This window comes from Streptomyces sp. NPDC002265 (genome assembly GCF_040296125.1).
Classification (GTDB): Bacteria; Actinomycetota; Actinomycetes; order Streptomycetales; family Streptomycetaceae; genus Streptomyces.
This window is the reverse complement of record NZ_JBEOWS010000017.1, coordinates 1-55,917: the sequence shown is the minus strand read 5'-3', so window position 1 is coordinate 55,917 and position 55,917 is coordinate 1. Positions and strand designations below refer to the sequence as shown.

The window sequence follows — 55,917 nt, the reverse complement described above, 5'->3', positions numbered from 1 at the left end:
TTAACCCCCACCCCCCGCAAACCGTTATTATGTGGATGGTGAGTGGTGTTCTGAGGTGTGCTATCCCTATCTACCACTCCCCGGTGAGGTCCGCCCGACGATGCCGGGCGGACCTCAACTGCCTTCACCGGCGGATGTTCCACCATTGATCTGACAGCCACCGCAATCGGAGACCGCGATGCCCAGCGCAGCCCGCCGCTTTGCTCTCGACCACCCTCGCGTCATGGACGCTGCGCTGATCACCTGCGTGTTCGCATGCGTGGTCTCGGCAAGCTTCCTCGGCACATGGGATGTGCGGGAACCGATCGCCTGGTGGCCCGGGCTGGTCCTGGGCATCATCGCCACCGCCGCCCTGCTGTGGCGGCGAACCCATCCTCGCCCCGTCGTCGTCGTCACAGGCGTCTGCGCCATCGCCGCGGTGAGCGTCGGCTACCTCACCACCATGCTTCTGCTCGCCCCCGTCATGGTGGCGTTGTTCTGGCTCGCGCTCCTCGACGAGCGTCGGACCGCTCACCTCTTCGGCCTTGGCGTAGTCGTGCTCATGATCCCCGTCGCGGTCTTGCAGGCGCCCCGCTACGCCAGCTTCATCATCGTGACGCTGAATCCGGCTCTGACCCTGCTCCTCCCCGTCGCCTGGGGCTCCGCCCTACGGCTGCGCCGCGCCTTCACCGACTCGCTGCGGGCCCGTGCCGAATACGCGGAACACACCCGAGAGGAGGAAGCGCTGCGCCGGGTCGCGGAGGAACGCGTACGCATCGCCCGCGAACTCCACGACGTCGTAGCCCACCACCTCACGCTCGCCAACGCCCAGGCAATCACCGCGGCGCACCTCATCCGCAACGACCCCGAACAGGCGGAGCAACTGCTCACCGGCTTGAGCGGCACCACCGCCACCGCCCTGCGCGAACTGAAGGCGACGGTAAGGCTGCTGCGCCGCCCCGAAGACTGCGACTCGCCCCTCCAGCCGACCCCGAAACTCGACCAGCTCCCCGCCATGGTGGCGGCTCTCGCGACCACCGGCCTCGATGTCGCCGTCACGACCGAGGGAGAGATCCGGCCGCTCTCCCCCGCCGTGGACCTGACCGCGTTCCGGATCATCCAAGAGGCGCTCACCAATGTCACCAAGCACGCCGGAACCCCCACGGCACAAGTGACGCTGACCTACACGGACGACGTGCTGAAGATCGAGATCAGCAACAAGCGAGGACAGCCCGCCGCAACGGCCTCGACGGCCGTGAACTCAGGGTTCGGACTCATCAGCATGCGTGAACGCGCCCTCTCCGCCGGAGGCCGGTTCGTCGCGGGCCCTCGCCCCGACGGTGGCTACACGGCCCTCGCCGAACTTCCCCTCCACTTCTGACCGGGAACCCCATGACCATCCGAGTGCTCCTTGCCGACGATCAGGCTCTTCTCAGGCACACCTTCCGCATCCTGATCAACTCAGCCAGCGACCTGGAAGTCGTCGGTGAAGCGTCCGACGGTGCGGAAGCCGTCACACTTGCCGGGACGCTCCACCCCGACGTCGTGATCATGGACATCCGCATGCCCGGCACCGACGGTCTGGCCGCCACGACCGCCATCTGTACCGACCCCGCCCTCTCGGCCGTCCGCATCCTCATCCTCACCACGTTCGAGACCGACGAGTACGTCGCCCGCGCACTGCGCGCCGGAGCGAGCGGGTTCCTCGGCAAGGACGTCACAGCTGACGCCCTCCTCGACGCGATCCGCACCGTCGCCGACGGCGACGCCCTGCTCTCCCCAGCCGCGACCAAGATGCTCGTGAGCCGCTTTCTGGTGACACCCGAGCCGGCCGCCGACGCAGGGTTGCCGGAACAGCTCAGCTCCCTCACCGCACGCGAACGAGAAGTGATGATCATGGCCGCACACGGCATGTCCAACACGGACATCGCCGCCGCACTCTGCCTCAGCCCGTTGACCATCCGCACCCACATCCAACGTGCCATGACCAAGCTCCAGGCCCGCGACCGAGCCCAGCTGGTCGTCGTCGCCTACCAGTCGGGACTCGTGCAATCGGGGCCACCCGTCGCTCCCTGAATCCCGTCGGGAAGTGCAGGAAGCTGCTGCCGTTCCAGAAGGGAACACCGATGGTTGTGGCAGGTCACGTCGCCACATCGCCCGCTCGGCCCACGAACGAGACACCTCATGACCAGCGGCGGCCGATACGGCAGCCATCTCCCCTTGCGGCACCCGGAGCGCTGGAGTCTCCCCGCTCAGCGAAGGCCGAGCTTCTCACGTTCGGCTTCGGTCAACTCCTTCATGAGTTCCTCCGGGTCCACCGTGTACTCGGCGTCGTCGAGGGCGTCATAGTCCTGATTGCTCAGCGGCAGGCCAAGCTCGGCGAGTTCGGCGGCCAGTTGTGTGAACGCGATTCGCCTGTCGGGCTCGTCCTGATACCTGGCCCGCTCGGCGGCGCACCCCTCGGCCAGGGTACGGCCGGCCAGGCCCCAGAAGGTGAACTCGGTGTCCAGCTCAATGAGGTGCCAGACGCGGTCTGCGGGTTCGCCGGGGTGCAGCCAGTAGCCGACCCACCCGTTCCCTCCCTTTGCCACGAGCTTGACGTACTGGGCCATCTGCGCGGCTGCGGCGTTGACGGCCTGCATCTCCGGATCCGCGAGTTCCTTCTCGCTCAGATAGCTGGTGTCCAGAAGCGGATGGACCTCTCCCGCCTCGAAGAAGTCGAGGTCGAGAAGGCGGGCGAAGTCGGTGCGGCCTTCCCACTGCGCCACCAGCAGCACGCGCAGATCGTCGGGAATCGGACGGCCGTCCAGCCGCTCGCGGGAGAACTCGGCGAGCCGTTCGTCGTACATACGCCCTCTCCAGAGGTCGAATCAAGATCCTCGCGTCAACGTAACAGCGGTGTCTGACAAGAGGTCGGGTACACCGGCGGCTACCGACCGCCTCCGTGATCCGGACCCGGAACGGGTCCTGTACGCAGGCCGGCCGACCACCCCGCATCCGAAGGCGCACCACCCCGGATCAGGACTGCGCAGCAGTCCCAGAGTCGCGAACTCACGGGACGCACTCAAGAAGGGGCGGCGTGAGTGAATAGGGGGCGTGCTTTTCGATTTCACGCACGACCACGACGGTGAACGGCTCAGCGGTGTGTACGGCGGGGATCCTTCCGGGGCCACCACCGTGGTGCTGCATGGCGCAGGCACCAGCAGCACGGAGCAACTGCTTCCTCTGGTGGATGAGTTCGTGGCCCACGGCAGTCGAGGAATCGCCTTCGACTTCTCCGGGCACGGCAAAAGCACCGGCAAGCTGGGCGAGTTGAGCCTGCGGCGACGGTTCGAGCAGGCCGTCGCGGTGATCGATGTGTATGCGGGGGCGGACGGGTCGCTGGTCCTGGTGGGGTTCGGCATGAGCGGGCAGACGGTGGCCGATCTCGTCCGGCATTACGGGGATCGAGTGACGGCCCTGGGGCTGTGCGCGCCCGCTGTGTACACCCCCGAGGCGTGGGACGTGCCCTTCGGGGACGGAAAGGGCCGGTTCAGCGAGATCATCCGGCAGCCGGACGGCTGGCGGCAGGCGCACGCGCTTCAGGCGCTGCGGGCATACGAGGGCCGGGCGGTGCTCGCCGTGCCGGGCACGGACGCGGTGATCCCACCCGCGGTGACAGAGTCCGTACAGGACGCACTGACCGCGCGCGCCCAATACACGCGGTTCGACCTTCCGGACACGCAGCACCGGCTGGAAATGTGGTTCCGCGATCACGACAACGACCGACGGAAGTTCGTGGAGGCGGTGCTGACCGGCCTCGACGACCGTGGCTGGACGGCCACGCGTGCGTGGGTGGCCAAGCAGCTCGGCGATGGTCGCTCGGTCGCCGACTCGCGCCTGCTGTCCGGTGGTTGGAGCTCTCAGATGCGCCGGCTCACACTCGACGCCGGCACGGACCTGGTGCAACGGACCTTCGTGAAGCCGTTCTTCCGCCACCACGCACCCGGGCTACTAACCCGCGAGGCATCCGTCCTGGCGCTGCTCGCCGGGCAGGCGGGCATTCCAGCTCCCGAGGTCGTCTCTGTGGACGCCACGGCCCAGCACTGCGACCACCCGACCCTGTTGATGTCCGCGCTCCCGGGCCGCGTCCGCGTGGACGAGGACGACCTCGACCGGCGACTGGACCTGCTCGCGGGCCAGCTCGTCCGCTTCCACGGCGTCGTACCGGACGAAAAACCGCGTACCTACCAGGCATGGACGTCCCCGGAGCGCGTCCGGACCCCGGACGGTTCTCTGTGGAAGCGGGCCGTGGACGTGATCCGCCGCGACCCGCCGCCGTACGAAGGCTGCTTCCTGCACCGCGACTTCCACCCCGGGAACGTGCTCTTCAGTGGAGCTGGGCAGGACTTGCGGATCACCGGCATCGTGGACTGGGTCGAGACCTCATGGGGGCCTGCCGACCTGGACGTGGCGCACTGCTCGACCGCGCTCGCGCTGCTGCACGGGCCGGAGTACGGGCTGGGCTTCCCCGAGCGGTACGAGGCACAGGGCGGCCGGGACCTCGCCGACGACCTCGACCACCTGTACTGGCGGCTGCTGGACGCCCTGCACTACTGCCCCGACGCGGCGAAGCTGGCTGGCCCGTGGCGTGACCTCGGGCGAGACGATCTGACGTCCGATGTGCTGGGAGAACGACTGGAGTCGTACGTGGACGGACTGCTGCAACGGTACGGCTGACCGACCCTGGATCATTCGTCTGACACCGGCCCGAGGAGGCGTGCGCATCGACCGCCGTGCTGCTCGTTCATGGCCTGTATCACCGTCCCGAACACTTCGCCCTGGTGGCAGAACGCGTACGAACCGCAGGCGCCTGCTGCACCCTGATCCGCGGCGCCCTCACCACGACGCTCCCTGACGGCAGCCAGGTCGCCGAGTTCATGCTGCACATCTACGCCGACGGCACCGCCGACTGGCGCCGGCACGACGAGCCCTTCGACGAGGTGAACAGCTGATCGGATACGCTGCGGGCCGTCGATCGTGAAGGAAGACATGTTCAAGCGACTTGCAGCGGCCGCCGTGACAGCGGTGCTGATAGCCGGGCTCGGCGCGTGCAGCCGCGGGAGTGACGTCCACGACGACGGCACGGACTACTCGGTCGACGTCGGTCAGGACAGCGGGAGCGTTGCCGAGGAGCCCCAGCCGGACGCGGCCACCACGGCCGACGCCGGCGTCTTCGGCCTCCGGGACGAGATCCGTCACCGCGCCGCCAGGACCACCCGGGCCACACGGCCGCACATGACGAAGAAGTGCACCACGACCACGCGGCGGGTCAAACACACGACCAGCACCGGCTCGGGCACCAAGCGGCATACCCGCACCTGGTACTCGACCGAGCAGGCCAAGACCTGCAAGCAGGTCCGCAGCGGGACCGAGACCTACACGCGCATCGTCCGGCCGGAGCAGTGGTGCGTCAGCTTGGACGACGTCGGCGGCGACACGACACAGGACGATGTCTGGTACCAGGTCAGCAGAACCACCTACAACACGGCCATCGCCACGGACGAACACACCCGCATGGACTTCACCCCCATGGGCAGCGGCTGCTGACCCGGACTCCGCCCGCTGGCGGGGTGAGGCAGGAAACGCGGCTGAGGCTGTTGGTGCGATGGAGTCCTGAGAGCCGAACGGAGTGGCGCCTGGGGCGGGATGTGACGTGCACCTGTCTCGACCGGGCTGCCGCCGGCCATCCCGGCATCCGCGAGGTGCGGGTCGACGGCGGCGACCGCCGGCACTCCCTGAAAGTTCGAAAAAGGCCTCCGCCACAGGTCAAAGGCCCTTTCCCAACGGATCAGCCTCGCCGAGATCAAGTCGCACTACTCCGGACTCGCCACCGGGCGCCGGCAGGCGGCGCGTCCACTGCGCATACGAGCACCGGTGGCACCGCCCGTCGGCTGCACGGGTTCAGCTGGGCCTGACCTCCGCCCGTCGGAGACCTCCCCCTCGGCTTGGCAGCCTTGACCTCATCGGCGTTGCCGATCAGACCCTCGGCCCCTTCGGCCTCGGGACCGGTGGGCTCGCATATTCAGGCCCGGCGACCCCAGGAACAGACCGTCGACCTGCCGCGCAGCAGTGACGAAGGGGCATGACCCAGAACGTCAGAAACCCGCCACTGAATGACCTGGGAGTGCAGACGGCTCACTCCTGGCCGAACCCTGCGTCAGTTGAGGCCACCAGGGCACCTACAGGGCTCGGGTCCCGTCCTCGCAAGGACGACGGGGACAAGGACGGACGGCGCAGCCGGCCGACCGTCAGTCCGTCGGTCGTGTCTTCAGCGCCTCTCGCGGTCGAGGGCGGTGACCTCGCGTACGGCCTCGGCGACGGCCAGGAAGTCCTTCTTCAGGATCACATCGTGGTTGCTCGCGACCTTCGCACTGATGCGGATGTTCGGGTTGCGGGCGGTCACCGCATCGAGGCTGGCGCGGATCCGTTCCTGCTCGTCACCGCGGCTTCCGAGGGACGCCCCCGAAGCGACCACGTACCGTGCCGGGACGGTGATGTCGTCCAGAACGGGGCCCAGCTCGCGCTCGCGGGCGAGCTTGCCGAGTTCGATGTTGATGTTCGCCATCTGTTCGGCATTCATCCGCGGGGTCAGGCCCGTCGGGCGCAGCAGCGGCATGAACCAGCCCATCCGCCGAAACAGCTTCCGGATCCGCTGCTCCATGGCCTCATCCAGCCAGTCGTGCGGCTGCGCGCCCTCGACCAGGACGGCGCCCACGGTGCGGTCCGGGTTCCGGCTGGCCCAGTGCGCGGCGACGAACGCTCCGTAGGACCAGCCCGTCACCAGTGCCCGGTCCACGCCCCTGGCCGCGAGAACCGCATCGACGTCCCGGACGGCGGCCTCGAAGGAGCAGTCCGCCGAACGCATCGACTTCCTGCCGCGAGCCCGCTCGTCGTAGGTGATGTGGCGCCATTCCTTCCCCAGTTCGGCGATGACCCGCCGCCAGTATCCCTGGGTGGCGAACTGGCCGTTGAGGTAGAGCACGGGGATGCCGGAACCGCCGGTGTCGGTGACGGCCAGGGCCGTGTCGTCGACCGGAACCATGCCGGTCCACGGCGCATCGGTCGAGGAAGTGGTGTTCGTCGTCTTGGCCATGGTGGAAGCTCCTTGTTGTCAGAGGCTGCGCGCGGTGATGTCGCCGTGGGCGGTGGTCGCGTGGATGGTCAGGTCCGGAGCGCCGTCGCCGGTGTTCTTGAGTGCGTTGCTGATGCGGCCGTAGGTGGTGTCGGCGTCCAGGCAGGCGGAGACGTTGCCCGCGGCGTCGACCGAGATGTCGCCCTGCTGGGTGCGCAGGGTGAGCGTGCCGCGTACGGCCTCGGCGATCCGGATGTTGCCCCGCTGGGTGCTGATCTGGGCGGGACCGCTCAGGCTGTCGACCGAGACGTCGCCGTCGAGGACGGTGAGGCGGGCGCTGGCGGCCTCGTCGATCTCGACCGAGCGGTAACCCCCCGTGAAGACGATGTTGCCGAGCCGGCCCACGGCCCGGAACTCGGCACTGGCCGCCTTCGCTTCGACGCGGGAGCCGGCCGGCAGATGAACGGTGACCTCGATGGACCCGGAGTTGCCGAGGATCCGGTTGTCGGCGGCCGGAGTCTCGATGCGCAGGACGCCGTCGTCGTAGGTGGCCTGGGTCTGCTCCGCCGTCTTCACGTCGCGGCTCTTCGAGGCGTCGGCGGGCAGGACCTCGACCGTGGTGTCGGTCCGGTCGGCGGCGACGAGCCGGATGCGTACCGCAGGGATGTCGAGGACGGCGGAGACCGGGGCGGGGGTGTCGAACTTCTGCATCGTGCGCTCCTACTCCTGTGGCTCTTGGGGGTGTTGGCCGCGACGGGTTCGTCCGGCGAACGACGGGAACGTTAGGACCATTGCCTCACTCTTGGCAAGGTGTTGCCAAACATAATTGCCAAATATGCGCGGGGATCGATCCCGGGACGGCAAGAGATTGCCTCGAAATGGGCAAATGAGTTAGGGTCGTGCGTGACGCACCCCTCCGGACGTCGGAAGACGTCATCGCTGACCAGGAGTTCGGACATGCTCGAGCAGCCAGTCTTCGGCCGCCGACTCAGGCAACTGAGGACCGAGCGCGGCTTGACACTCACCGCGCTCGCAGGCGAGGGCATGTCCGCGGGATACCTGTCCCGGCTGGAGTCCGGTGCGCGTCAGCCCACCGAGCGGGCCGTCGCACATCTGGCCGCGCAGCTGGGCATCAGCCCCGCCGAACTCACCCAATCCACGGCGACCTCGCTCGCGCGCAGTCTGACGCTGGCGACCGGACTGGGCCAGGACGAAACCGGCGAGACGCTCAGCCAAGCACTGAAGGCCTCGGACGGCGAGGACCCGCTGCTGCGCTGGCAGGCACTCTGGCAAGTCGCCGACTGGCGTCGACGGCGGCAGGAATACCCCGAGCAGCGGGCGCGCCTCGACGAACTGGCCGCGCTCAGCGCAGAGATCGGGCTGTCCGAACTGCAGGCCAGGGCCCTGGCCGAGCTGGCCCGATGTATGCGCGCCACCGGTGAGATCGCCGGCGCCGTCGACACCGCGACGCGCGCCCACGAGCTGGCCAAGCGCGAGCAACTGCCGGCCCGCGTGCAGATCTCGACGCTGCTCGCCCTGGTGTCGGCGCTGGGCGAGGCCGGGCGCTACCCCGACGCCGCCGGCTACACCGACGAGCTGCTCACCCTGACCAAGGGGGGCTCGGGACCGCGCTGGGCGGAAGCCCTGTGGACCGCTGCCAACGTCCGCACCCGTCAAGGCGATCTCGGTGCCGCGACCGAGCTGATGGAGAAGGCCGCCCGCGGCTTCGACGGCCGGGACGATCTGACGGTGTGGATGGGACTGCGCCTCAATCTGGCCCGGCTCTACCTCATGGCCGATCCACCCAGAACGGAAGCCGCCCAGCAGCGCGTCGAAGAAGTCCAGGGAGCCCTGCCGTTCGCAGGCACACCCACCGTTGAGCAGCAGCTGCTGGCGGTGCGCGCCCGCGTCGCCGTCGTCACCGGCCGCCTGGACGAGGCGCGCTCACTGTTGGACCAGTTGGTCGGCTTCGACGACCTGCTGGCGTACCAGGATCGGATCAGGCTCGACGTACTGCGCAACCGCGTGCTGCTCCTGGAGGGCGAGCAGACTCAGGCGCTCGCCGGGCTGCGGGAGCTCGCCGAGCAGGCCCAGCAGAGCGGCAACATGGACCTGGCCGCGGAGATCTGGCGACTCGTCGCCGAATCTCTGGCGAAATAGGCGCACCGCAAGCTCCACCCGAGCCCGGACAGCCACTGCCGCCCGCTGTGCTCCGGTCGCCACCGGCCGACAGCGGGTGGGCTGCCCATCGCCGGCCGACGGCCGGTCTGTCAGACAAGTGGCTCTTCCAATCGATCATCACACGGCGGCCGCCCACTGCCTCGTCCGCAACGTGCCGCACATACCGGGAGTGCACCCGGTCCGACACCCGCCCGCATCCCGGACACACTTTGGGCACGTCATCCCTGGTCAGAGCCGAAATGCGCACCATGCCCGCGCCGACCTCCACCTGTTCAACCCGCATCGAGGCCAACTGGGGCAACAGATCATCAAGTACGACGACACACAACCCAAGCCTGCCGCCGACCCCCTCGCCGCATCAGCGGATCGCCGGATCGCCGGCTCGCCGAAAGGATCAACGGCTACGTAAATCTTGGAAGCGCCATAACGCTGACACGCCCTCCGGGCCGGTGGAACCGTCCGCGAAGGTCCCGAGTTCGGTTGGCTAGGCTGAATCCGGAAGCTGGAGGAGGTTGCGATCTCTATGGGTGACGGCCACGGGCTCGGACGGTCTGAGCAGGAGGACTCGCTCGGAGCCGGATGGGAGAGGTACCGGCCCGCGGTTTTCGGTGTGGCCTACCGGCTGTTGGGAAGCGTGGCCGATGCCGAGGACGTGACCCAGGATGTGTGGCTGCGGGCGGCAGGAGCGGATCTCCAGGACATCGGTGATTTGCGGGCCTGGCTGGTGACGGTGGCCGCGCGGCGGTCTTACGACATTCTCAAGAGTGCCCGGGTCCGTCGGGAGACCTATGTCGGACCGTGGCTGCCTGAGCCGCTGCTGACCGGGCCGGACGCGGCGCAGCCGGTACTCGTCGATGAGTCCGTCAGTTCGGCGATGCTGCTGATCATGGAGGAGCTGTCCCCGCCGGAACGGGTGGCTTTCATCCTGCACGATGTCTTCGGTCTTGAGTTCGGCCAGATCGCCGAAGTCCTGGGCGTCTCCGTGCCGGGTGCCCGACAACTCGCCTCCCGGGCGCGACGGCGGGTGGCCAAGGCGAAGCAGTCCACGCCGCAGGCGTCGAAGGCGGAACGCGAACGCGTCCTCGCGGTCTTCCGTTCCGCGTACGAGGCCGGGGACCTGGCCGGCCTGGTCAGACTCCTGCACCCGGACGCCGTCTACGTCACCGACGGCGGCGGCAAGATCTCCGCGGCACGCAAGCTCATCCACGGCGACGAGCGCGTCGCCGAGGTCATGGTGCGTGTGGGACGCCAGTGGCACCCCGACCACATCGACTTCGCCGAGGTCGGCGGCGAGCTCGCCCTGGTGTTCTACCGCGAAGGCCGGGTCTACTCCGTCGACACGGTCCAGATCACAGACGGTCTGATCACCGCGTACCGCAGGGTCATCAATCCCGACAAACTCTCGCGCGTCTGAGCTGTCACACCCGGAGGGGCCACCTCGTCTCCCTGATGAGAACGTAAAACGGGCGACGAAGGAATGCGCGAGCAGGTGAAATCGATCATGCGCAACGGCATACATCCACCTGCTGCATCTTCCCGATGACGAGCCGCTATGAGCCCTGTGTGAACGGGCTGCGCGCTCGAGTCGCCCCTCCCGGTAAGGATCTGTATGCAAGCCATCACTGTGCGAGACCGTGACGCCGGTCTCGCCGGACTGTCCCTGACGGACATGCCCTACCCCCATGCGGCCGAGAACGACGTCATCGTGCGGGTGCACGCGGCGGGTTTCACCCCGGGCGAGCTGGACTGGCCGGGCACGTGGGTCGATCGCGCAGGCCGCGACCGGACGCCAAGCGTGCCCGGGCATGAGTTGTCGGGTGTCGTCGTAGAGCTGGGGTACGGCACCACCGGCCTGAGTGTCGGCCAGCGGGTGTTCGGCCTGGCCGACTGGACCCGCAACGGCTCGCTCGCCGAGTACGCCGCTGTGGAAGCCCGAAACCTCGCGCCGCTGCCGGCGGACATCGACCACCTTGTGGCCGCCGCACTGCCGATCTCCGGGCTGACCGCCTGGCAGGGTCTGTTCGACCACGGCCGCCTCACCACAGGCCAGACCGTCCTGATCCACGGTGCCGCGGGCGGAGTCGGCTCGATCGCGGTACAGCTCGCCCGCGAGGTCGGCGCCCGTGTCATCGGCACCGGCCGGGCTTCCGACCGGGACAGGGCACTCGCCCTGGGCGTCGACACCTTCCTGGACCTGCAGACCGAGAATCTGGAGGACGTCGGCGAGGCCGACGTCGTGTTCGACGTGATCGGCGGCGACATCCTCGACCGCTCGGCCACCCTGGTCCGAGCCGGTGGCACGCTCGTCACCATCGCCATGCCGCCCAAGGTCCGGCCCAAGGACGGACGGGCGGTCTTCTTCGTGGTCGAACCCGACCGTGCCCGGCTCATCGACCTCGCTACGCGGCTGAGGGACGGACGGCTCAAGCCGATCGTCGGCGCCGTGCGGCCACTCGCCGAAGCACCCGCCGTCTTCGCCCCCGGCCCGCGCACCCCCGGTAAGACGATCATCCGCATCACCGAAGACTGACCAGGAGACCCCCCGTGATCACCATGCGGATCGCCGGCGGCCTCCTGGTCGTTGCCACGCCGGCTGCGGCCACCGGCTTTATCGCCTCGGCCCAGCCCACCCACACCAGGACGCCGACCGTCATCGCGTCATCGAAGCACCCCACCTGAACCCGGACCCCCTGCTCCAGCAGGCCCTGCCGAACGTGACGGGCAAGACGTTCACCTCCGCGGTCGTCGACTTCCCGCCCAGCGCACGCGCCGTGCCGCACCGGCACGGCCCGGCGTTCGTCCACGCCTACGTCCTCGAAGGCACTGTGCGCAGCAAGCTCGACAACCAGCCCGTGACCACCTACCACCAGGGCGGGAACTGGGTCGAACAGCCAGGCGCCCACCATGTCCTCACCGAGAACACCAGCCGGACCGAACGAGCCAAGCTCCTGGTCATCTTGGTCTCCGACCCGGGAGACAAGCTCAAGGTCGACGACCCGAGAGCGTAGCGCGGGGCACGCAGCGGGCAGCAACGCTCCTCACGGACTCTGCCCTCGCCGGAACACACCCCACCAGCCACCAGGACGCCGCCCGAAACGCGGCGCAAGGCCCCACGAAAAAATCGAAGGAACCATGACCGACACCCAGCGCGTCAACATCGGCAAGCAGAACCCGGCCGCCTACAAGGCCCTCATCGCCTTGTCATCAGAGATAGAAGAGTCCGCCGCCGCAGCGGGCCTTGACCCACTCCTGGTCGAGCTGCTGAAGATCCGCACCTCCCAGATCAACGGCTGCGCGTTCTGTCTGCGCATGCACACCCGCGACGCCCTCAACAAGGGCGAAAATCCCGACCGGATCGCCGTGCTGCCCGCATGGGAAGAGACCGGCTACTTCTCCGAGACCGACCGCGGCGCCCTCCGCTTGACCGAGGCGATCACACGCGTACCGGACGGACACGTCCGCGACGAGGACTACAACGCAGCCGCCGCCGTACTCACCAAAGATCAGGTCTCGGCAATCGCCTGGCTGGCAACCGTGATGAACGCCTTCAACCGCGTCGCGATCACCAGCCGGTACCCCGTCGGCAGCTGACCTCGACAGTGACACCGGCGGTAATCCGGGCTGCCGGAGCATTCACCGTCGTGGCGCCTGGTAGGTGGGGCGTTTCGGGCCGCCGCGGGTGAAGCGCCCAGCACCTGCTCGGCCTCTGCCCCGACACCACGGACAGGGCCTTGCGCACCAGCCGTGCTGGCTTGGTCGGTTGTCGCGGCGGCCCTGTTCGGGGTCGCATGCCGTCAGGGTGACCGCAGGGTCTGCCGTGTGCACTCCTCGTGCCGGCTGGTCGTATCGGTGTGCGGATTGCGTGCCGCGATGACGGTGAACAGGGTGGCGACGAGGGCAGAAGCGCCGTAGCCGAGCGCGATCTTCGGTAGTGAAAAGGTGTGGGACAACTGGCCGGAGATGAGGCTGGGAACGGTCGCACCGCTGTAGCTGAGGAGGTACACCACGGCGAAGATCGGTGCGCGGTCTGTCTGGCTGCCGGCATGGAGCAGACCGCGGGTGGTGCCACTGATGGCGATGCCCTGCCCGGCCCCGGCGACGATGGTCGCGGCGATGAACAGCGCAAGCGAACCGGTCGCGATCGCTGTGATGATGCCGGTCCAGCCGGCGCAGAAGCCGGCCATGCCGATGCGCTGAGCTCCTGCCGGTGCGAATCGGCCGCTGAGGGGAGCGCCCAGAGCGCTGGGGGCCATGTAGGCGGCGAACACCAGTCCCAGGACGAGCGGACTGTTCGTGCGGAGCTGATCTTCGACGAGCGCAGGCACGAAGGCTTGGTAGAACGCCCCGGTGGCCCAGGTGGACAAGAGGACCGCGGCCGTGACGGCGAGCAGAGGCCTGACCCGGACCGGAACGCCGACGGTGGGATGCAGTGATCGCCACGCGCCCGGGGCCGGGGTCACGCTGTCCGGGCTGAAAGCGATGAGCACGGTGGACACCACGAGCAGGCCGGCGGAGATGAGGTAGATGAGGTCGCGCGGCCAGGGGCCGAACTGAACCAGGGCACCGGACGCGACGGCGCCTATAGCAAGGCCCAGCATGACTGTCTGGCTGGAAGCGACGGAGGCCAGCCAGGCCGGCTTGGTCGGTGCGGTGTCCACGACGTAGGCGGTGAGGCTGCTGCTGGCCAGACCGGCGCCCAGACCCATCAGAAGCCGGCCGGCGATCAGAATGCCTATGTGGTGCACATTCAACAGCACCAGGCAGCCCAGCAGGAGCAGGCCGAGGCTTGCGAGGGCCGTGGGCCGCCGACCCACATGGTTGGACAGCCGTCCCAGTACCAGCAACGTGCTGATGGTGGCGGCGGAATAGGCGACGACTGTCATCGAGATGCCCGCGTTGGTGAACCCCTCCTGGGCCCGGTAGACGTTGAACAGGGGAATCGTCGAGCCCACCGCGGCGAACGCAGCCGTCAGGGAGAGCACCGCGGACAGGAATGCAAGCCGGAAGGTTCTGCCCGGACGATCCTGGTGGGGCGCTGGAGGCGCATTGTGCATCGAGCAGTGTCCTTTTCTCGTCCTGCATCAGTTCAGCGCGCCGGCCTCTGTCGGGGGCGGTCACAGTTGGCTCCGCGGCTGCTGGCTCCTGCGAAGCCCGTCTCCGCGTCATCACTGTGGTTCGCCCTGCAGGTTCGCCGACTCCGTCGATCATGCAATAAAGGGACTGTTTAGTCCAGACCGGGAGTCGCATCACGCCCTGGCCAGCAAGCCTCTTCGCTCTACACTCGCCCACACCTCCGCGCCGTCCGCCATGTCCGACCGAGGGACACAGTGATTCGGCGTCGCGTGTATCCGATCACCCGCGACCACGCCGTACACTGCCACCTCTCCACACTTGGACTCCATCGTCCACTTTGGGGCTAGGCTGGCAGCAGCAGTGACTCGCGGGGCGAGCCGAGACCGCAACAAGTCCGCTGGAACGACCGGACATCCGAGCGGGGCAGGCCCGAGATCGTCGTTCGCCCGTGAGGCCACTGCAGATGCCCGGACACCACCAGCAGAGGAAGACCGCATGACCGGCCCGACTGAGCCGAACCGCTCCACCATCGATGGCGCCGACGGCGCAGGCCCAGGTCTCCCCACTCGAGGTCAGGCCGTCGTGGGCAACAATGCCGACGATGAGCCCCGTGCTCCCGCGTTCGACTTCGACGTCGTCAACGACGAGAAGGCCGGTGTCTACGAGGCCAGGGCCAGGGGCACGGAGGTGGCCGGACTGGCCTATCAGACCGCCGGCGAGAACCGGCTCGTGCTGCTGGCCACCTCGGTCTTCCCCGAGTTCCGCAATCGGGGCATTGCCACCGAGCTGATCCGACGCGTCCTGGACGATGTACGTGTACAGGCGAAGACGGTCACTCTCACGTGCCCGGTCGTGCGTACCTTCATCGAGCGCAACCCGGCGTATGCCGACCTCGTCGACCCCGAGCACCCCGGAGCCGCAAAAGGGGCTCACCGGCCCTAGCCCAGCTCTTCGCGCATCCTCTGGGGAGAGGTCGTGACCGTGGCGGTCAGCGTCGGCACCGAGGCCGCTACGGGGGAGAACAGCGCGATGCTCATCACCGCAGTGGACGAGACAGGGCTCGGCGAGGTGAAGGGCTTGATGTCATCGATGCACGGAGCGCGGCCGGTGGTTCGCGGCCGTCGGACCCGAAGCGGTCACAGACCTGCCGCACCGGTTCGCTGGCGGCCGCGTCGTGCTGTCGACGCTCTGGGGTGACGCCGGGTACCTGGCCACTTGGGGGCGGGTCAGGAAAGGATCCGCATGAGCGCGGAGAGCGCCTGGGGCCACACATCGTCGGAGGGCACCCCGTAGCCGACGACGAGGGCATCGGCCATGACGTTCCGGGACCGTGCATGGCGGTACTGGGACAGGCCAGCCACTTTGAGCCCCTCACGGACCGCCGCATGCAGAACGCGCTGCTCGGTCCCGGGCGGCAGACTGAGCACGGTATGCAGGCCAGCAGCTGTCCCTGTGGCGCGCACCTTCGGGGCGTGCTGGGCCAAGGCTGTGACGAGGGAGTCTCGCCGGTGGCGGTAGCGCCGACGCCCCGCACGGACGTGATGGCCGTAGGCGCCGGAGGTGATGAATTCAGCCATGGTCAGCTGGCTCAGTACCGCGCACGAGTCGATCGACCCCTTGGCCGCTGTCGCTTCAGCGGCGACCGTGGGTGGTAGCGCCATCCAGGCCAGCCTCAGGCCGGGAGCGAGGGTGTTACTGGCGGTGCCCAGGTAGACCACGCGGTCCGGAGCGAGTGCCTGGAGCGCTCCGACGGACTGTTGGTCGAACCGGAACTCGCCGTCATAGTCGTCCTCCAGGACCAGTCCGCCTGTCCGTGTGGCCCAGTCCACCACGGCCGTCCGGCGATCGCGCTGCAGCGTCGTGCCCACGGGAAACTGGTGGGCCGGCGTGAGCAGGACCGCATCGGTGCCGTCGGGCGGAACCGGGTCCGTCCCGTACGCGTCCAGGGCAAGGGGGAAGGTCTCCAGCCCCGCAGCCGCCAGCAGACCGCGATGCCTGTCTGGGCCGTACGACTCGACGGCGACGCGGCGTGCCCCCCGACCGGCCAGGACTTCGCAGAGGATCTGCAGGGCGTGGGAGACGCCGGCGCAGATCAGGATGTGCTCCGGATTTGCGTCCACGCCCCGGACTCGCGCGAGATGGTCTGCAAGTGCGGCCTGCAGCTCCGGCCGGCCGCGGGGGTCACCGTAGCCGAACGCGTCGTCGGGAGCCGCGGCCAGGGCGCGGCGAGTGGCCTTCAGCCAGGCTGCACGAGGAAACGCGCTGAGGTCGGGGTTACCGGGGATCAGGTCGTAGCACGGATCACCGGACGGTTCGGCGGCCGGGCGGACCGGGATCGGCCGATCGATCATCCTGTCTGTCACGAGTGTGCCCGAGCCTCTGCGGGCGGTAAGCCATCCCTCGGCGACAAGGTCGCCGTAAGCGTCCGCCACGGTGTTGCGGGCAAGCCCGAGGTCGGCGGCGAGCCGGCGGGAGGAGGGCAGTCGTGTCCCGGGCGCCAGGCGGCCGCTGCGCACAGCGTCGCGCACTGCTGCGGCCAGCGCGCGGCGCACACCTCGTCCAGCTCGAATCACGTCACTGTCAAAGACCTGCCGTAGCCGTGCTGGACTGGTCGTACCACGGGCGCCAAGGGACATGACGCTCAGGCCCGGCGGCCGTAGGCCTGCGGATCCACGGGCCGCTCGGCCCTGGGAAGTCCGCCGACCACGAGACGGTAGGAGTCGGTCACGAGTTCCTTCACCAGCTCCTCGTTGACGGTGCCGCCGCCTTCCACCGTGATCCAGTGCCTCTTGTTCATGTGATACCCGGGAGTGATGTCCGTGTGCTGCTCACGCAGGGCTGCGGCGTCGTCCGGATCAGCTTTCAGGATCACGACAGGGCGCCCCGGCATCTCGGTCATGAGCATGAATACCTTGCCTCCCACCTTGTACAGGTCCCAGTCGGGACGCTGCTCCAGGTCGGCGCCGGGCAGTTCCACAGTGCACTCGCCCGCGGTCTTCTGCAGTTCCTGTCCGTCCATGGTGATCAACTCCTGTATCGATCGAGTACCCCGACCGGCTGGCCGAGGCTCCAACGGGGTGTCTCCCGCATCGCCGCACGATGAGCTGTGCTCGCCCGGCGGCGGGACGGGGTTTCGCGACCGGGCGGCGCGATGCGGCCGCCGAGTCGCACCGGTCATGCCCAGCACGCATACGTCCGTCCGCGCAGCGAAGGAGGTCTTCCCATGCCGACGAGTTGGGTTGCCGTGCAATTGGCTGTACCGGCTGATCCGCCGCGAATGCCTGGCCGACCGCGCCGCGGGCCTTCCTCGCCCTGGCCGTCGCCGCCATGGACCTGTCCAGGTCCATGGGGTCCCGTCGGCTGTGCCGCAGGCAGCCCCGTCGACCAGGCTCACGGTGGGGCCACTCTGCCCCGCAGTGTCTGCCGAGGCCGGTGGACGTACGCGTGACCGTTGCCCGCGACCGACGGCGGGGCGTGTCGCCCGGCACGTGATCCGCCGGTTCCGAGGTGCTCACCGCCCTGCCTGACCTGACCAACAGTGCAGTCAAGACAGTCCGCTGCCTCGGCTGGCCGGCTCCGGCCTCGTCCCCCCGTCGGCTTCGCCGGACTGCACCGGCCACTGGGAACGGGACATCCACGTGCATGGCGCTTACCGCCCTGAAGATCCTTGTGGGGCTTGACTGCTCAGCAGTCCGCAGGAGACCGCTCTCCCTCAACGTACCGCAAGACGCTCGTTTTCGAGGACTAAATAGTCCTCTTTTATGGCGAGCGCCTCCGCTTTCGACTGGAGGCTGGGGCTACACACGGGCACAGAATGTGCGCACAGGCATCTCCTGGCACCGCCGAACCCGCACCCGGCCGCCGGGAGGCAGTGAAGGCCCGGTGCCGGAAGCTGCGACGGAATCGCCGGTAACGCGGCACCAGGATTTCCTGGTGCCGCCCTGTCTCAGGTGGCCGAGTGCCCTGCCGGGCCACCCGCCGACCGGTCCCCGGCAGGCGCGGCATAGGCCTTGACGTGCCCGATCGCCATATCCAGGGCGATCCTCATGGGTTTGACGTCCTGAGCTGTCTGCGCGAGGAGGTAGCCACCCTGAAGGGCGGCCATGAGGCCGGTGGCCAGCTCTTCGGCATCTGCGTCGGCGCGAAGGACTCCCGAGTCCTTCATTCGCTCGAGCCCTTCCTCGAGCAGACCCTCCCAGCTGTCGAAGTGCCGGGCGAGCGCCTGGCGCGCCTCTTCGTCCTGATCGGCCAACTCGCCGGCAAGGGATCCGAGCGGGCAGCCGTACGCCCCGTTGCGGAGCGCGTTGTGTTCGATCAGCACGTCGCGCCAGCGTTCCAGCCCGCGCAGGGAGTTGAGCCGCTGGAGGAGCTGATGCTGACGTTTGAGCAGTTCAGCAGCCTGCAATGCGACGACGTCCCGCACCAGTGCATCCTTGTCGGGGTAGTGGCGGTAGAGCTGGGATTTGCTCGTTCCGCTGGCCGCCCTGACGTCGTCGAGGGTCGTGGAAGAGACGCCCCTGACGTACATCATGTCGGCGGCAGCCCTCAAAATGCGCTCCCGAGTCGCCCGCCCGCGCTCGGTCAGCCGGGAGTCGTTTCTGTCGCGCGTCTGTTCCGCCACATCGGCCAGATTACCGCTACGTACGCTAGCAGGATTAAAAAGGGACCTCAAGGTCCTTTTCTGAGATCTTTCGAGACGGCGGGGGCCGCCGGGGCCACAGCCGGCCGAGTGCGCCCCGAATCCCGGCTGACACCGCCGAAGACGATCCAGGCCTCCGGCGCAGCCTCTGAGGACGGGGGCGGTTCCCGCTCTCCGTTCACTCTCTCCCCGCCGAGGAGGGGTAAGGGACGAGCGGCACCACCCCGACCCTCGATGATGCTGTCGCCGCCCTCAATCCGGCCGCGCGGACCGGGGAGACGATCAACAGCGTTCGCCGACACACACGTGCATGAGACTTCATGCGTCCCAGCGCCGGGCAGGGTCGTGCAGGCAACCGCTCCGGACATGCCGCGGCGGAGCCGGACGCACTCCTCGAGCTGCGAACGTGGGCTCAGCTGCGAGCGAAAGTCGCGATGTGGTCCAGGGCCATGTCCAGCGCGACGGCCATCGGCTCGGAGCTGTGAGCGTTCTGCGCAAGCACGTAACCTCCCTGCAGAGCAGCGAGCAGACCGGTACCCAGGCGTTGCGGGTCCGCGTCCGCGGAGAGTACGCCGAGGTCGCGGAGCCGGGTCAGTGTTTCGACAAGCATCCGTTGCCAGGCATCGAATGATGCGTTGAGCGCCTGGCGGGACTGCTCATCGCTGTCGGACAGCTCGATCGACATCGCGCCCAGCGCGCACCCGTACGAACCGTCCTGCAGTGCGTTGGCCTGGACCAGGGCGTCACGCCAGCGGCGCAGACCCGTGAGGGTCTTCACGCCGCGAAGGCGCTGTTCCTCGCGGGCAAGGACGAACTTCGACTGCACGTCGATGACGGCGTGGATCAGCGCGCGCTTGTCCTTGAAGTGGTTGTACAACTGCGACTTGCTCGTTCCGCTCGCCAGGCGGATGTCATCGAGCGTCGTGGCGTTGACGCCCCTGACATAGAAGAGCTTGGCTGCCGAATCAACGATCCGTGAACGGGTCTCCAGGCCGCGTGACGTGCGGCGAGCATCGCTGGTTGCGGGCATGGTGTCTCCCTCGGTCACGTTACTCACCCGTGCTGCTCAGTCGCCGAACGCATCACAAGCGCGGTGGCCTCGAGCCCCAGGCAGCGGCTGGGGCGGATCAGTTGTGACTCCAATACGACCATAAAGGCCGACCAGCGGGGGATGCGGCCCTTGTGATCCTTCACGCAGCTGCCAACGGCGTCACGGCTTGCAAGCCAGGACCGGACCTGCCCTGTGTCGCCCAGTTCCGCACCCGCCCGTCGGGGCACCCCGGCTGCGAGGCTCTGTGCTGCGACGGCCATGGCGACCAGTACCTCCTGATGGACGGATGCGAGACAGAGGTGCAGGCATCCGAGGGCCTTGTCTTGGTTCCCCGCGAGCCCCATCACGCATGGACTAAATAGTCCATCCAATCCAACCGATCTGGACCGAGGCAGACTGACGCGAGACGGCCTGTACCCGCCCGACCCGACCAGTTCAATCCCTCACCAGGGGATCGCAAAGTGGCGATGAACTGCAGTTTTACTGATCCCGCACAGCCTCGAACCCTTAGCGGGCGATCAGGCGGACACCTCTCCCGCCGAAGGGGGTTGCGCAAAAAATTCTGGTCTGTATAGTCCTTTCTATGTGGTGTTCGAGGTGGTCGAGAGATCCGGGACCCGACACCGACGGAGTCATCCCTCTCCGTGCAGGCCACCAGGGCCAGGCGCAACCCACGCGAGTCGAGGTTGCGGCCGGCGCAGGAAGAGCCTGCGGCGGAGCTCCAAGACGCTGCGAGCCCGGTTTGGGCTCGACGACTATTCACACCCCGATCGGAGGTCGATCCGCCATGTCACGACTGAACGTTCCCGCTCCAGAGGACGTGCCGGCCGGCGCGCAGCAGATACTCGGCAGCGTTGGTGCGCAGCTGGGTTTCGTCCCGAACATGTTCAAGACCCTCGCGTCGAACCCGGCCGTCCTTGAGGTCGTCACGAATCTGCAAGGCACCCTGGCCCGGGTTCTCGACGCAAGGACGCGGCACAGCATCGCGCTGGCCGTGTCGCAGGCCAACGGCTGCGACTACTGCTTGGCGATGCACACCCACGTCGCGACCGAATTCGGCGGCATGTCGGGCGACGACATCGAGCTCGGCCGCGCCGGGAGCTCGGTCGATCCCCAGCGTGCCGCGGCTGCCCGCTTTGCGCAGCAGGTGGTCGAGAGTCGCGGACAGGTCGGCGATGCCGACCTCGCGGATGTGCGGAACGCCGGGTACACCGACCCGCAGATCCTGGCGATCGTCGCGGTGGCGGTGCAGTTCCTGCTGACCAACTTCATCAACAACGTCAATCAGACCGACCTCGACATCCCAGCCGTCGACCCGGTCGGGACGATCGTGCCCCAGTGAACCCGCACCCGATCCGCCGGCCTCCGGCGCGGCACGCGGAGAGACCCGTCGCCGTGCTGCGGGAGACGTGGGAGTTCCAGTTGGCGAGGGCCGCGAGCCGGGCCCGCCTCGCCGAGTCCGCGGACGTCGTCAACGGCCCGCGTCATCTCGTCTGTTGAAGCCGGGGCGGCGTCAGGGAACCCCACGCCGCCAACGGCAAACCCCTCACTGACCCAACGCTCGTCCAGGAAGGCTCGACATGCCGGGCTCCGAACTCTATGAGAAATTCATGGCGCTGCACACCCGCGACGGTGGCCTCGTCATGCCCAACGCATGGGACGGCCTCTCGGCACTGATGCTGGCCGATGCCGGCTTCGAGGCGATCGCGACATCGTCCGCGGCGATCGCCGCCACGCTCGGCCGCCTCGACGGGCGTCACGAAGTCACCCGCGAAGAGCACCTTGAGCACGCGCGCCTGCTCGCCCGCCTCACAGGACTGCCCGTCAACGGAGACTTCGAGGACGGATACGGCGACATGCCGGAAGACGTCGCAGCGACCGTCGAGGCCGCAGTGGTCTCCGGCCTGGCCGGTATCGGGGTGGAGGACACCTCGGGCGATCCGGAAAAGCCGATCCGTGACTTCGACGACGCGGTCGATCGGGTACGCAGCGCCGTTGCCGCCTCGAAGGGACGCATCGTCGTCACCGGCCGCACCGACAACTTCATCCAGGGGCGCCCCGATCTCGACGACACGATCCGGCGCCTGACGGCCTTCGCCGAGGTGGGCGCAGATGTGGTCTACGCGCCGTTCCCGCCCGACCTCGACGCACTCGTCGCGATCGTCACCGCGGTCGCCCCGACACCGGTCAACGTCCTGGTGTCTCCGTCGGACCAGGTGCTGACCGTCGCTGAGCTGCAGGCGGCCGGGGTCAAGCGCATCAGCCTGGGTCCGTTGCTCTACACCCACGCGATGGGGGCGGTCGACGAGGCCGCGAAGGCACTCCTCGCGGGCGACCTCGCCTCGGCGACGACGGGCATGGAGTTCGCCCGCGTCAACGAACTGCTCGCCCGCGGCAAGAGCTGACCCGATCAGCACGAATCACTGACTCTTCATCAGCGATCACATCACAAAGGCAGGATGACATGGATCTCGACAAGCTCATGAACAAGCACCTCACCAGGTACTTCGACCCCAGCAAGACGATCCCGGAGGAGACACTGCAGCAACTGCTGGGCTTCCTGCGCTCGACGCCGTCGTCGACGAACGTGCAGCCCAACCACTTCTACGTCCTCGCCACGCCCGAAGGCAAGGAGCGGCTGGCGGCCAACCTCGGTGAACGGTTCCAGGACAACAGCGAGAAGATCCTGAACGCCTCGCACACCGTCATCCTCACCACCAGGGCGGATCTTCCGGAGGGCCACCTCCAGGCGGTGTTCGACAAGGAGCGGGCCGACGGCCGGTTCCCCGACCCGGCCAAGCAGGCGCGGTGGGAGTCGATGACCCGCGACTTCCTCAACCTGCGCAACTACGGTTACAAGGACCTGAACCACTGGATGGAGAAGCAGACCTACCTCGCGATGGGCCTGACCATGATGGCGGCCGCCGAGCTCGGCGTCGAAGCCATGCCGCTCGAAGGGTTCGACCCGACCAGCGTCGACAAGGCGTTCAAGATCCGCGAAACCGGGCACACCACGACGGTGCTGCTGGCCCTCGGCTACCCCGACCCGGCGAAGGCGTACGGCAGCCCGATTTCACGCTTCGAGACCGACCAGCTGTTCACGTTCGTCTAGACGACCGCGGCTCCGGGACTCCGCAGACTGCGGACCCACCTGGTCCTCGAGGCCGGCTCATCCCGGAGAGCCGGACCGGCGGCCGGCGCTGCCGGTCAGCGGCAGCGGGTTCCCCGACCTGCGTGATGCTGTCGAACTGCTCGGCACCGGTTGCTGGTGGTGGGTGCCGACGACAGCCAGGCCGCCACCGGGCAGGACGCCTTCTCACCGACGCCGAACGGCTGGGCGGCACCTTCCGCGGCGTCTCGGGGGCGGCAGGTACGCAGGCGGCGCGGAACCTGCCGTCGGCGGCAGCGCTGCCGCCCCAGGCGCTGCGGATCTGGAACCGGTCGGTCGAGCTGAGCGCGAGGACAAAGATCTACCTTAGAGGCGTGCGGAATGTCCCTATTCGACACCGCTGCCGGATTTGAATTCCCGGCCCGAACCTCCTGGTCGGCCGGACCGAGTGAGAGGACAAAGATCCACCATGAAGGCGTGCGGAGTGTCCACGGCAGAGACGGAAGTCTCCCTGCTGGAACTGCCCGAACCGTCATCTCCCGAGCCGGGCCAGATCCTGGTCGCGGTCGAGGCCGCCGGGGTCGGCCCCTGGGACGAACTCGAGATCGACGCCCGCTGGGACGTGGGGCTGCGCCTCCCCGCGGCGCTGGGGGTGGAGGGCGCAGGCAAGGTGGTGGCCGTCGGTCCGGGTGTCACCCGGTTCGCCGTGGGCGACCGCGTGCTCGCGCACGAAGCCCCGCTGCCCGGAGGAAGCGGCTTCTGGGCCGAACGCGTTCTGATCGACGCGGATCACGCGGCGGCCTGCCCGCCAGGACTGGACGCCGCCAACGCAGCGGCGCTGCCCGTCAACGGACTCACCGCGCTGCAGGCCTTGGAGAAGCTGGACCTCAAACGGGGACAGCGGCTCCTGATCACCAACGGAGGCGGCGGCACCGGAGCCCTGGCCGTCCAGCTCGCCGCGGCCCAGGGCGTCGAGGTGACCGCGACCGCATCTGCTGCCGCTGCGGAGCGTCTGCTCGGTCTGGGAGCGACGAAGGTCGTCGACTACCACGACCCCAACTGGTCGGCCACGCTGCACGGCGGGTTCGACGCTGCCCTCATCGTCGCCGCCGGCACGGCGGCCGCGGCGCTGCCCCTGGTGCGTGACGGCGGCCGGCTGTGCTCCCTGACCTCGGACGCGCCACCGGAGGAACGAGGCATCACGAGCTGGGACCTCTACATCGAGCCCAACGGTACGCAGCTTGCCCAGCTGGCGGAGCAGGCCGCAGCCGGAACCCTGCAACTCGCACCGGAGCCCCTGCCGCTGAGCGAGGGACCGGCCGCATTCACCCGGGTGGTCGCCGGACGAGCCGGCGGAAAGAAGATCGTCCTCATTCCAGCATGACTATGTCGGGCGCCGACCGGTCCGGGTGCCGGGCCACGGCACGTGGCCAAGCCGTCCCTGCACCCGCTGCCCACTGACGCCGGGCCGCAGGGGGCAGCTGTGGGCCGGAGCAGCTACGCACTCGAATGGGTTGGTCATCGCCGCGCACGCGGCCCTGGCTCTGCGCACCGGGCCGGACGACCGCACCCATCGGGCCGGACATGACGTCACATGGTGGCGCCCGGTACGCACACCGCCCCGTCGACGTCACGACGGAGCCAGACCGAGATTGCACAGAAGGAGGAAACATCCATGAAAGCGATCGTGGTCACGGATTCCACTGCGGGAACCGCGGGGATGACACTGGCTGAACGACCCGACCCGAACACGGCGCGGCTCGCCAGCCTGGACGGTGCGAACTACGGCGACGTCGTCGTCGAAGTTCATGCCTCCGGGTTCACCGCAGACGAGCTGGAGTGGCCCTCGACCTGGGTCGATCGTCTCGGCCGGGATCGCACACCCTCGATCCCCGGACACGAGGTGGCGGGCGTCGTCACCTCTCTGAGCTATGGAACAGCAGGGCTGTCGGTCGGGCAGCGCGTGTTCGGCCTCACGGACTGGACCCGCGACGGCACCCTCGCGCAGTACGTCGTCGTCGAGGCACGCAATCTCGCGCCGCTGCCCGCAGACGTCGACTTCACGGTCGGCGCGAGTGTCGCGATGACAGGCCTGACCGCCTGGCAGGGGCTGTTCGAGCACGGACACCTCTCGGTGGGGCAGAGCGTGCTCGTGCACGGCGCCGCCGGCGCGGTCGGATCGATGGCCGCCCAGCTCGCCCGAGAGGCCGGTGCCCGCGTCATCGGCACCGGACGCGCCGCCCACCGCCAGAGCGCACTCGACTTCGGCGCGCACGAGTTCATCGACCTCGACAGCGACACACTGGAAGACGTCGGCGGAGTCGACCTCGTCTTCGACGTATTCGGCGGCGAGATCGGCGTCCGATCGGCCCAGCTGGTGCGAGGCGGAGGAACATTCGTGACCGTCACCGGCCCGCCTGAGGTGCGTCCGGCCGACGGCATGGCGGTCGACTTCGTCGTCGTCTCCGACCGCGCACAGTTGGGCGAGATCGCCCGGCGGGTACGGGAGGGACGTCTGCGGACGCATATCGGCCAGGTCGCCAACCTCGACGACGCTGTCGCCGCCTTCAACCCGGCCCGGAAGGTCAACGGAAAGACGATCATCCGCATGCAGTGAAGGGATCGGTTTCTACCCGGCCAAGAGCCGAGCGGTCGGCACGCCAGGAGGAGCTGTCTGACGCGAGTTTCGCCTGCATCTCGGATATTGACGTCATCCACCGAAAGATCCTTGAAAGGACGCGGCTCAGCCATGTACTCCAGGAACTCGGCACACTTCCGTGTGCCGCCCGGAGTCTGCACGAGAAAGTCATCTGCAAGGAATTCGCTGAAGCGCTGGTCATCGCTGTGTTGATCAGACCGAACGTAGTCATTGTTCAGCTGCTCAAGGATCGTCAGATCGCCGGAAGACGACTTGACATCATTCACATTTCCTGAGCCCATCTGCGTGGTTCGGTTTCTGAGGAGGTGGATTCTCGTTCCGCCGAAACGCACGCTCAATCGTCGTGACCGACTGAGGGCCGCCGACGAGGTGAAGATCCCACACCGCAACTGGCTAACGAGTCCACGAGAGAGACCCTGGTAGCCGAGAAGCCGACTGCAGTGTTCCGTCGCCACGCGTAAGGTTGACGGCTACCACGATACGTCGTTCCAAGTGTACCCTTTTCCCTGAACCACCCCAGAGTTCCCAAAACTATAGGGCTGTACGACGGTGGTAGTGGCTACGCTCATCGGAGCGGTACCAGCACAGCGAGCGATGCAACATAACGGCATGTATGCATTGTTGGAATGCTGAGTCAGGCCGACGAGTTGCAGTCGCCTCTTCAGGGAAATGCCAGAGGTGAACGTCGCCGGCCCGAGCGGCTCGGCCGCCAATTCCTTTCCTGCGACGCAGCGTTGCAGCAGTCACATGGAGCCTCCCATGCGCGTGTTCGTCACCGGAGCCAACGGCAGCATCGGCTCAGTTGTAGTTCCCGAACTCATCGCTGCTGGTCACGAGGTCCTCGGCCTCGTCCGTTCCGATGCCTCGGCTGCGGCCGTCTCCGCTGCCGGCGCGACGCCACTCCGCGGCGACCTCGCCGACCTGGAAAGCCTCCGTGCGGGCGTCGCCCAGGCAGAAGGCGTCATCAACCTGGCCTTCGGGAACGACTGGAGCAACTTGCAGCCGTGCATCGACGCGGAAACACAGGCCATCCAGACCCTCGCGGACGCACTAGCCGGGAGCGGCAAGCCGTTCGTGCATGCCGGCCTCACACCGATGATGCCGGGCCACATCTCCACCGAGGACGACCCCGACACCACCGACGGACCCGTCGGTGGCCGTGGCCGCAACTCACAGGCGGTGCTGGCCCTGGCCGACCAGGACGTCCGCTCCTCTGTCGTGCGACTGCCGCGCTCCGTGCATCAGCGCGCGTCGCATTACGGCTTCTGCTCGGTGCTCATTGCTGCCGCGCGGAAATCAGGCGTGTCAACGTACGTCAGCGATGGCACGCAACGCTGGCCGGCGGTCAACCGGCTCGACGCCGCCCGGCTGTTCCGCATCGCACTCGAGGACGCTGCGCCCGGTACGGTCCTGCACGCTGTTGCCGACGAGGCCGACACCATGCGGTCGCTGGCCGAGACCATCGGCGACGTCCTCGCGATGCCGGTCGAGGCGACGTCGCCAGACAGCTTCGGCGTCATAGGCCAGATGTTCGCCCTCGACATGCCATCCTCAAGTGTGCTGACCCAGAAGCGGTTCGGCTGGGAGCCCGCCCACCCCAGCCTGATCGCGGACCTCACCGCTGGTGACTATCCCGCCTAAGCCTGATCATTGACCTCGCTGCTGTTTCAGGCGGACGTGTTCGGTGAGGGTTTCGGTTCGTTTCACGGTCTTCCCAGACTCAAGGCCGGCAACCCACCGAGGGCCCCTTGCCCTCCGTGCGGGCGGCCTCCTGGTCTCCGAGAGTCTCGTCGCGGGCGCGGTCGAGTTCGGATTCCGCCATGACGGCGAAGAAGGCGAACAGGGCCGGTGCAGTGTCCGTCAGGATCGCACTTGCCCCAGAGGGCCGGTGAGGAACTCCAGCTCAACCTCGGCGTCGCGCACCTCGGCCAGCTTGAGGAGCTCGAGGGCGTCGCGACCGAGCCGCGCCATCGCCTGTACGACGAGGGTGACCTTTTCGCCCAGCGATCGGTACTCGCGGGCCGCGGCACTTCCCACCCGCCTGGTCGCCGGACGGACACCGGATCAAAGCCGAACTCGACTCCAGCCGCCGACCGGAGAAAACCTGGGTCTACGGCGGCCTGCGACCTGCCGACGGCCAGGCCCTCACCATGACCGCATCCTCACCCAACGGCGTCTTCTACCAGCAGTTCCTGCAACAGATCGATGACAACAACCCGACCGGCCAGATCAGGATCGTCACCGACAACCCGTCCAGCCACAACAGCCTGTCCACCTGTACCTGGCACCGCGCCCGCGAGCAGCCAACTCAAGTCCTGCGCGAGGCCATGGATCTGGAGCAGGCCGGCACCGCCAACCCGACGACTACGACGTCGATATGTGTACAGACTTTGAGGAATCCCGCGCTAAAGGCGGGAGGATAGGGAACGACGCCGTCGGGGAGGGTGCGGGCTGCGCCGGCTGCGAGCCCGCGCCGGACAGCTCACGGTCAACTGACCGGGATCTACAGCAGCCCTGACAGCTTGTCACATGGCTGTCGGCACTGCCTGGCCTGAGCCGTTCCGGCCCCGACCCAGGCCCTGGCTCCGGCCCCGGCTCCGGGGCCCCGCGTCCTGCCCGGAAGCCCCTCCCCCGTCAAGTCACGTCGCCGGGGCGTCCGTTCCCCGGGGGTCGGCCTCTGTCCACACTCACCCCGTGATGGAGGCCCGGAAGTGGTAGCGGTCGCCACGGTACGCGGCTGCGGTGAGTTCGAGGGGCTGTCCGTTCTGGTTGAAGGCGAGCTGGGTGGCGACGAGCACAGGAGTCGCGTCCGTGATTTCGAGCAGTCGCCGCTCCTCCGCCGTCGGGTGGCGGGCCTCCACGGAGTAGTCGGCGACCTTGGGCAGTTGTGGCGGGTCGGCGCGGCGGAGTGTGGCGAAGAGCGTGTCCTTGGTGAAGTCCGTCTCCGCCAGCTCCGGGCACAGGGCGAGAGGCAGCCGGTTGTGCTCGAGCACCACGACGATGTCGTCCAGGTAGCGCAGTCGGCGCATCTCGAAGAGCGCGGCTCCCGGGCCGACCTTCAGCTGTTCGGACTCCTGAACCGTGGCAGGCCGGACCCTGGCCTCCAGGACCGAGTCGCGCAGCCGTAGTCCCTGCTGCTCGGCGTAGTCGGCGAAGCCCTGCACCGACTGGGCCGCCGCCCGACCGGGTGCCGACGGAGGCGCTGTGGGGGCGACTCGTTCGTAGCCCTCGGCGAGGAACCATCCGCGGGCCGGCGCGGACTCGATGACCTCGCGCTCCGCGAGTTCGTTCAGGGCGGAGCGCAGGGTGACGCGCGAGACGCCGTACCGGGTGGCCAGTGCCCGCTCCGACGGCAGTCGGTCTCCCGGTCGGGCACCCTTCTCGGCGATGTCGTCCAGGAGGCGTCCGGCTACCTGGGTGTACAGCGGCAGAGCGTCCCCGCTCAGCAGCCCTTGGGGAATACCACGATCCGAAGAAGACATACCAGATGTATACCAGTTTGGAGCAGACCAGTTCAATACCAATTACAGACCATTGACGGCCGCTAATGAGACCAGTACCGTTCCAGTCACGTTTCCGAAGGCGCGCCGACAGATGCGGCTGAGCCCTTCGGAGAACCCTGGAGCGATCATGTGGAACCCCTTGGATGAAGTGGTCCGCCGCCAGAAGGCAGGCGAACCGCACGGCATCACCTCCGTCTGCTCGGCCCATCCGCTGGTCATCGAGGCAGCGGTCCGCCAGGCCCTCGCCTCGGGAGGCACCGTCCTCGCCGAGGCGACCTCCAACCAGGTGGACCAGTACGGCGGCTACACCGGCCTGCGGCCCGAAGACTTCCGGGAACTCGTGCACGGCATCGCCGTCGAACACGGGCTGCCGCTGGACCGGGTCGTGCTGGGCGGTGACCATCTGGGACCCAACCGGTGGCGGTCACTGCCCGCGCAGTCGGCGATGGCCGAAGCGGACGAGCTCGTCGCGGCCTACGTCCGGGCGGGCTTCACGAAGATCCACCTGGACTGCAGCTTCGTCTGCGCCGACGACGCAGCTCCACTGACCGACAGCCTGGTCGCCGAGCGCACCGCACGCCTGGTGCGCGTGGCCGAGACCACCGCGGGTGACTCCGCCGACGCCCTTCGCTATGTCATCGGAACCGAGGTGCCGGTGCCGGGAGGGGCGCACGAGACGCTGGAAGGCATGGCCGCCACCAGCCCGCAGGCGGCTCGCGTGACGCTGGAGCACAACCGGCGCGCGTTCGAGGAGCACGATGTGACCGCGGTGTGGCCTCGTGTCATGGCCCTGGTCGTACAGCCCGGCGTGGAGTTCGACCACCTCCAGGTGTTCGACTACCGGCAGGAGCGGACCGCCGAGCTGCGCACGGTCCTCGCCGACGAACCCGGCATGGTCTTCGAAGCCCACTCGACCGACTACCAGACGGTGGACGGACTGGCCGGACTGGTGGAGGACCACTGGGCGGTGCTCAAGGTCGGCCCCGGCCTGACGTTCGCCCTGCGCGAGGCCCTGTTCGCGCTGGCCGACATCGAGGACGAACTCGTACCGGCCGAATCCCGGTCCCGACTGGGCGAGGTGGTCGACCGGCGGATGCGTGACGAGCCCTCCTGGTGGGAGGGGTACTACGGGGGCGACGCCGACGATCAGCGGCTGGCCAGGCGCTACAGCTACAGCGACCGCATGCGTTACTACTGGCCCGACCCCGAGATCGCCGCGGCGCAGGACCGGCTGTTCACCAACCTCTCGGGCCTCGACATCCCGCTCCCTCTGCTGAGCGCCCACCTGCCCAACCAGTACCAGCGCGTCCGGACCGGGGCCCTGGCCGCGGCGCCGCGGGACCTCGTGGTCGATCACGTCCGTGACGTCCTGCGCGACTACGACCGTGCATGTCGAAGCCATGACAAGGAGTACGCGTGAAGACCACCACCCAGGACCTGGTGCCTCAGGACTGCGGGGCCGACCACACCACCGCCGAGATCGTCCAGCAGCCCGACGTGTGGCGTGAGGTCGGGGCGATCATCGCCGGTGGACGAGCGTCCCTGGACGCCTTCCTCGCACCCCTGCTCGCCGACGAGGACCTGCGGATCGTCCTCACGGGAGCCGGTACCTCGGCCTTTGCCGGAGAAGTCGTCCGGGCCGCGGTCGCGCGCGCCACCGGCCGACGCACCGATGCCGTTTCCACCACCGACATCGTCGCCGACCCCCACGCGTCCTTCCCCGACGACGTCCCCACGCTGCTCGTCTCGTTCGCCCGGTCCGGGGACAGCCCCGAGAGTGTGGCGGCGACCCGGCTGGCGGACCAGGTCCTGGCACACGTGCACCACCTCGTCATCACCTGCAACAGCGCCGGGCAGTTGGCACGCCTCCACGGCGAGAGCGCCTCCTCCCACGTCCTGCTGATGCCCGCCGCGTCGAACGACCAGGGCTTCGCCATGACGTCGAGCTTCACCGGCATGCTCCTGGCGTCCCTGCTCGCCCTGGGCGCGCTCAGCACGGACGCCATCGAGGCCCCCGCCACGGCGGCCGAGCACATCACCGCGGGCGGCATCGGCCCGCAGATCGAGGCGCTGCTGGCCCGCGCACCCGAACGGCTGGTGTACCTGGGCAGCAGCAGCGCGCTCAAGGGGCTGGCCCAGGAATCCGCCCTGAAGCTGCTGGAGCTGACCGGAGGCGCGCTCGTGGCGTCCTCGGAGTCCTCACTCGGCTTCCGCCACGGCCCCAAGTCGGTCCTGAACGACCGTACGGCCGTCGTCGTCTACGTGTCGAACGACCCCTACACGCGCCGCTACGACCTCGACATCCTCGCCGAACTGCGCGCGGGGCTGCCGCAGGGCAGCGTCGTCGCCGTCTCCGCGTCACGGGACGGACTGCCCGACGACGGCACCTGGCTGCTTCCCGGGCTCGCGGATGTCGACGACACCGTCCTCGCCCTTCCCGCGGTGCTGTGTGCGCAGTTGGTCGCGCTGCACGCGTCCCTGCACCAAGGCATCCGGCCCGACAACCCGTTCCCCTCCGGAGAGGTGAACCGCGTGGTGCAGGGCGTGACCGTGCATCCGCTCCCCCAGCGACGCGACGACGTCGCCTGACAGCGTCCAGACAGAGCCGAGCGGAGGAACAACGATGTTTCTGGGTGTGGACGGCGGAGGCACCAAGACGGCCTTCTGCCTCATCGACGGTGCGGGCGCCATCAGGGCCCGGGCGGTCGCGGTGGGAGCCTACTACTTCGCGGACAACGCCACCGGGGGTGTCGAGCACGTCGCGCAGGTCCTGCGCGAGGGAGTCCGGGCCGTGACGGAGGACGCGGGCATCACGCCCGCGGACATCGCCTACGCGTTCCTGGGCCTGCCCGGGTACGGGGAGGTGCCCGGCGACGTCGCCGCGCTGGACGCCGTCCCCGGCGAGGTGCTGGGCCACCGGCGCTATGCGTGCGACAACGACATGATCTGCGGCTGGGCCGGATCCCTCGGTGCGGTGGACGGCATCAACGTCATCAGCGGCACCGGATCGATGACCTACGGCGAGCGCAACGGCCGCGGTGTGCGCACCGGAGGCTGGAGCGAACTGTTCAGCGACGAGGGGTCGGCGTACTGGATCGCCGCCCGCGCGCTGAACGTGTTCTCCCGGATGAGCGACGGCCGGCTGCCCGAGGGTCCGCTCGCGGAGCTCCTGCGCCGCCATCTCGATCTGACCACGGACCTCGAAGTGATCGACGTCGTGCTCAACCGGTGGCAGGGGCACCGCAGCGAGATCGCCTCGCTGAGTCCCCTCGTGGTGGAGGCGGCCGGGCTGGGCGACACGCAGGCAGCCGCCGTCCTCACCCAGGCCGGACAGGAACTGGCCCTGCTGGTGGACAGTGCGCGCCGCCGACTGGGCTTCGCCGCGACCGAACCCGTCCCGGTGTCGTACTCGGGCGGAGTCTTCGGCTCGGCCGCCGTACTCGACGCGTTCACCACCGAACTCCGCGGCGGCACAGCCCGCTACGAACTGCGCCACCCCCTGTTCGAACCGATGGTCGGCGCGGCCCTCTACGCGGCGAAACTCGCCGGAACCCCGCTCGACGACGCAGCGCTCGCCGCCCTGCGCTCCACCTCGGAGATCACCACCACGGAGAACCGCCATGCGTGACCAAAGAAACTGGATCCTGTACGCGGGACTGCTCGTCCTGTTCTGGGGCGTCTGGGGAGCGTTCTCGAGCCAGCCCACCGAACGGTACGGCTACCCGAACGAGATGATCTACGTCATCTGGGCCTTCACCATGCTGCTGCCGGCGGCCGTCGCGCTGCGCCGGGAGCGGTTCGACCGGCGGCCGATCGCCGCGGTCTACGGGCTCGCGGCGGGACTCACCGGGGCGGGCGGTCAACTCCTGCTCTTCCAGGCGCTGTCCAACGGTCCCGCCTATCTGATCTTCCCGGTGGTCTCGCTCTCCCCCGTGATCACCGTCCTGATGGCCGTGGCCATCCTCAGGGAGCGGATCGGACGACTGGCCGTCATCGGCGTGGTCGCCGCGCTGATCGCCATCGTGCTCATCAGCATCCCCGCGGGCGACCACGGCTCGGCCGGCACCGGGTCCTGGCTGCTGCTGTCCATCCTCATCTGCGTGGCCTGGGGCGCCCAGGCGTTCTTCATGCGCAAGGCCGCCCTCGCCGGCGTCAACGACGCCACCACGTTCGGGTGGATGACCATCAGCGGTCTGCTGCTCGTCCCCGTGGCCGTCCTCATGATGGGCGGGCTGCCCGACGCTCCGTGGCAGGCTCCGGCACTCACCGCCGCTACCCAGGTCCTCAACGCCGTGGGGGCGCTCTTCCTCGTCATGGCGCTCAGCCGCGGCAAGGCCAGCGTCGTCGCACCGGTCACCAACGCCCTGGCACCCGTTCTCACCATCGTGCTGTCGCTGGTCATCTACCAGACGCTGCCCACGATATGGGGGACGATCGGCATCGTCCTCGCCCTCGGCGGATCCACTCTGATGGTGTACGCCGACGAGAAGCGCGAAGAGAGCCCCGAACCCCGGGTTCCGTCGGCGCCGCTGGCGGGCCCGTAGGCACCCCGCTCTCCGGTGGTTCGGATCACGCCAGGCCCACGCAGGTCGGCCTGATCCGAACCACCCCACACGGACATCGCAGGTTCAGACAGCCCCCGCGCGAGGAGCACACACATGCCTCTGGCCCCCACCGGCGAGCTGGTCGCCCATGCCGCGACCGAACGCCGTAGCGTCACCGCCTTCAACGTCATCACCCTGGAGCATGCCGAGGGAATCATCACCGGCGCCGAGGCGGCCGAACGGCCCGTGATCCTGCAGATCAGCGAGAACGCCGTGCGGTATCACCGGGGCCAGCTCCGTCCGCTCGCCCTGGCGGCGGCCTCGATGGCCCGCTCCAGCACGGTCGAGATCGCACTCCACCTCGACCACGTGACCGACGTGGAGCTGCTGCACCAGGCGGCCGACTGCGGTTTCTCCTCCGTGATGTTCGACGCCGGTGCCCTGCCCTACGCCGAGAACGTCTCCGCCACCGCTTCGGCGGCGCGCTGGGCTCACGACGCGGGGCTCTGGCTGGAGGCCGAACTGGGCTATGTGGGAGGCAAGCCGGACGCCCCCGCGAGCGCGCATGCCGCGGGTGTACGCACCGACCCCGCGGAAGCCGCCGACTACGCGGCGCGCACCGGCGTGGACGCCCTCGCGGTCGCGGTGGGCAGCAGTCACGCCATGACCGAACGGTCGGCGACGCTGGACCAGGCGCTCATCGAGCGGCTCCGAGAAGCGGTTCCGGTCCCTCTGGTGCTGCACGGCTCCTCCGGAGTACCGGACGGCGAACTCCGTTCCGCGGTCCGAGCCGGCATCGTGAAGATCAACATCGGGACGGCGCTCAACATGTCCCTGACCCGCGTCGTGCGCGACACACTGGACTCACTGCCCGCACTGACCGACCCGCGCAAGTACCTGGGTCCGGCCCGCGACGCCGTAGCGGCGACCGTACACACCACGCTCACGATGCTGGCTCACTGACGGCCACCGGCGCCGTCCCGACCGCCGAGCCGCTGCCCGGCGCTCCGCGGCCTTCACCGCCACCCCTGGAACGACTTCCGAGTGACCTGCCCCACGACAGTTTCGGACCCGACACAGGCACTTCGGGCCCTGGGTCCCCGAAGCGCGGGATCGGGCCGATCCGCGACGTAGCTTCGACGTCAGCAGCCCCGCTCCGCCGGGCGTGGGCGGTGGGTCCGTGACCGGACCGCGGACAGCCCGGCCGAGGTCGAGGCAGGTGAGGTCAAGGACATGGGCCTCAGCAGCCACCGCAGTCAGCTTCGAGGAGTTCCGCCGATGAAGAGCGTCACCCATTGGATCGGGGGCAGGCCCTTCGACGCCGCTGCCCGTGTTTCCGGCACCTGGGGCTCGGTGACCGACCCCGCGACCGGTGAGGTGACCGCCCAGGTCGCGCTGGCCGGTGCCGACGAGGTCGACGCCGCGGTCGCCGCGGCGAAGGACGCCTACACGACCTGGAGCAGGTCGTCGCTCGCTCAGCGGACCGCCGTCCTCTTCCGCTACCGCGAGCTGCTGCACGCACGCCGCGACGACCTCGCGGCGCTGATCACCGCCGAACAGGGCAAGGTTCACGCGGACGCGCTGAGCGAGGTGGCCCGTGGGCTGGAGATCGTCGAACTGGCCTGTGGACTCGGCACGGCACTCAAGGGCGACATGTCGACCGAGGTGTCGAGCCATGTCGACGTGGCCTCCATCCGCCAGCCGCTCGGTGTGATCGTCGGCGTCTCTCCGTTCAACTTCCCCGCGATGATCAGCATGTGGATGTTCCCGATGGCGATCGCCTGTGGGAACACGTTCGTCCACAAGCCGAGCAGCAAGGCCCCGTCCGCGTCCATGCTGCTCGCCGAGCTCGCGGCCGAGGCCGGTCTGCCCGACGGCGTGCTCAACATCGTGCACGGCGACGAGACCGCGGTGAACGCGCTGCTCGACCACCCCGACGTGGCGGCCGTGTCGTTCGTGGGTTCCACGCCGGTCGCCCGTCACGTCTACACCAGGGCGTCCGCGGCCGGTAAGCGGGTCCAGGCGCTGGGCGGGGCCAAGAACCACATGCTGGTACTGCCGGACGCCGACCTCGACGCCGCCGCGGAAGCGGCCGTGACCGCGGCCTACGGCTCCGCGGGGCAGCGCTGCATGGCCGTCTCCGTGGTGGTCGCGGTCGCATCGGCGGGCGACGAACTGGTGTCGCGGATCGCCGAACGGGCCAGGAAGGTCACGATCGGCCCGGGCAGTGACCCGGCGTCCGAGATGGGTCCCCTGGTCACCAGGGCGCATCGCGACGAGGTCGCGGACTACGTCGCGCGCGCGGCCGCTCAGGGAGCCGATGTGGTGCTCGACGGAAGGGACTTCACCGTCGAGGGCTTCGAGAACGGGTTCTGGATGGGCGTCTCGCTGCTTGACAGGGTCGCCACCGACTCGGACGCCTACCGCAACGAGATCTTCGGTCCCGTGCTGTGCGTGGTCCGCGCCGCGACCTATGAGGAGGCCCTGTGCATCGTCAACGGCTCGCCGTTCGGCAACGCCGGCTCGATCTTCACCCGGGACGGAGGCGCCGCCCGCCGGTTCCAGCTGGAGGTCGAGACCGGCATGGTCGGCGTGAACGTGCCGATGCCGGTGCCGGTGGGCTACCACTCCTTCGGCGGTTGGAAGGACTCGGCCTTCGGCGACCACCGCATGTACGGCAGCGAAGCAGTGCACTTCTACACCCGCGGCAAGGTCATCACGAGCCGCTGGCACGAACCCGCGGAGGTCGCTGCCGGCCCGGACCTGGGCTTTCCCGCCTCGCGCTGACCCGGCGAGCGCGAACGCCCTGTCGTACCCCTCCCCCATTCTCGACCGAAGGAGCCACCGTGAACTCCACGAACCCTGCCCTGGTGGTGCAACCCGGCGACGCGGCCGGGGCGCTGCTCAAGAACGGCGCGTTCGAACTGCTCGCCGACGGAGGCGCGGTCAGCGCCAGCCGGCTGACACTGACGACCGGCGCGGACGGAGCACCACCGCACCATCACAAGCGCTCCCACGAGCTCTTCTACGTACTCGACGGGTCGGTCCTCTTCCGCCTGGGCGACACGCTGACCACGGTGGGAAAGGGCGGTCTCGTCGTGATACCGCCCCACCTCCCCCACGTGTTCGGCGCGGCCGAGGACACCGTGGCCGACATGGTCGTCGTACTCAGCCCCGGCATCGAACGGTTCGGCTACTTCGAGCAGTTGGCGGCCATCAGTCGCGGTGAGGCGGAATTCGCGTCGCTGATCCCCGAACAGGACCGCTACGACGTGCATTTTGAGAACATCCCCGACTGGCGGTCGGGGCCGTCACAGTGACTCGCCTTCGCCCCACCGTGTCCTGGATCTCACACGCGTCGGAGCATTCAGGCGATCCGGGAGGCAGGGCCGCGCGAACCGGGCTGGTGGCGTGCGAAGTAGTCGGCGAGGTGCGGGGCGAGGGCGGGGACGTCGACCGGGGTACCCCCCGAGCGCAGGGACGTGGTGGCCGCGATGCCGGTCGCGACGGCCTCCCGGGCGGCGACGGGCGATGTCTCGGTCGAGCCGCCGTACGCGACGAAGCGCAGGAACTCGTCGACGAGTGACTGATCCGCACCGCCGTGCGCGCCGTCCGCCGCCTCGGTGGGGGGAACAGTCAGATCGGCCTCCGGCCGGTAGCCGGAACGGTGCCGGTTCCACACCTTGATCGACGGGGCATCGCCCTCGACGCCGTCCCCGAGGTTCTCCATACGGCCCTCGTCGCCGATGACGGTGTAGTTGCGCCAGTAGTCGGGGGTGAAGTGGCACTGCTGATAGCTGGTGAGTACTCCGTTGTCGAGGCGGGCCAGCACCATGCTGATGTCCTCCACGTCGATGACGGGGTTGAGATCGCGCAGCGCCGACGGCGGCCAGACGCCCTCGTCGAACCAGTCCTGCACCCGTGCCGGGCCCTGGGGCCGGGTTCGGCGGTGCGGGCTGGCTCCGTAGACGGACAGATCGCCCAGCGCGGTCACCGTGCGGGCGTAGCCGCCCGCCAGCCAGTGGATCGCGTCCAGGTCGTGTGCGCCCTTCTGCAGCAACAGGCCAGTGGTCCGGGCCCGTTCGGCGTGCCAGTCCTTGAAGTAGTAGTCGCCGCCGTGGCCGACGAAGTGCCGGCACCACACCGCCCGCACGGTGCCGATCGCCCCTTCGTCGACGAGCCTGCGCATGGTGCGCAGGACCGGCAGATGGCGGAGGTTGTGCCCGACGTACAGCCGGGTGCCGGTGCGGGACGCGGCGGCCAGGACCCGGTCGCAGTCGCCGAGGTCGACGGCCAGCGGCTTCTCGACGAACACGGCGACGCCAGCTTCGAGGAAGTACAGGGCCGGCGCGGTGTGCAGGTCGTCCGGGGTGAGGACGAAGACGGCGTCTAGGTCGTCCGTGAGCATGTCCTCGTAGCGCTCGTGGACCTGGACGTCGGGCCCGAAGAGCTTCCGGGCGTCCGCGCGGGCGCGCTCGGACGGATCCGCGCAGGAGACCACGCGGGCCGAGCCGGGCTGCTGGGCCAGGACGGCCAGCCCGGCTCGCTGGCCGGTGCCTACGACACCGACGCGCAGTTCCGGAGCGGCAGGCCGGTCGGTCATGGGGTGTCCCTTCGTCGCGGACAGGGAGACGTGACCGACGCCTGGATGTCCTGGGCCTGTCGGAGGGTCGGCTGCGGTGCGCGGCGGCGGACGGTCCCGGACCGGCGGAGCGTCCCCGGTTCGACCGCTACGCCAACGACCTTAGATGCTCGAAGGTGCTCAATCAACGCTTATATCAAGCAGTTTCAAGCATTCCTTTCTACGCTCGGACGTCGTCGCCGACGTGCCGCCGATGGTGGGGCACGTAGGCGACGCTCGGAGACCCCGACCGCGAAGCACACCGCGGTCCGTGCGCCGGGGTGACCGGCCGCCGACCGCCGCGACCTGCCATTCGGATCTCCAACTCGCCTAGTGGACAGGGAACTTCACCACCGTTGACATCCTCACAGGCGCTCGCTTTACTCTCGGACTACACCGGAGCCACGTGCTCCGCGTTCAGAGGCACGCCCAGCCGGTATGCAGGCCCCGCGCCGCAAGCCCGGCCCAAGTCGCCAGGACACCCCACTCGTCCGAGGCGGGGACGTGCCCGCTTCCTCTGGAGCTCACGACATGAGCCACCTCACCACCACCACTGTCAAAATCACCGGCACGGTCATCGGCGCGGCCGCGCTGACCGGCGCCCTGTTCGTCGGGGCACCCTCGACGCAGGCGGCGACCGTGTCCCTGCCGCCCACGCACGCGGGCTTCGACTACCAGATCGGCGGCGCCTACACGCCGCCCACCGGTGTCAAGGTCGTCACCCGTGACCACACCGCCTCCCCGGCCGCCGGCCTGTACAACATCTGCTACGTGAACGCCTTCCAGGCGCAACCGGGCGCCGAGGGCGAGTGGGCGTCGGACCTGCTGCTGCGCGACTCCGCGGGCAAGGTCGTCTACGACAAGGACTGGGGCGAGGCCCTCCTCGACGTCGGCACGGACGCCAAGCGCCAGCGGATCGCAAGCCAGATCGGATCCCAGATCGACGGCTGCCGGGACAAGGGCTTCCAGGCCGTCGAGCCCGACAACTACGACAGCTACTCCCGCTCCGGAGGCCGCCTGACGGCGAACAACGCACAGGCGTTCATCAAGCTGCTCTCCGCCCGCGCCCACGCGGACGGTCTGGCCATCGCCCAGAAGAACACCCCCGAGCTGGCCGGCAACCGCACCGCCAACGGCCTCGACTTCGCCGTGGCCGAGGAGTGCGGCCAGTACGACGAGTGCGGCGACTACACCAGCGCCTTCGGCAACAACGTGATCGTGATCGAGTACACCAACTCCGGCAAGTCGAAGGCGTGCAGGGGGTGGGGCGGCACGCTGAGCATCGTCCAGCGCGACGTGGACGTCTCACCGGCCGGCAGCAGTGGATACGTCCGCAAGACCTGCTAGGACGTCCACAGGACCCGCTGGGGCGCATCCCGCACCGATCACGGCCTCGGGCGCGCCCTGAACCGCGTGCCGGCCTGTGACGGCTCGGTGAACCGTCACAGGCCGGCATCGCCTGATGCTCAATCATGCAGGTTTCCTCGGCGTTTCACGCATGTCCAATCATCGCCTCCCTCTTGACAGCTTCCTGGCACCATCGCTTAACTCCTGGTCAACGCCGTAGTCGAAGCACTCGGCGGCAGAGGTACGCCCAGCCGGTAGCTGACCACGCGCCAGGAGTCCGGCCTGAGTCGCCAGGACCACGTCGGGGTCCGAGGCGGGGACGTACCCACCATGCTCTGGGGCCTGGACATGATCCGAATCCATGCGACTCCCCGCGGACGGCGAGCCACGACGACCACGGCCGGACCCACCTCGCGTGCGGACCGCCCCCTCCGGTCACCCGGCACCCGCACCCGGCTGCCCGTCCCGCTCCGCGCCCGGCCCTGAGCACCGGCCCACGGCGTCCCGGCCGCCCGGGACCGGCACCGGCCGGCCGGACCCGCCGGGACCACCCGCCCTCGCCGCGACCGGAACGCCGCACACCCAACGCATCCCTGACGCACCACCCATGTCCCACAGCCCCACACGGGAGATACCCATGCATGCGGTCACCCGCAGCGCACAGCCCCGACGGCGCACCGTGCTGCGCACCGGCACCGCTCTGGCCACCACGGCGGCCGCGGGCCTGTGGGCCTCCGGCTGCGCGGCGGGCGACGACGGCGTGAGTGCCGACGGCACCGTGACGATCGAGATGTGGCACGGGCAGACCGACACCGGCAAGAAGGCCATGGAATCCCTGGCCGACTCGTTCATGCGCAGCCACCCCCGCATCCGGGTGGAGCTGGGCGGCGGGGTGCTCGCCGACGCGATGCTCCAGAAGGTGACCGCGGCCCTCGCCGCCGGCTCCTACCCGGACATCGCCTACATCTTCGGCTCCGACCTGGCGAGCGTCGCCCACAGCCCTCAGGTCGCCGACCTCACCGACATGGTCGGGCACGCCGCCACGCCCTGGACGAACTACTGGCTGCCGGCCCGCCAGGCCGTGACCGTCAACGGCCAGGTACGCGCCGCGCCCGCGCTGCTGGACTCGCTCGCGGTGGTCTGCAACCGTAAGCTCTTCCGGCAGGCCGGACTGCCGCTGCCCGAAGCGGACTGGCACTGGGACGACTTCGTCGCCACCGCCAAGGCGCTCACCGACGTCGGCCGCGGCCGATTCGGCACCGGCTGGCCGGGCGTCGGCGACGAGGACACCGTCTGGCGCATGTGGCCCATGATCTGGGATCTGGGCGGGGACGTCGTCGCCGACGACGGCAAGCACATCGGGTTCGGCGGCGACGCCGGGACCCGCGCCCTGGAGGTGGTGGCGGCCCTCGCCCGGAACAAGAGCGTCTACGTCGACCCGAAGCCGGGCAGCGAGCAGATGTACCAGGTCTTTCTGTCCGACCGGATGGGCATGGCCGTCACCGGACCCTGGCAGCTCCCGGACATCCGGCAGGCGAAGATCGAGTATCACGTCGTCCCGCTGCCCACCTTCTCCGGCCGGCCGGTGACCATCAGCGGACCCGACACCTGGACGGTGTTCGACAACGGCGCGGCCCGCACGAAGGCCGCCAAGACCTTCGTCAACTGGCTGATGCAGCCCGCTCAGGACGTGCGCTGGGACATCGACGCGGGCAGTCTCCCGCTCAGCCGCCGCACCCGCGACCTGCCCGCCTGGCAGCACCAGGAGAACGCCACCGAGGGCCTGGACGTGTTCACCAAGGCACTGGACTCGGCCCGCGTGCGCCCCGTGCACGCCGCCTACCCGCAGATCTCGCAGGCCCTCGGACAGGCCGTCGTCGCCGTGCTGCTGGGCCGGAGCAGTCCCACCCAGGCACTGCGCTCCTGCGCCGCCGACGCCAACGCCGCACTGCTCATACCCCGCTGAGGAGATCCGCCGTGTCCCGAGTGCCCACCCCGATCACTCTGCCCCGGCCCCCGGACCACCGGCGCGCCCTGCGCCGCAGACGGGCCGCCGAGTCCGTAACGGCCTGGACGTTCGTATCGCCCGCGGTCCTGATCATCCTGGGTCTCAGCGTGGTGCCCATCGTCTGGTCGCTGCTGCTGTCCTTCCAGGCCGACGACCTCGTCACCCCGAGCCGCTGGGTGGGCCTGGACAACTACCGCGCCCTCGCCCAGGACCCCCACTTCAGCCAGGCCGTGCACAACACCCTGCTCTACACCGGGCTGTACGTGCCGGCGAGTATGGCCGTGGGGCTGCTGCTCGCCCTCGCGCTGAACCGGCGCATCCGTTTCGTCGGGCTGTACCGCACCCTGTTCTTCGTCCCGTTCGTGGTCTCCTCCGCCGCGCAGGGCGTGCTGTTCTCGTTCATCCTCGACCCGCAGTTCGGCGCGGCCAACGCGGTACTGCACTACCTCGGGATCCCGTCGCAGGGCTTCCTCAACGATCCGTCCCAGGCGCTGCCCGTGCTGGTCGCGATCAGTCTGTGGAGCGGTACCGGCTTCTGCATGGTCATCTACCTCGCGGCGCTGCAGGACGTGCCGGCCTCGTTGATCGAGGCGGCCCGGCTGGACGGCGCCGGCCGCTTCCGGATCCTGCGGCACGTCACCCTGCCCGCGCTCAGGCCCGTCTCGGTGTTCCTGCTGCTGTGGCAGACCATCGAGGCCCTCCAGACGTTCGACCTCGTGTACGTCACCACCAAGGGCGGGCCCCTCGGATCCACCACGGTGGTCGTCTACTTCATCTGGGAGCAGGCGTTCAAGAACGGCACCGCGGGGTACGGCGCCGCCTCGGCCTACGTACTGGCGGCGGCCCTGGGCCTGATCGGCCTGGTGTTCCAGATCGCCCGCCGCCGACTCCAGGGAGCCACCGCATGACCGCCGTCTCCGCCCCGGCCGCGGCCGCGCAGGCCGCCCCGACCACCCGGCCCGACACCGGCCGGCGACGCCGACTGCTGCCGTTCAGCCCCTGGCACCTGCTGCTCGCGCCGATGGCCCTGCTGTTCGCGGTGCCGTTGATCTGGCTGGCGCTCAGCTCGGTGATGAGCAACGCGGAGATCAACCGCTTCCCGCCGGCGCTGTGGCCCTCCCGTCTGGACCTGGGCGGCTACCGCTACGTGCTCGGCAACGCGATGTTCCCCCGCTGGTTCGCCAACTCGTTCCTCGTCAGCCTCGTCACGGTGACCGCGAACCTCGTGCTCGGCACCCTGGGCGGCTACGCGTTCGCCCGGATGCGGTTCGCCGGCTCCCGGCTGCTGCTCGGCCTGATGCTGGCGACGATGGCGATCCCGTTCCAGCTGACGATGATCCCCACGTTCCTGGTGATGAAGCAGCTCGGCCTCATCGACACGCTCGGCGCGCTGATCGTGCCGTCCCTCGTCACGCCGTTCTCGGTGTTCCTCCTGCGGCAGTTCTTCCTCTCGCTGCCCCGCGAACTGGAGGAGGCCGCCTGGATCGACGGCTGCTCACGGCTTCACGTGCTGTGGCGGATCGTGCTGCCGCTGTCCCGGCCGGCCCTCAGCACGGTGGCCGTCCTGACGTTCCTCAGCACCTGGAACGACCTGACCTGGCCGCTGATCGCCATCAACCACGACACCCAGTACACGCTCCAGCTCGGCCTCACGACCTTCCAGGGACAGCACCACACGCAGTGGGCCGCCGTGATGGCCGGCAACGTCATCACCGTGCTGCCGGTCCTGCTGGCCTTCCTCGGCGCACAGAAGGCGTTCATCCAGTCGATCACCTCCACCGGTCTCAAAGGCTGACCCCGCTCGCCGCCCGACACACCACTCAGGCAGCAACACCTCAGTGCCGCACACCTTCGAGCTGCCCGACACCGGTGACACCGACCCCGACATCACCGTCGGCCCGCTCGACGCAACGCCCCTCACGGGAGCGGTTCGCTTCGGCGCGGTCCGCGAAGCCGCCTCCACCCGTGCCTACGACGGTACGACCGCACAGCCCACGCGGGATGAAGTCCTCGCCCGCCCTTCCGAGACCGAGGAAAGCCCGGTATGACCACCACCCCCAAGATCGTCCTCGTCGGCGCAGGCAGCGTCGTCTTCACCCAGGGACTGCTCGCCGACCTCCTCGCGTTCCCCGAACTGAAGTCCGCGCACATCGCGCTGCACGACATCGACACCGAGCGTCTGGCCACCGCGCACGCGGCCGCCGTCCGCATCGCCGACGCCCTCGGTGCCACACCGGACGTCACCGCGGACACCGACCGCCGCAAGGCCCTGGCCGACGCCGACTTCGTCATCAACATCGTGCAGGTCGGCATGGTCGAGGCCACCCGGACCGACTTCGAGGTACCGGCCCGCTACGGCGTACGCCAGACCATCGGCGACACCCTCGGCATCGGAGGCATCTTCCGCGCCCTGCGCACGTTCCCGTTCCTGAAGGATCTGGGACGGGACATCGCCGAGGTCTGCCCGCAGGCCTGGCTGCTGAACTACACCAACCCCATGGCCATGAACGTCCAGTACCTGACGCAGGCCACCGGACTGACCCGGCTGGTGGGTCTGTGCCACTCGGTGTACTGGACGATGCGCGACCTCGCGGACCTGGTCAAGGTGCCCTACGAGGAGATCAGTTACCACGCCGCGGGCGTCAACCATCAGGCGTGGGTGCTGCGCTTCGAGCACCAGGGCCGGAGCCTCTACCCGAAGCTGGACGAACTGATCGCCTCCGACGACCAGTTGCGCCGCAGGGTCCGGGTCGACATGTACCGCAGGCTCGGCTACTACCCCACGGAGACCAGCGAGCACTCCTCCGAGTACGTTCCCTGGTATCTGCACCACGACAGCGAGGTCGAACGGCTACGGCTGCCGATCGGCGAGTACCTCAAGATCGTCGACGAGAACGTCGCCACCTACGAGAGGACCCGTGACGCGCTGGCCGCCGGGACGCCGGTCGCCGTCGAGGGGACGATGGAGTACGCACCGCAGATCATCCACAGCATGGTGACCGGCACCCCGCGCACGGTCTACGGCAACGTCCCCAACCGGGGCCTGATCGACAATCTGCCCGCGCACGGCACCGTCGAGGTGCCGTGCCTGGTGGACGCCCTGGGCGTCCAGCCCACCCGCGTCGGCTCCCTCCCGCCTCAGCTCGCGGCGCTCAACCGCACCTATCTGAGCGCGAACGACCTGGTGGTGCGGGCGGCCATCGAGGACGACCCTCGGCACATCAGGCACGCGGCAATGACCGACCCCGCCACGGCCGCGGCCCTGCCGGTCGAGGACATCTGGCGCCTGTGCGACGACATGGTCACCGCCCACGGCGATCTCCTCCAACCGGGACTGCGCACCCGTCTGGGTTCATGACCGACCGCGGACGCACCCGCGTGCCACCGTGACGGACGCCGAACGCCCCCGCACCCCGCTCGTTCCGGAGAACCCCGGTCCACACGCTCCAGCATCCCGCCCCACCAGCGGTACGGGATGCTGGATGAGTTCGCCCCCGACTTCCTCGCCGACGTCGACGGAAGGGACTCGGATGAACCGGTGGCGGGCAGTGGGGTGTTGAGTCTGCGGACCGTTGCGGGGGCCGGTGCGCTGCCGGCGGCCGCCGTCACCGCAGCCCTCGCGGCGCGCAGGACGCTGCAGCGCAGGCGCCGCAGGCCAGGCGAGAAAATCGCCACCGCCCAGGAGACCGCGCCGACCGAGGCACTGCTTGCGGCGGCCGCAGAACCGTTGGGCACGGCCCGCCTGGACGTGGTGCTGCGCACGATGGCCCACGGCGCGGACCGCGATGGCCAGGAGGTGCCCAGGTTGCGGAGAGCCCAGTCGCGGCCATGGATCGTGTCGGACGAGCTGTGGTCGCCGATCGAGCCGTTGCTGCTGCGCGGGCCGAAGCTGGTGGAGGGTCGGCCGAGGGTGCCGGACCGGCAAGAGTGATGCGCGATCCTCGCACAGCCGGCCCGGCCTGCCTCGATGGCGGCAGCCATGGCGCCCGTCCCGGCCAGGAAACGGGAACGCCGGACAAAAAACACCCCTCCAACGAGACGCACCACACGAGCACGCACACTGCCGGGCGCCCTCCGCCACCTGGGGTCCATGCGCCGGTTACACACCCCGGGCCCAGGGCCGTACCGGTCGTGCGACCGCACGGCCAACCCGTGGCAGCCCACAGGCCCGCGCACTGCCAGCTCCTGCCGGCCGCTCCACCACCCTCACCCGCGAACGCCACGAGCTCGACCTGATTCGCCCTGACCCGAACAACGACACTCTGGAACGGCCAGGGGGCGGTCTGCTGGCCCGGTACCGGTCGGGGCGCCGCACAGGAGGGCCCGGCGGACGTCCGACCAGACGGCGCCGAAAGACTGCGTACGACTTCGGTGCCTGCGTTCCCTGCTTCTCGGCGGCACTGTCGAGCAGGTGCGGGCCCCTGGGTGACAGTGCACCCGCGGGACGGCGATCCGGTGCAGGGCCTGCGTCGAGTCGTTGATCAACTGTCGGGCCCGGGCCAGACGGAATGTCCTGGCCCTCGGGGCACGGAAGACGGCGCATACCGTCAGCCCGTTTCCCACAGCCTCACCGTTGTGTCGGCACCGCAGCCGGCGAGCATCCGTCCGTCCGGGCTGAATGCCAGAGCCCGTACGGCCTTGCGGTGGCCGGTGAGACGGGCGGCCGGCGTCAGGTGCGCGGGGTCGGTGACATCCCACAGCGTCACGGCCGCGTTCTCGCAACCAGAGGCCAGCAGTCGGCCGTCCGGGCTGAACGCCACCGCATACATCCGGCCCGTGTTCCCGAGACCGGCCAGGGGGAGACTGCCTGTGCCCGTTCGCACGGGATGCGCCGGGTCGGTGACGTCCCACACCGTGACGGCTCCTTGCCGCCACGACCCGTAGGTGCCGGAGACCACGCCCAGATCCCCGCTGCCGGTGGCCAGCAGCCGCCCGTCATGACGGAATCCCACCGAATACACGGCCGGCGCCCCGCCCGAGGACAACGCCTTGGGCCAGTCGCGGGCCTGCGGCCGGACGACTGCGGTCCGGACCGGGCGCGTCGGTTCGCTGACATCCCACAGGACGCCGGTGTTCTTGTCACCGTCGGAACCCGAGGCCAGCAACCGCCCGTCCGGACTGAATGCCACCGTTCTGACGGGACCTGTCTGCCAGACATGCCGATGATGGGTGACGCGGGCGCACCGGCTCGGCCGTGCCGGGTCGGAGAGATCCCAGACGATCACGGTGCGGTCGCTGGCGCATGCGATGAACCGTCCGCCCGGGCTGAAGCTCACCGCATGGACACCGCCCTGCCGCCAGCCGTCGCGTGACAGCCAGCCGGGACGTTCATGGACGAGGACCGCCGACCGGGTCGGAACGGCCGGGTTCGTGACGTCCCAGAGGATCACGCTCCTGTCGGTGCTTGCTGACGCCAACAGCCGCCCGTCCGCACTGAACGCCACCGCGTTCACGGCTCTGCGATGGCTGGTAAGGCGGGCGGCATGGGCCGGGCGGGACGCATCCGTCACATCCCACAGGACCACCGTCGTATCGGTGCTCGCGGACGCCAGCAGCCGCCCGTCCGCACTGAACGCCACCGCGTTCACGGCTCTGCCGTGCCCGCGCAGGACCGCAGCCGGCCCCAGCGCGGGAGGCGGCGACGGCTGCCCCATGAATGCCATGGTGCAGTCTTGCGCGATCCAGCACCCCGCAGAAGACATGACACCGGCATCCGCCGCCCGACCCCACACCGCTGCCGACAACTCCACGCCCCCGGCCAGCGGCAGCCACACGATCCGTCACGTGTCGTCTCCCGCCGCACTGTCGAGACGCGCGATCTCCTCAAGGGCTTCGCCCTTGATCATGCCGATCAGTTGCCGTATCGGGATATCACATGCCAGGCAGTCCTCGGTGTGGTCATACGCCGACGCCAACAAGCTGCTCCTGCTGACAAACCACATCCGCACTCCGGGCCGACAGGCTTCGCCTCTCCAGAGCAAGCCACCGCCGCACACGCAGTACCGCATGCCATTTGGGTCGACCGGATCAATGAGGGCGCGACTATAGCGGCTCATGGAGTCGTTGTCACTCATCTGAGCCCCGATGCCTTCTGCCGCCGGTGATCCTCCGCCGGGTCAGGCGTTCCCGGCGGATCGTCTCGAGTTCGGCCGCCGAGAACACCGATGGTGGCGAAGCAGGCCCCGGCAAGCAGACGGGCGGCCACGCCGAGCGGCAGGTAGCCGCGGCCTTCAACGCCTGCGGGGGCGCACCGGCCCGGTGCAGCACCCGGGGCGGGCGCTGCACCACCGGCTCGTCCGCCGCCGTGGCGCGATCGGCTCAGCAGCCCTCTGCGCGTCTGCCGTGCAGCAGTGCAGCGGCCTCGGCGGCCTCTGCCGTCACACGGGCTGCGGCGCGGGCGGCTCGCCCCGTCATGCGCCAGGTAACCATGCGCAGTGCCGTGGGCGGGGCCGGCGGAAACACGCCGAGCTGGCCGAGCATGGTGATGTCGTCACGTACCGCTTCATGGCTCACCACCTTGCCCTCGCGCAGGCCGAGCACATGGATCTGCTCGAAGTCGACGTCACGCCCGGTGGGCGGTATGGCCTGGTCCAGTACGCCGTTGCGATAGCGGACGAAGGGGCCAGTGTGGCGCCCTCGCATACGCAGCCGCACCCAGACCTGGTCGTCGTTGCGCGCGATGCCCAGGACCGGGAAGCGCAGGTCGCTGAAGGCGGATCGCATCCAGGCACTCGACGCCAGGACCCCGGCCGGACCCGGCAGAGCGCAGGCGGGAGGCGCCACAGCGGCCTCGCGGTTACGGAAGTCCTCGTGCACCGTCTCCGCGGCCAGTGCCGGATCGGCCGACTCGAGGACCCGGAAGAGTCCGTGTGCCAATTCTGTGGGGTCCATTCCCATGGTGCGCTGCCTCTCGTGGGCCATGCGGTCGTGGTGATGACGTGGCCGCCCCGCGGGACCGGCGATCGGGTCGCGCATCCGCGCGCGGAACTCGACCACGTCGAATTGAGGTTACAGCACGCCTAATGAATTCATCGCGATAGAATCCGATCATGCCGCCGAAGCGCCCCTACGTCTCCCCGCTACGCGAGCAGGCCGCCACACGGACCCGCGAACTGATCGTGCGCCAGGCCACGGAGTTGTTCGCCGAACGCGGCTACGGCCGGGTGACCGTCGCCGACATCGCCGCAGCTGCGGGCGTGGCCCCGAAGACCGTCTTCGCGAGCATCGGAAGCAAGAGCGACATCCTGAACCGGATCGTCGACGAAGGCGTGAGCGCATCCGACTACGAACGCACCATGCAGACAGTGCTCGGGCGACGGACACCGGATTCGGTGCTGCGGACGCTGGCCCACGGCACCCGCATGGGCAATGAGGGGCAGTTCCGCGTACACGAGGCAATCCGTAAGGCGCTGCCTGTGCACGAGGACGGCGAGGCACTGTGGGAGCGTGCCACGGCGGACTACCGCGACGCGCTCCGCGCCACCGCCCGCCATCTGCACACGCTGACTCCGCCGCCCTGCTACTCGGTACAGGAGACAGCCGACCTGCTCTGGCAATGGTTCGGGCCCTCAGGCTGGCGCACACTGGTGATCGAGAGCAGCTGGTCCTGGGACCGCGCCGAGGACGTCCTCTACCGCACGGCGGTCGCCGCACTGGCCCCCGCCGTGGCGTGATCATGGATCCAAGGAGCGGTGCCTCCGCGCTGACGCCAGGCCTCTCCGCCTGAACTTCGCACTCTCCGACCTTGGGCCGAAGCCAGCACGCAGGCCCTGGAAGCTGCACGCCCGCTTCGGCGCGCGCCGCCGCCCCGCTGAGCGCAGCCGTGCATCCTCGGGCCCCACCGTCCGCCGCTTCCTGCCCCTCGTATGCCTCGGCGATCTCGCCGACCTCCCCGCATAGGACCCGGCAGGCAGCCGGGCCGGCGCCTGGCCGTGGACGGCAAGGCCGCCCGCCCCTCGCGCACGGGCACCGGCCGTCCCGTCCGACGCTGCACTCCGTCATCGCCAAAGACGGACGCACACTGCCTGCTCGTGGTCGGGCGGAACCAGCCGACACCGCACAACGGGTTGCGCTCGCCGCCATGGAAAAGGATGGCCGTCCTGCGCCACGGCGGCGATGCGGGACACGGGCGGCGTGAGGCCTGGAGTCATGTCCAGATGTGACGCCGCAATGGCACAACCGCACGCTGCGCCCTCCAGGACACAGGCATAACGTGGCTGAAGTGAAACGGCGCCCGGCCGTGGCACCGGCGTCGGGCATCGGCTTGCGACAAGGAAAGACGGCGATCCACACAGTGGCATCGCGATCCCGCACCGGACAACCGGTGACCAACGACTTCGATTTCGGCCCCAGCAGATGGTTCGTGGACGAACAGCACGAGCGCTACCTGCAGGACCCCGACTCCGTCGCCCCGGCATGGCACCACCTCTGCTCCGCCGCACCAGGAGCGGATGAAGCAACCCGCGGCGAGGCCGATACCGCAGGTGACGACGCCACACAGGCGGCGCTCAAGACGGTCCGCGTGGCGGCGCTGATCCACGCCTATCGCGTCCGCGGGCACCTGATGGCCGACACGGATCCCGGACAACGTCGACCACCTCCCCATGCGCCCGAGCGGATGCCGTCTCGCGGGTTCCCCCCAGTCGTCTCCGAGGTGCACCGGGGTGCTGACGACACCCGGCACGACCGCGTCGCTGCGGATGCCGCGGGCCGCGCACTCTTCGAGATCGACGGAAGCGGGGCTGGCCGTCTCCGTCAGCCGACGACACCCGTCTTGTCGCCAGGGCCCACGCGCTGCGGCGCCGGCCGAGAGCCGACAGGCACGGCAGTACCTGAGTGATCAGGACGGGGCAGAACCGCCGTCAGCCGACGTGCGCTGACGCTTGTAGTGGCGAGCCGCCCGGGCGCGGTTTCCGCATGACGGCTTGCACCACTCCTGCCGCCCGTGGCTCTTGACGAAGTAGCGCACACAGCGGGGCGCCGTACAGGATCGCAACTGCGCGCGCTGCGGGCTGCTGAGAAACTCGATGGCAGCCCGGGCCAGGGCCGCGACAAGTCGAACGTACAGATCGTTTTCGGCAGACAGCAGTCGGGTGGCAGGGACTCCTTCGGCGGGCCAGTCGAGCTGCGGGACGACCGGTTCTCGCGCGGCAGCCGTGTTGAGGTGGGCCAATGCCTGGTCGGCAGTCATCAGGCGATGGGCATCCGCCGGGCTGGGGGGAGCGGGACTGACCGCGCGGGCGAACAGGGCCCGGACTGCCTGCCGGAGCTCGACGATCCCGAGTCTGAGGTTTTCATCCGCTGCGAGTTCTCCGGCCGAAATGCGGTCGGCCAGCAGGTCCCTCTGCTCGTGGATCCAGCGCGTCGTTCCCTGGGCCGTGGCGAGGTCATCAGTGACGCCGCCGTCTCCGTCGTGGCGGATCGTGCTCGCCAGTTCCAGTGCCAGCCAGCGCTCCACAGGGCATCCCCTTCATCTCGGTACCGGGTCGTCAGCCACTTGATCACATCCCTGCGCACACCCTAAGGTCTCTAACGGAAAACAAAAAACTTCCGTTAGACATTGGAGCGGGTGGCAACACCTGCCCCGGCACAGGACGGCGGCCGAGCCCGCCATGGGAGGCGATTGCGCAATGACGCTGCTTGCACACATCAGCGATCTGCACCTGGACGGCAGCCAGAGAGCAACGCGACGCGCCACCCGCGTCATGGACTACCTGCGAGCCCTGCCGCACCCGGTCGACGCGCTCCTGGTCACCGGCGACATCGCCGACCACGGTGAGGAGGCCGAGTACGAAGAAGCAGCCCAGATCCTGACCGCCCCCTTCCCCGTGCTCACCTGCCCCGGAAACCACGACGCCCGACCGGCCTACCGCAAGGCCCTCCTCAACAAGGCACCCGACCACGGCCCCATCAACGAGGCCCACCACATCGCCGGCACCACCATCCTGATGTGCGACTCCACGATCCCGGGCCGCGACGAGGGACGCCTCGACGCCCAGACGCTCGCCTGGATCGACACCACCCTCACCGCGCTGCCGCAGGAGACCACGGCACTGATCGCCTTCCACCAGCCGCCGGTCGAACTCCATCACCCCCTGCCTGACTCCGGGATGCTCCAAGAACCCGGCCAACTGGCCGACCTGCTCGACGCGCACCCGCAAGTCGCCGCCGTCCTCACGGGCCACGCCCACACCGCGGCCGCCTCGACCTTCGCCGCGCGTCCGCTGATCGTGGCACCGGCCATCACCTGGACCCTGCGCATGCCCTGGGAGGGCGACAAGGCCGCAGACCGCGACCAGCCGCCCGGCCTTGCGTTCCACATCCTGTCCGACGATCGGCGACTGACCACCCACTACCGCGTCGTGCTCTGAGTGGTCGCCCAGGTCATCCTCGAAGCGGCCCGCTGACGGCCCGATGACACTCGTCAGCGACGGGGAACTCGCCTCCCTCCCTGCTGAGTTGCCTTACCAGTGATCGGCGGGCCGTCTGCACTGAAGTTGCAGCCGGCCCGCCTCGGCGTGGTGGCCGTGCTCACCGGTTCGCCCGGCTCCGATGGCGCAACGTGATCGATCCGTCGGCGGATGAGAGGGGTTTCACCGCCGCCCCACGGGCATGCCTGCTGGAAGGAATCCAGAACGGTTGGGACACCATCCAGGCGGCAGGCGGCACAGGGAACGCACGTACAACGCCGCCTCTCCCGGCCTTCACAGATGTGTAGTCGAGCGCGGATCTTCAGCGAGGGCTTCCCGAGGCACAGGAGTCCTGTACCTGTGACCGGGATCCTGCAGGGCATCCGTCGTTCTGTTTCCTTTCGCACCATGCCGATGGCCGGCACGGTGCCCCGAGCCTCGCCGTAGATGCATCGTTGTTGCAGCACAAGCGGTCGAGACACCATTCGTGCGATCGGATCGCCGCCGACTGCCCCGCATGACGGCGCTCCGGACGGGCTGCCACCGAGGTGTGCAGCCCGCCCTGTCGATCCGGCCCATGTGCCGATGCGCCACTGTCATCCGGCAGAGCGCTCGATGACCTCGAACTCGATGCTCTGACGCGAGACAGGCCCGTCACAGTGGCTACAGGCCTGCGTGATCGCCAGGTCATGCCCGCAGGCGTGCCGAACCCTGAGCAACGGCTCGGTCACGGCCCACTTGTTACCCCACCGAAAGAGACCGAGCAGCGTCGGCTGAAGGTCCCGGCCCGCCTCGGTGAGGTGGTACTCGTATCGAGGCGGATGCTCACTGTACTGGCGGCGCTCCACGACGCCGGCGCTCTCGAGCTTGCGCAGCCTGTCGGCCAGGATGTCCTTCGACGCCCCTGTGTAGCCCGCGATCTGTCCGAAACGGTGCACGCCGTAGGTCATCTCGCGGATCGCCAGCAGCGACCATTTCTCGCCCAGCACCTCGAGGGAGGCGGCGAGGGGGCACGCCCTCACGCTCACGGGCTGGTCCGCCATACCGAGTGTGCCGTCCGGTTCATCAGTGGTTCCCATGCCTCCAGGATAGTCGGTTGGAGTTTCCAACCCACTCATGTACCGTCGAGGACTCAGTCGTATTTCACAACCCACTCGGGAGCAGTTCACCGTGACCAATGCAGAGCGTGCGCCCGCCGTCGGGCTCGACGCGCCGGACAGCCAGCCTCAGGCCGAGACGCCTGCCGATCCTCGGCGGGCACGCTGGGTGCTCGCGTTGGGCAGCCTGGGCGCCTTCGTGGTCTTCCTGGACACCACGATCGTCAACATTGCCTTCCAGACGATCAGCCGCAGCTTCGACACATCGACGGGGCACCTCGCGTGGGTGCTCAACGCCTACAGCCTCGTCTTTGCCGCCATGCTCATACCGGCCGGCCGCGTCGCCGACCGCTACGGGCGCAAGCAGACTTTCATGATCGGCATCGCCGGGTTCGCCCTGATGAGCGCCATGTGCGGTTTTGCGCCGAGCGCCGGTGTCCTGATCGCCGGCCGTGCGCTCCAGGCGGTGTTCGCGGCACTCGTCGTGCCTTCGTCCCTCGCCCTCGTCCTTCACGAGTTCCACGCCGAGCGCAGGCACGTCGCCATCGGCGTCTGGGGCGCCATGGCGGCAGCAGCCGCGGCGGTCGGCCCGACCCTGGGCGCCCTGCTGACCGAGTACGCCTCATGGCGATGGATCTTCCTGGTCAACATCCCGATCGCAGCGATCACCCTCGGCCTGGGGAAGAACCTCCTGCACGAGTCTCGCGACCCCCACGCATCAGGCATCCCGGACGCCCTCGGAACCGTACTCATCGCCCTCTTCCCGGCGCTGCTCAGCTACTCCATCATCGAAGGACCGACCCGCGGCTGGTCGGACGGGCAGGTCGTGGCCGGCTTCGTGCTGTCCGCCCTGGTCCTGCCCGTCTTCCTGTGGCGTACGTCCAGGGCCGCGCGCCCCGTCATGGATCTCGCGCTCTTCAAGGAGCGCCAGTTCCGCGACGTCAACGCAGCGACGCTGCTGTTCTCCACGGCATTCTTCGGACTGCTCCTGGCCAACCTGATCTACCTGCAGACGGTGTGGCAGTACTCCGTCCTGCGAGCCGCACTCGCCAGCGCGGCCGGACCCGTCGTCGTGACCATCGTCGCCCGGTCGACCACCAAGCTGGCCACCGTCATCGGGCACAAGAAGGTCCTGCTCGCCGGAGCGGTGCTGTGGACGATCGGCTGCCTCGGCTTCGCCCTGTCCGTGAACGCCTCGCACCACTGGGTGACGCACTGGCTGCCGTGGACGCTGCTGACCGGTCTCGGTATCGGCTTCACCCTGCCCGTGCAGTCCGGCGCCGCGGTGGCGAAGCTCCCCCCGAACCAGTTCGCAGTGGGGTCGGCCGTCAACTCCAGCTTCAGACAGCTGGGCGCAGTCCTGGGCATCAGTCTCTTCGTGGCGATTCTCGGCACGCCCACTCCGACCACCGTGGTGGACACCTTCCATCACATCTGGTGGGTCTTCGCCGCCCTCGGGCTTGCTGCCGGCATCGTTCAGGCGCTTCCCCAGTCCCGAAGGGCCGGCGCCGGGTCCAAGATGCACTGACCTGTTCGTGCTCAAGGTCCAGCAGCGCAGGACGGGCAGTGCCCGTGCGTCGAAGTATCGGCGGCTGCACTGGCTCACCGAGCGCACGTGACGGCTTGACGGCCCTGCTGATCTCATGAGGTCGCAGGGCTCAAGCCCAGGACGAGACGTGGCTTGGCGCCGCTGCAGCGAGCCCAAGGGCCCCTGGCCGAGGCGCCGGTCCTCCTGCCTCGGCAACAAGCGCAATGCTCAGCTCACGAGCAACCGCTCGAACGAAGGACGGCGCTCGTAACGCCGAACGGGGAGATACCGGCGTCGTACCGAGCGCGAGAGCGAGCCGCGTGCGGGGGTCAGTACCGGCGGCCGTCGTACCGTAGCGCCGGCCGACGCAGGATCTCACCGAGCCAGTCGACGGTGAAGACCGCCAGATCCTCGACCGGTCCGCTGCGCTCGCGCGGCACGACGTCCGGGCGCTCCTGCGTCAACGCGAAGTTACAGCTGTGCAGTTCACTGCACCGTACGGTGTCCGCCTCCAGGGCGGCACCGAGTGCAAGGAAGTGCACTTGCCGGTGGCTGAGGTCCACCACGAGACGCATCTCGTCGTGCTCCGCAGTGTTGCCGTCCTCATCGAGTTCGTCGCGGGGGAAGAACAGCACGTAGGTGTCGCCGGGCCGGCAAGGCCATTCCTGGGCGCCCTCTCGAACCAGGCGCAGGAACTCGCGCTGGGACGGGTCGCAGTTCTGCGGGACCTTGTCGTGTTCGTCGAACTCGAACCAGGGCAGGTGCACGGGTGTCATCGTAGGTTGGACCAGGCCTGCCGTTCGACCGAGTTCCGGTCCGTGATGGTGACGCTCCAACCGCAAACGCCTGCTCCGTCGGACCGGACATGGGCCGGGCCTGTCGCCCCGGCCGCACGACGCGCTCACCTCGACACCTCGCCGCCTCGCCGCCTCGCCGCCTCGCCAGCGAACTCGCCGGCTGAAGCGCTCCTTACCTTGTTGGCGGGTTGGTTCCGGTCCTTCGTACGATCGGCAGACCCAGGGGCCTGGGTGTGGCTGAAAGCGCTCATGCCGTAC

At 68.9% G+C, this 55,917-nt stretch carries 55 protein-coding genes and 2 pseudogenes; 39 read left to right on the top strand and 18 right to left on the bottom strand.

Annotated elements, in window-relative coordinates; all coding sequences use genetic code 11:
* The first annotated feature begins 223 nt into the window (after window positions 1–223).
* Together ABT085_RS05385 and ABT085_RS05380 are read left to right on the top strand one after the other, a co-directional pair.
* Entirely contained in the window at window positions 224–1,360 is a 1,137-nt protein-coding gene (locus tag ABT085_RS05385; RefSeq protein ID WP_351602417.1) for a sensor histidine kinase, read from the top strand.
* An 11-nt stretch (window positions 1,361–1,371) separates the two neighbouring features.
* On the top strand, window positions 1,372–2,055 hold the full coding sequence (locus tag ABT085_RS05380) for a response regulator transcription factor (protein WP_351602415.1): 684 nt from the start codon (window positions 1,372–1,374) through the stop codon (window positions 2,053–2,055).
* A 176-nt stretch (window positions 2,056–2,231) separates the two neighbouring features.
* Here ABT085_RS05380 and ABT085_RS05375 read toward each other — a convergent pair whose 3' ends face one another.
* Window positions 2,232–2,828, bottom strand: a complete 597-nt coding sequence (locus ABT085_RS05375) for a hypothetical protein (RefSeq protein ID WP_351602413.1) — start codon at window positions 2,826–2,828, stop codon at window positions 2,232–2,234.
* A gap of 247 nt (window positions 2,829–3,075) precedes the next feature.
* Between ABT085_RS05375 and ABT085_RS05370 the strand changes: the two genes are divergently transcribed.
* The 3 genes from ABT085_RS05370 to ABT085_RS05360 all read left to right on the top strand — a co-directional run bounded on the left by ABT085_RS05370 (window position 3,076) and on the right by ABT085_RS05360 (window position 5,568).
* Window positions 3,076–4,698 (top strand): phosphotransferase, encoded by a 1,623-nt coding sequence (locus ABT085_RS05370; protein WP_351602411.1) that lies wholly within the window; start codon window positions 3,076–3,078, stop codon window positions 4,696–4,698.
* Between the two features lie 104 nt (window positions 4,699–4,802).
* On the top strand, window positions 4,803–4,973 hold the full coding sequence (locus ABT085_RS05365) for a hypothetical protein (protein WP_351602409.1): 171 nt from the start codon (window positions 4,803–4,805) through the stop codon (window positions 4,971–4,973).
* A gap of 37 nt (window positions 4,974–5,010) precedes the next feature.
* A complete protein-coding gene (locus ABT085_RS05360) occupies window positions 5,011–5,568 on the top strand; it encodes a hypothetical protein (protein WP_351602407.1) in 558 nt (185 codons plus the stop codon).
* A gap of 721 nt (window positions 5,569–6,289) precedes the next feature.
* Here the strand turns inward: ABT085_RS05360 and ABT085_RS05355 are convergent.
* Together ABT085_RS05355 and ABT085_RS05350 are read right to left on the bottom strand one after the other, a co-directional pair.
* Complete coding sequence (locus ABT085_RS05355) at window positions 6,290–7,114, bottom strand: alpha/beta fold hydrolase (protein WP_351602405.1); 825 nt, start codon at window positions 7,112–7,114, stop codon at window positions 6,290–6,292.
* An 18-nt stretch (window positions 7,115–7,132) separates the two neighbouring features.
* Window positions 7,133–7,804 (bottom strand): DUF4097 family beta strand repeat-containing protein, encoded by a 672-nt coding sequence (locus tag ABT085_RS05350; protein WP_351602403.1) that lies wholly within the window; start codon window positions 7,802–7,804, stop codon window positions 7,133–7,135.
* Window positions 7,805–8,050: 246 nt separating this feature from the next.
* Here ABT085_RS05350 and ABT085_RS05345 point away from each other — a divergent pair, with 246 nt between their 5' ends.
* Window positions 8,051–9,253: a helix-turn-helix domain-containing protein gene (locus ABT085_RS05345; protein WP_351602401.1), complete on the top strand. Its 1,203-nt coding sequence runs from the start codon at window positions 8,051–8,053 to the stop codon at window positions 9,251–9,253.
* Between the two features lie 136 nt (window positions 9,254–9,389).
* On the opposite strand, the pseudogene ABT085_RS05340 reads toward ABT085_RS05345, so the two are convergent.
* Window positions 9,390–9,524, bottom strand: a pseudogene (locus ABT085_RS05340) (transposase family protein); the annotation flags it as partial.
* 273 nt (window positions 9,525–9,797) lie between these two features.
* Here ABT085_RS05340 and sigJ point away from each other — a divergent pair.
* The 5 genes from sigJ to ABT085_RS05315 all read left to right on the top strand — a co-directional run bounded on the left by sigJ (window position 9,798) and on the right by ABT085_RS05315 (window position 12,865).
* A complete protein-coding gene (gene sigJ / locus ABT085_RS05335; protein WP_351602399.1) occupies window positions 9,798–10,688 on the top strand; it encodes an RNA polymerase sigma factor SigJ in 891 nt (296 codons plus the stop codon).
* A 195-nt stretch (window positions 10,689–10,883) separates the two neighbouring features.
* Window positions 10,884–11,804, top strand: coding sequence for an NADP-dependent oxidoreductase (locus ABT085_RS05330; protein ID WP_351602397.1), 921 nt, complete (start codon window positions 10,884–10,886; stop codon window positions 11,802–11,804).
* Between the two features lie 14 nt (window positions 11,805–11,818).
* Window positions 11,819–11,953 (top strand): hypothetical protein, encoded by a 135-nt coding sequence (locus ABT085_RS05325; protein ID WP_351602395.1) that lies wholly within the window; start codon window positions 11,819–11,821, stop codon window positions 11,951–11,953.
* Window positions 11,954–11,988: 35 nt separating this feature from the next.
* Window positions 11,989–12,282: a cupin domain-containing protein gene (locus tag ABT085_RS05320; RefSeq protein WP_351602393.1), complete on the top strand. Its 294-nt coding sequence runs from the start codon at window positions 11,989–11,991 to the stop codon at window positions 12,280–12,282.
* 124 nt (window positions 12,283–12,406) lie between these two features.
* Window positions 12,407–12,865, top strand: coding sequence for a carboxymuconolactone decarboxylase family protein (locus ABT085_RS05315; RefSeq protein WP_351602391.1), 459 nt, complete (start codon window positions 12,407–12,409; stop codon window positions 12,863–12,865).
* A gap of 203 nt (window positions 12,866–13,068) precedes the next feature.
* Here ABT085_RS05315 and ABT085_RS05310 read toward each other — a convergent pair whose 3' ends face one another.
* A complete protein-coding gene (locus tag ABT085_RS05310) occupies window positions 13,069–14,328 on the bottom strand; it encodes an MFS transporter (RefSeq protein WP_351602389.1) in 1,260 nt (419 codons plus the stop codon).
* Between the two features lie 514 nt (window positions 14,329–14,842).
* Here ABT085_RS05310 and ABT085_RS05305 point away from each other — a divergent pair.
* Entirely contained in the window at window positions 14,843–15,289 is a 447-nt protein-coding gene (locus tag ABT085_RS05305; RefSeq protein WP_351602387.1) for a GNAT family N-acetyltransferase, read from the top strand.
* Window positions 15,290–15,573: 284 nt separating this feature from the next.
* Here ABT085_RS05305 and pdxR read toward each other — a convergent pair whose 3' ends face one another.
* The 4 genes from pdxR to ABT085_RS05285 all read right to left on the bottom strand — a co-directional run bounded on the left by pdxR (window position 15,574) and on the right by ABT085_RS05285 (window position 20,016).
* Window positions 15,574–16,983: a MocR-like pyridoxine biosynthesis transcription factor PdxR gene (gene pdxR, locus ABT085_RS05300; RefSeq protein WP_502982640.1), complete on the bottom strand. Its 1,410-nt coding sequence runs from the start codon at window positions 16,981–16,983 to the stop codon at window positions 15,574–15,576.
* Window positions 16,984–16,988: 5 nt separating this feature from the next.
* On the bottom strand, window positions 16,989–17,366 hold the full coding sequence (locus ABT085_RS05295) for an MmcQ/YjbR family DNA-binding protein (RefSeq protein ID WP_351602385.1): 378 nt from the start codon (window positions 17,364–17,366) through the stop codon (window positions 16,989–16,991).
* Window positions 17,367–18,293: 927 nt separating this feature from the next.
* On the bottom strand, window positions 18,294–18,968 hold the full coding sequence (locus ABT085_RS05290; protein WP_351602383.1) for a TetR/AcrR family transcriptional regulator: 675 nt from the start codon (window positions 18,966–18,968) through the stop codon (window positions 18,294–18,296).
* 430 nt (window positions 18,969–19,398) lie between these two features.
* On the bottom strand, window positions 19,399–20,016 hold the full coding sequence (locus tag ABT085_RS05285) for a TetR/AcrR family transcriptional regulator (protein WP_351602381.1): 618 nt from the start codon (window positions 20,014–20,016) through the stop codon (window positions 19,399–19,401).
* Between the two features lie 808 nt (window positions 20,017–20,824).
* Between ABT085_RS05285 and ABT085_RS05280 the strand changes: the two genes are divergently transcribed.
* The 8 genes from ABT085_RS05280 to ABT085_RS05245 all read left to right on the top strand — a co-directional run bounded on the left by ABT085_RS05280 (window position 20,825) and on the right by ABT085_RS05245 (window position 27,446).
* A complete protein-coding gene (locus ABT085_RS05280) occupies window positions 20,825–21,379 on the top strand; it encodes a carboxymuconolactone decarboxylase family protein (protein ID WP_351602379.1) in 555 nt (184 codons plus the stop codon).
* Window positions 21,376–21,537, top strand: a complete 162-nt coding sequence (locus ABT085_RS05275) for a hypothetical protein (RefSeq protein WP_351602377.1) — start codon at window positions 21,376–21,378, stop codon at window positions 21,535–21,537. Before ABT085_RS05280 ends, ABT085_RS05275 begins: the two co-directional genes overlap by 4 nt.
* An 80-nt stretch (window positions 21,538–21,617) precedes the next feature.
* Window positions 21,618–22,442 (top strand): isocitrate lyase/PEP mutase family protein, encoded by an 825-nt coding sequence (locus tag ABT085_RS05270; protein ID WP_351602375.1) that lies wholly within the window; start codon window positions 21,618–21,620, stop codon window positions 22,440–22,442.
* A 59-nt stretch (window positions 22,443–22,501) separates the two neighbouring features.
* Window positions 22,502–23,149 carry a nitroreductase family protein gene (locus ABT085_RS05265; protein WP_351602373.1) on the top strand — a complete coding sequence of 216 codons (648 nt, stop codon included), beginning with the start codon at window positions 22,502–22,504 and terminating at the stop codon, window positions 23,147–23,149.
* Window positions 23,150–23,630: 481 nt separating this feature from the next.
* Window positions 23,631–24,530: an NADP-dependent oxidoreductase gene (locus ABT085_RS05260; RefSeq protein WP_351602371.1), complete on the top strand. Its 900-nt coding sequence runs from the start codon at window positions 23,631–23,633 to the stop codon at window positions 24,528–24,530.
* A gap of 291 nt (window positions 24,531–24,821) precedes the next feature.
* Window positions 24,822–25,763: an NADP-dependent oxidoreductase gene (locus ABT085_RS05255; RefSeq protein ID WP_351602369.1), complete on the top strand. Its 942-nt coding sequence runs from the start codon at window positions 24,822–24,824 to the stop codon at window positions 25,761–25,763.
* Window positions 25,760–26,080 carry a hypothetical protein gene (locus ABT085_RS05250; RefSeq protein WP_351602367.1) on the top strand — a complete coding sequence of 107 codons (321 nt, stop codon included), beginning with the start codon at window positions 25,760–25,762 and terminating at the stop codon, window positions 26,078–26,080. The genes ABT085_RS05255 and ABT085_RS05250 overlap by 4 nt, the downstream gene beginning before the upstream one ends.
* A gap of 484 nt (window positions 26,081–26,564) precedes the next feature.
* On the top strand, window positions 26,565–27,446 hold the full coding sequence (locus ABT085_RS05245; protein WP_351602365.1) for an SDR family oxidoreductase: 882 nt from the start codon (window positions 26,565–26,567) through the stop codon (window positions 27,444–27,446).
* A 219-nt stretch (window positions 27,447–27,665) separates the two neighbouring features.
* On the opposite strand, the gene ABT085_RS05240 is transcribed toward ABT085_RS05245, so the two are convergent.
* Window positions 27,666–27,842, bottom strand: a complete 177-nt coding sequence (locus tag ABT085_RS05240) for a hypothetical protein (protein WP_351602363.1) — start codon at window positions 27,840–27,842, stop codon at window positions 27,666–27,668.
* A 113-nt stretch (window positions 27,843–27,955) separates the two neighbouring features.
* Here ABT085_RS05240 and ABT085_RS05235 point away from each other — a divergent pair, with 113 nt between their 5' ends.
* Window positions 27,956–28,228, top strand: a complete 273-nt coding sequence (locus tag ABT085_RS05235) for a hypothetical protein (RefSeq protein WP_351602361.1) — start codon at window positions 27,956–27,958, stop codon at window positions 28,226–28,228.
* 264 nt (window positions 28,229–28,492) lie between these two features.
* Here ABT085_RS05235 and ABT085_RS05230 read toward each other — a convergent pair whose 3' ends face one another.
* A complete protein-coding gene (locus ABT085_RS05230; RefSeq protein ID WP_351602359.1) occupies window positions 28,493–29,287 on the bottom strand; it encodes a GntR family transcriptional regulator in 795 nt (264 codons plus the stop codon).
* A gap of 169 nt (window positions 29,288–29,456) precedes the next feature.
* On the opposite strand from ABT085_RS05230, the gene ABT085_RS05225 reads away from it, so the two are divergent.
* The 7 genes from ABT085_RS05225 to ABT085_RS05195 all read left to right on the top strand — a co-directional run bounded on the left by ABT085_RS05225 (window position 29,457) and on the right by ABT085_RS05195 (window position 37,172).
* The gene (locus tag ABT085_RS05225; protein WP_351602419.1) at window positions 29,457–30,728 is read left to right on the top strand and encodes a D-tagatose-bisphosphate aldolase, class II, non-catalytic subunit; all 1,272 of its coding nucleotides are present in this window, start codon (window positions 29,457–29,459) and stop codon (window positions 30,726–30,728) included.
* A complete protein-coding gene (locus tag ABT085_RS05220) occupies window positions 30,725–31,897 on the top strand; it encodes an SIS domain-containing protein (RefSeq protein ID WP_351602357.1) in 1,173 nt (390 codons plus the stop codon). Before ABT085_RS05225 ends, ABT085_RS05220 begins: the two co-directional genes overlap by 4 nt.
* Window positions 31,898–31,931: 34 nt before the next feature.
* Window positions 31,932–32,936 (top strand): N-acetylglucosamine kinase, encoded by a 1,005-nt coding sequence (locus ABT085_RS05215; RefSeq protein WP_351602353.1) that lies wholly within the window; start codon window positions 31,932–31,934, stop codon window positions 32,934–32,936.
* A complete protein-coding gene (locus ABT085_RS05210) occupies window positions 32,929–33,852 on the top strand; it encodes a DMT family transporter (RefSeq protein ID WP_351602351.1) in 924 nt (307 codons plus the stop codon). The genes ABT085_RS05215 and ABT085_RS05210 overlap by 8 nt, the downstream gene beginning before the upstream one ends.
* Before the next feature lie 114 nt (window positions 33,853–33,966).
* Window positions 33,967–34,815: a class II fructose-bisphosphate aldolase gene (locus ABT085_RS05205; RefSeq protein ID WP_351602350.1), complete on the top strand. Its 849-nt coding sequence runs from the start codon at window positions 33,967–33,969 to the stop codon at window positions 34,813–34,815.
* A gap of 315 nt (window positions 34,816–35,130) precedes the next feature.
* Window positions 35,131–36,639, top strand: a complete 1,509-nt coding sequence (locus tag ABT085_RS05200) for a CoA-acylating methylmalonate-semialdehyde dehydrogenase (protein WP_351602349.1) — start codon at window positions 35,131–35,133, stop codon at window positions 36,637–36,639.
* Window positions 36,640–36,698: 59 nt separating this feature from the next.
* A complete protein-coding gene (locus tag ABT085_RS05195) occupies window positions 36,699–37,172 on the top strand; it encodes a cupin domain-containing protein (protein WP_351602344.1) in 474 nt (157 codons plus the stop codon).
* Between the two features lie 47 nt (window positions 37,173–37,219).
* Here the strand turns inward: ABT085_RS05195 and ABT085_RS05190 are convergent, their stop codons facing one another.
* Window positions 37,220–38,455: a Gfo/Idh/MocA family protein gene (locus tag ABT085_RS05190; RefSeq protein ID WP_351602342.1), complete on the bottom strand. Its 1,236-nt coding sequence runs from the start codon at window positions 38,453–38,455 to the stop codon at window positions 37,220–37,222.
* 549 nt (window positions 38,456–39,004) lie between these two features.
* Here ABT085_RS05190 and ABT085_RS05185 point away from each other — a divergent pair.
* The 7 genes from ABT085_RS05185 to ABT085_RS05155 all read left to right on the top strand — a co-directional run bounded on the left by ABT085_RS05185 (window position 39,005) and on the right by ABT085_RS05155 (window position 45,759).
* Window positions 39,005–39,820, top strand: a complete 816-nt coding sequence (locus ABT085_RS05185; RefSeq protein ID WP_351602340.1) for an endo alpha-1,4 polygalactosaminidase — start codon at window positions 39,005–39,007, stop codon at window positions 39,818–39,820.
* A 637-nt stretch (window positions 39,821–40,457) separates the two neighbouring features.
* Window positions 40,458–41,786 (top strand): ABC transporter substrate-binding protein, encoded by a 1,329-nt coding sequence (locus ABT085_RS05180; RefSeq protein WP_351602338.1) that lies wholly within the window; start codon window positions 40,458–40,460, stop codon window positions 41,784–41,786.
* Between the two features lie 11 nt (window positions 41,787–41,797).
* Entirely contained in the window at window positions 41,798–42,736 is a 939-nt protein-coding gene (locus tag ABT085_RS05175) for a carbohydrate ABC transporter permease (RefSeq protein WP_351602336.1), read from the top strand.
* Window positions 42,733–43,623, top strand: a complete 891-nt coding sequence (locus ABT085_RS05170) for a carbohydrate ABC transporter permease (protein WP_351602334.1) — start codon at window positions 42,733–42,735, stop codon at window positions 43,621–43,623. The genes ABT085_RS05175 and ABT085_RS05170 overlap by 4 nt, the downstream gene beginning before the upstream one ends.
* A 43-nt stretch (window positions 43,624–43,666) precedes the next feature.
* Entirely contained in the window at window positions 43,667–43,876 is a 210-nt protein-coding gene (locus ABT085_RS05165) for a hypothetical protein (RefSeq protein WP_351602332.1), read from the top strand.
* Window positions 43,873–45,186, top strand: a complete 1,314-nt coding sequence (locus tag ABT085_RS05160) for an alpha-glucosidase/alpha-galactosidase (protein WP_351602330.1) — start codon at window positions 43,873–43,875, stop codon at window positions 45,184–45,186. The genes ABT085_RS05165 and ABT085_RS05160 overlap by 4 nt, the downstream gene beginning before the upstream one ends.
* Before the next feature lie 117 nt (window positions 45,187–45,303).
* Entirely contained in the window at window positions 45,304–45,759 is a 456-nt protein-coding gene (locus ABT085_RS05155; RefSeq protein WP_351602328.1) for a hypothetical protein, read from the top strand.
* 616 nt (window positions 45,760–46,375) lie between these two features.
* Here the strand turns inward: ABT085_RS05155 and ABT085_RS05150 are convergent.
* From ABT085_RS05150 to ABT085_RS05140, 3 genes are all read right to left on the bottom strand, one after another.
* Window positions 46,376–47,482: a WD40 repeat domain-containing protein gene (locus ABT085_RS05150; protein ID WP_351602326.1), complete on the bottom strand. Its 1,107-nt coding sequence runs from the start codon at window positions 47,480–47,482 to the stop codon at window positions 46,376–46,378.
* A gap of 126 nt (window positions 47,483–47,608) precedes the next feature.
* Window positions 47,609–47,902 carry a hypothetical protein gene (locus tag ABT085_RS05145; RefSeq protein ID WP_351602324.1) on the bottom strand — a complete coding sequence of 98 codons (294 nt, stop codon included), beginning with the start codon at window positions 47,900–47,902 and terminating at the stop codon, window positions 47,609–47,611.
* 244 nt (window positions 47,903–48,146) lie between these two features.
* Complete coding sequence (locus tag ABT085_RS05140) at window positions 48,147–48,749, bottom strand: ester cyclase (RefSeq protein WP_351602322.1); 603 nt, start codon at window positions 48,747–48,749, stop codon at window positions 48,147–48,149.
* A 128-nt stretch (window positions 48,750–48,877) separates the two neighbouring features.
* On the opposite strand from ABT085_RS05140, the gene ABT085_RS05135 reads away from it, so the two are divergent.
* Window positions 48,878–49,501 carry a TetR/AcrR family transcriptional regulator gene (locus ABT085_RS05135; protein ID WP_351602320.1) on the top strand — a complete coding sequence of 208 codons (624 nt, stop codon included), beginning with the start codon at window positions 48,878–48,880 and terminating at the stop codon, window positions 49,499–49,501.
* 485 nt (window positions 49,502–49,986) lie between these two features.
* A pseudogene (locus ABT085_RS46650) lies at window positions 49,987–50,238 on the top strand (hypothetical protein); the annotation flags it as partial.
* 429 nt (window positions 50,239–50,667) lie between these two features.
* Here ABT085_RS46650 and ABT085_RS05125 read toward each other — a convergent pair.
* Complete coding sequence (locus tag ABT085_RS05125; protein WP_351602315.1) at window positions 50,668–51,285, bottom strand: CGNR zinc finger domain-containing protein; 618 nt, start codon at window positions 51,283–51,285, stop codon at window positions 50,668–50,670.
* Window positions 51,286–51,457: 172 nt separating this feature from the next.
* Between ABT085_RS05125 and ABT085_RS05120 the strand changes: the two genes are divergently transcribed.
* Complete coding sequence (locus tag ABT085_RS05120) at window positions 51,458–52,198, top strand: metallophosphoesterase (protein WP_351602312.1); 741 nt, start codon at window positions 51,458–51,460, stop codon at window positions 52,196–52,198.
* 635 nt (window positions 52,199–52,833) lie between these two features.
* Here the strand turns inward: ABT085_RS05120 and ABT085_RS05115 are convergent.
* Window positions 52,834–53,316, bottom strand: coding sequence for a winged helix-turn-helix transcriptional regulator (locus tag ABT085_RS05115; protein WP_351602309.1), 483 nt, complete (start codon window positions 53,314–53,316; stop codon window positions 52,834–52,836).
* Between the two features lie 91 nt (window positions 53,317–53,407).
* Here ABT085_RS05115 and ABT085_RS05110 point away from each other — a divergent pair, with 91 nt between their 5' ends.
* Window positions 53,408–54,862 carry an MFS transporter gene (locus ABT085_RS05110; RefSeq protein ID WP_351602306.1) on the top strand — a complete coding sequence of 485 codons (1,455 nt, stop codon included), beginning with the start codon at window positions 53,408–53,410 and terminating at the stop codon, window positions 54,860–54,862.
* Window positions 54,863–55,191: 329 nt separating this feature from the next.
* On the opposite strand, the gene ABT085_RS05105 is transcribed toward ABT085_RS05110, so the two are convergent.
* The gene (locus ABT085_RS05105) at window positions 55,192–55,629 is read right to left on the bottom strand and encodes a hypothetical protein (protein WP_351602303.1); all 438 of its coding nucleotides are present in this window, start codon (window positions 55,627–55,629) and stop codon (window positions 55,192–55,194) included.
* Window positions 55,630–55,917 lie beyond the last annotated feature (288 nt).

Excerpts from the sequence above, each read along its gene's own strand:
- ABT085_RS05385 (WP_351602417.1), top strand. The coding sequence starts at position 224 with ATGGACGCTGCGCTGATCACCTGCGTGTTCGCATGCGTGGTCTCGGCA.
- ABT085_RS05380 (WP_351602415.1), top strand. The coding sequence starts at position 1,372 with ATGACCATCCGAGTGCTCCTTGCCGACGATCAGGCTCTTCTCAGGCAC.
- ABT085_RS05375 (WP_351602413.1), bottom strand. The coding sequence starts at position 2,828 with ATGTACGACGAACGGCTCGCCGAGTTCTCCCGCGAGCGGCTGGACGGC.
- ABT085_RS05360 (WP_351602407.1), top strand. The coding sequence starts at position 5,011 with ATGTTCAAGCGACTTGCAGCGGCCGCCGTGACAGCGGTGCTGATAGCC.
- ABT085_RS05355 (WP_351602405.1), bottom strand. The coding sequence starts at position 7,114 with ATGGCCAAGACGACGAACACCACTTCCTCGACCGATGCGCCGTGGACC.
- ABT085_RS05350 (WP_351602403.1), bottom strand. The coding sequence starts at position 7,804 with ATGCAGAAGTTCGACACCCCCGCCCCGGTCTCCGCCGTCCTCGACATC.
- ABT085_RS05345 (WP_351602401.1), top strand. The coding sequence starts at position 8,051 with ATGCTCGAGCAGCCAGTCTTCGGCCGCCGACTCAGGCAACTGAGGACC.
- sigJ (WP_351602399.1), top strand. The coding sequence starts at position 9,798 with ATGGGTGACGGCCACGGGCTCGGACGGTCTGAGCAGGAGGACTCGCTC.
- ABT085_RS05330 (WP_351602397.1), top strand. The coding sequence starts at position 10,884 with ATGCAAGCCATCACTGTGCGAGACCGTGACGCCGGTCTCGCCGGACTG.
- ABT085_RS05315 (WP_351602391.1), top strand. The coding sequence starts at position 12,407 with ATGACCGACACCCAGCGCGTCAACATCGGCAAGCAGAACCCGGCCGCC.
- ABT085_RS05310 (WP_351602389.1), bottom strand. The coding sequence starts at position 14,328 with ATGCACAATGCGCCTCCAGCGCCCCACCAGGATCGTCCGGGCAGAACC.
- ABT085_RS05305 (WP_351602387.1), top strand. The coding sequence starts at position 14,843 with ATGACCGGCCCGACTGAGCCGAACCGCTCCACCATCGATGGCGCCGAC.
- pdxR (WP_502982640.1), bottom strand. The coding sequence starts at position 16,983 with ATGTCCCTTGGCGCCCGTGGTACGACCAGTCCAGCACGGCTACGGCAG.
- ABT085_RS05295 (WP_351602385.1), bottom strand. The coding sequence starts at position 17,366 with ATGGACGGACAGGAACTGCAGAAGACCGCGGGCGAGTGCACTGTGGAA.
- ABT085_RS05285 (WP_351602381.1), bottom strand. The coding sequence starts at position 20,016 with ATGCCCGCAACCAGCGATGCTCGCCGCACGTCACGCGGCCTGGAGACC.
- ABT085_RS05280 (WP_351602379.1), top strand. The coding sequence starts at position 20,825 with ATGTCACGACTGAACGTTCCCGCTCCAGAGGACGTGCCGGCCGGCGCG.
- ABT085_RS05270 (WP_351602375.1), top strand. The coding sequence starts at position 21,618 with ATGCCGGGCTCCGAACTCTATGAGAAATTCATGGCGCTGCACACCCGC.
- ABT085_RS05265 (WP_351602373.1), top strand. The coding sequence starts at position 22,502 with ATGGATCTCGACAAGCTCATGAACAAGCACCTCACCAGGTACTTCGAC.
- ABT085_RS05255 (WP_351602369.1), top strand. The coding sequence starts at position 24,822 with ATGAAAGCGATCGTGGTCACGGATTCCACTGCGGGAACCGCGGGGATG.
- ABT085_RS05245 (WP_351602365.1), top strand. The coding sequence starts at position 26,565 with ATGCGCGTGTTCGTCACCGGAGCCAACGGCAGCATCGGCTCAGTTGTA.
- ABT085_RS05235 (WP_351602361.1), top strand. The coding sequence starts at position 27,956 with ATGACCGCATCCTCACCCAACGGCGTCTTCTACCAGCAGTTCCTGCAA.
- ABT085_RS05230 (WP_351602359.1), bottom strand. The coding sequence starts at position 29,287 with ATGTCTTCTTCGGATCGTGGTATTCCCCAAGGGCTGCTGAGCGGGGAC.
- ABT085_RS05215 (WP_351602353.1), top strand. The coding sequence starts at position 31,932 with ATGTTTCTGGGTGTGGACGGCGGAGGCACCAAGACGGCCTTCTGCCTC.
- ABT085_RS05210 (WP_351602351.1), top strand. The coding sequence starts at position 32,929 with ATGCGTGACCAAAGAAACTGGATCCTGTACGCGGGACTGCTCGTCCTG.
- ABT085_RS05205 (WP_351602350.1), top strand. The coding sequence starts at position 33,967 with ATGCCTCTGGCCCCCACCGGCGAGCTGGTCGCCCATGCCGCGACCGAA.
- ABT085_RS05200 (WP_351602349.1), top strand. The coding sequence starts at position 35,131 with ATGAAGAGCGTCACCCATTGGATCGGGGGCAGGCCCTTCGACGCCGCT.
- ABT085_RS05190 (WP_351602342.1), bottom strand. The coding sequence starts at position 38,455 with ATGACCGACCGGCCTGCCGCTCCGGAACTGCGCGTCGGTGTCGTAGGC.
- ABT085_RS05185 (WP_351602340.1), top strand. The coding sequence starts at position 39,005 with ATGAGCCACCTCACCACCACCACTGTCAAAATCACCGGCACGGTCATC.
- ABT085_RS05180 (WP_351602338.1), top strand. The coding sequence starts at position 40,458 with ATGCATGCGGTCACCCGCAGCGCACAGCCCCGACGGCGCACCGTGCTG.
- ABT085_RS05170 (WP_351602334.1), top strand. The coding sequence starts at position 42,733 with ATGACCGCCGTCTCCGCCCCGGCCGCGGCCGCGCAGGCCGCCCCGACC.
- ABT085_RS05160 (WP_351602330.1), top strand. The coding sequence starts at position 43,873 with ATGACCACCACCCCCAAGATCGTCCTCGTCGGCGCAGGCAGCGTCGTC.
- ABT085_RS05155 (WP_351602328.1), top strand. The coding sequence starts at position 45,304 with ATGCTGGATGAGTTCGCCCCCGACTTCCTCGCCGACGTCGACGGAAGG.
- ABT085_RS05150 (WP_351602326.1), bottom strand. The coding sequence starts at position 47,482 with ATGGGGCAGCCGTCGCCGCCTCCCGCGCTGGGGCCGGCTGCGGTCCTG.
- ABT085_RS05145 (WP_351602324.1), bottom strand. The coding sequence starts at position 47,902 with ATGAGTGACAACGACTCCATGAGCCGCTATAGTCGCGCCCTCATTGAT.
- ABT085_RS05140 (WP_351602322.1), bottom strand. The coding sequence starts at position 48,749 with ATGGCCCACGAGAGGCAGCGCACCATGGGAATGGACCCCACAGAATTG.
- ABT085_RS05135 (WP_351602320.1), top strand. The coding sequence starts at position 48,878 with ATGCCGCCGAAGCGCCCCTACGTCTCCCCGCTACGCGAGCAGGCCGCC.
- ABT085_RS05120 (WP_351602312.1), top strand. The coding sequence starts at position 51,458 with ATGACGCTGCTTGCACACATCAGCGATCTGCACCTGGACGGCAGCCAG.
- ABT085_RS05115 (WP_351602309.1), bottom strand. The coding sequence starts at position 53,316 with ATGGGAACCACTGATGAACCGGACGGCACACTCGGTATGGCGGACCAG.